Origin of the sequence: Citrobacter sp. HN-141 (assembly GCF_033341895.1) — a bacterium.
Classification (GTDB): Bacteria; Pseudomonadota; Gammaproteobacteria; order Enterobacterales; family Enterobacteriaceae; genus Citrobacter.
In genome coordinates this window covers 240350-298020 of sequence record NZ_JAWPBF010000004.1, presented here as the reverse complement: position 1 = coordinate 298020, position 57671 = coordinate 240350, and the positions used below count along the sequence as shown (strand labels likewise).

General features: G+C 50.6%; 45 protein-coding genes, 1 other RNA gene and 2 pseudogenes (2 of these 48 running past the window's edge). 28 read left to right on the top strand and 20 right to left on the bottom strand.

Annotated elements, in window-relative coordinates; translation table 11 throughout:
• Both dgcN and RYZ59_RS07445 read left to right on the top strand, forming a co-directional pair.
• A protein-coding gene (gene dgcN / locus RYZ59_RS07450) for a diguanylate cyclase DgcN (RefSeq protein WP_318045867.1) crosses the window boundary here: on the top strand, positions 1 to 240 show its 3' end. The gene continues 987 nt to the left of window position 1, outside the view; 240 of the gene's 1227 nt are visible here — the last part of the coding sequence; its start codon lies beyond the left edge, outside the window; it ends in the stop codon at positions 238 to 240.
• 12 nt (positions 241 to 252) lie between these two features.
• Positions 253 to 735, top strand: coding sequence for an OmpA family protein (locus RYZ59_RS07445; protein WP_005130427.1), 483 nt, complete (start codon positions 253 to 255; stop codon positions 733 to 735).
• Positions 736 to 990: 255 nt separating this feature from the next.
• On the opposite strand, the gene rplS is transcribed toward RYZ59_RS07445, so the two are convergent.
• From rplS to ffh, 5 genes are all read right to left on the bottom strand, one after another.
• A complete protein-coding gene (rplS, locus tag RYZ59_RS07440) occupies positions 991 to 1338 on the bottom strand; it encodes a 50S ribosomal protein L19 (protein WP_002914145.1) in 348 nt (115 codons plus the stop codon).
• Between the two features lie 39 nt (positions 1339 to 1377).
• The gene (gene trmD / locus RYZ59_RS07435) at positions 1378 to 2145 is read right to left on the bottom strand and encodes a tRNA (guanosine(37)-N1)-methyltransferase TrmD (RefSeq protein ID WP_003031232.1); all 768 of its coding nucleotides are present in this window, start codon (positions 2143 to 2145) and stop codon (positions 1378 to 1380) included.
• Positions 2146 to 2189: 44 nt separating this feature from the next.
• Positions 2190 to 2738 (bottom strand): ribosome maturation factor RimM, encoded by a 549-nt coding sequence (rimM, locus tag RYZ59_RS07430; protein ID WP_318045883.1) that lies wholly within the window; start codon positions 2736 to 2738, stop codon positions 2190 to 2192.
• Between the two features lie 18 nt (positions 2739 to 2756).
• On the bottom strand, positions 2757 to 3005 hold the full coding sequence (gene rpsP / locus RYZ59_RS07425; RefSeq protein WP_003031228.1) for a 30S ribosomal protein S16: 249 nt from the start codon (positions 3003 to 3005) through the stop codon (positions 2757 to 2759).
• Between the two features lie 252 nt (positions 3006 to 3257).
• Positions 3258 to 4619: a signal recognition particle protein gene (gene ffh / locus RYZ59_RS07420; protein ID WP_048212938.1), complete on the bottom strand. Its 1362-nt coding sequence runs from the start codon at positions 4617 to 4619 to the stop codon at positions 3258 to 3260.
• A 165-nt stretch (positions 4620 to 4784) separates the two neighbouring features.
• Between ffh and RYZ59_RS07415 the strand changes: the two genes are divergently transcribed.
• Together RYZ59_RS07415 and RYZ59_RS07410 are read left to right on the top strand one after the other, a co-directional pair.
• Positions 4785 to 5576, top strand: coding sequence for an inner membrane protein YpjD (locus RYZ59_RS07415; RefSeq protein ID WP_137383491.1), 792 nt, complete (start codon positions 4785 to 4787; stop codon positions 5574 to 5576).
• Between the two features lie 18 nt (positions 5577 to 5594).
• Positions 5595 to 6884 carry an HlyC/CorC family transporter gene (locus tag RYZ59_RS07410; protein ID WP_005130434.1) on the top strand — a complete coding sequence of 430 codons (1290 nt, stop codon included), beginning with the start codon at positions 5595 to 5597 and terminating at the stop codon, positions 6882 to 6884.
• 47 nt (positions 6885 to 6931) lie between these two features.
• Here RYZ59_RS07410 and grpE read toward each other — a convergent pair whose 3' ends face one another.
• On the bottom strand, positions 6932 to 7525 hold the full coding sequence (gene grpE, locus RYZ59_RS07405) for a nucleotide exchange factor GrpE (protein WP_318045861.1): 594 nt from the start codon (positions 7523 to 7525) through the stop codon (positions 6932 to 6934).
• A gap of 121 nt (positions 7526 to 7646) precedes the next feature.
• On the opposite strand from grpE, the gene nadK reads away from it, so the two are divergent.
• The 3 genes from nadK (at position 7647) to bamE (ending at position 10766) form a co-directional block, all read left to right on the top strand.
• Positions 7647 to 8525 carry an NAD(+) kinase gene (gene nadK, locus RYZ59_RS07400; RefSeq protein ID WP_137383492.1) on the top strand — a complete coding sequence of 293 codons (879 nt, stop codon included), beginning with the start codon at positions 7647 to 7649 and terminating at the stop codon, positions 8523 to 8525.
• An 85-nt stretch (positions 8526 to 8610) separates the two neighbouring features.
• Positions 8611 to 10272, top strand: a complete 1662-nt coding sequence (gene recN, locus RYZ59_RS07395) for a DNA repair protein RecN (RefSeq protein WP_318045859.1) — start codon at positions 8611 to 8613, stop codon at positions 10270 to 10272.
• A 149-nt stretch (positions 10273 to 10421) separates the two neighbouring features.
• Positions 10422 to 10766 (top strand): outer membrane protein assembly factor BamE, encoded by a 345-nt coding sequence (gene bamE, locus RYZ59_RS07390; RefSeq protein WP_137383494.1) that lies wholly within the window; start codon positions 10422 to 10424, stop codon positions 10764 to 10766.
• A 50-nt stretch (positions 10767 to 10816) separates the two neighbouring features.
• Here bamE and RYZ59_RS07385 read toward each other — a convergent pair whose 3' ends face one another.
• Together RYZ59_RS07385 and ratA are read right to left on the bottom strand one after the other, a co-directional pair.
• Positions 10817 to 11107: an RnfH family protein gene (locus tag RYZ59_RS07385; RefSeq protein WP_318045857.1), complete on the bottom strand. Its 291-nt coding sequence runs from the start codon at positions 11105 to 11107 to the stop codon at positions 10817 to 10819.
• Positions 11097 to 11540, bottom strand: coding sequence for a type II toxin-antitoxin system toxin RatA (gene ratA, locus RYZ59_RS07380; RefSeq protein ID WP_040234063.1), 444 nt, complete (start codon positions 11538 to 11540; stop codon positions 11097 to 11099). Before ratA ends, RYZ59_RS07385 begins: the two co-directional genes overlap by 11 nt.
• A 154-nt stretch (positions 11541 to 11694) precedes the next feature.
• Here ratA and smpB point away from each other — a divergent pair, with 154 nt between their 5' ends.
• The 9 genes and pseudogenes from smpB (at position 11695) to RYZ59_RS07345 (ending at position 30313) form a co-directional block, all read left to right on the top strand.
• Positions 11695 to 12177, top strand: a complete 483-nt coding sequence (smpB, locus tag RYZ59_RS07375; protein WP_003031211.1) for an SsrA-binding protein SmpB — start codon at positions 11695 to 11697, stop codon at positions 12175 to 12177.
• Between the two features lie 579 nt (positions 12178 to 12756).
• Positions 12757 to 14979 carry an Ig-like domain-containing protein gene (locus RYZ59_RS24720; protein ID WP_411961643.1) on the top strand — a complete coding sequence of 741 codons (2223 nt, stop codon included), beginning with the start codon at positions 12757 to 12759 and terminating at the stop codon, positions 14977 to 14979.
• Positions 14909 to 15481 (top strand): annotated as a pseudogene (locus tag RYZ59_RS24715) (Ig-like domain-containing protein); the annotation flags it as partial. The gene RYZ59_RS24720 and the pseudogene RYZ59_RS24715, both read left to right, overlap by 71 nt.
• Before the next feature lie 45 nt (positions 15482 to 15526).
• On the top strand, positions 15527 to 23632 hold the full coding sequence (locus tag RYZ59_RS07370; RefSeq protein WP_411961644.1) for a BapA/Bap/LapF family large adhesin: 8106 nt from the start codon (positions 15527 to 15529) through the stop codon (positions 23630 to 23632).
• 101 nt (positions 23633 to 23733) lie between these two features.
• Entirely contained in the window at positions 23734 to 25143 is a 1410-nt protein-coding gene (locus tag RYZ59_RS07365; RefSeq protein ID WP_318045853.1) for a TolC family outer membrane protein, read from the top strand.
• Positions 25140 to 27326: a type I secretion system permease/ATPase gene (locus RYZ59_RS07360; RefSeq protein WP_318045852.1), complete on the top strand. Its 2187-nt coding sequence runs from the start codon at positions 25140 to 25142 to the stop codon at positions 27324 to 27326. The genes RYZ59_RS07365 and RYZ59_RS07360 overlap by 4 nt, the downstream gene beginning before the upstream one ends.
• A gap of 7 nt (positions 27327 to 27333) precedes the next feature.
• The gene (locus RYZ59_RS07355) at positions 27334 to 28497 is read left to right on the top strand and encodes an HlyD family efflux transporter periplasmic adaptor subunit (RefSeq protein ID WP_318045881.1); all 1164 of its coding nucleotides are present in this window, start codon (positions 27334 to 27336) and stop codon (positions 28495 to 28497) included.
• A 72-nt stretch (positions 28498 to 28569) separates the two neighbouring features.
• Positions 28570 to 28933: a transfer-messenger RNA gene (ssrA, locus tag RYZ59_RS07350) on the top strand.
• Positions 28934 to 29116: 183 nt separating this feature from the next.
• Positions 29117 to 30313, top strand: a complete 1197-nt coding sequence (locus RYZ59_RS07345) for an integrase domain-containing protein (RefSeq protein WP_187260357.1) — start codon at positions 29117 to 29119, stop codon at positions 30311 to 30313.
• An 18-nt stretch (positions 30314 to 30331) separates the two neighbouring features.
• Here RYZ59_RS07345 and RYZ59_RS07340 read toward each other — a convergent pair whose 3' ends face one another.
• The 5 genes from RYZ59_RS07340 to RYZ59_RS07320 all read right to left on the bottom strand — a co-directional run bounded on the left by RYZ59_RS07340 (position 30332) and on the right by RYZ59_RS07320 (position 34497).
• On the bottom strand, positions 30332 to 31240 hold the full coding sequence (locus tag RYZ59_RS07340; RefSeq protein ID WP_232945008.1) for a DUF4435 domain-containing protein: 909 nt from the start codon (positions 31238 to 31240) through the stop codon (positions 30332 to 30334).
• The gene (locus RYZ59_RS07335) at positions 31233 to 32531 is read right to left on the bottom strand and encodes an AAA family ATPase (protein ID WP_187260355.1); all 1299 of its coding nucleotides are present in this window, start codon (positions 32529 to 32531) and stop codon (positions 31233 to 31235) included. Before RYZ59_RS07335 ends, RYZ59_RS07340 begins: the two co-directional genes overlap by 8 nt.
• 397 nt (positions 32532 to 32928) lie before the next feature.
• Complete coding sequence (locus RYZ59_RS07330; protein ID WP_206164948.1) at positions 32929 to 33495, bottom strand: phage polarity suppression protein; 567 nt, start codon at positions 33493 to 33495, stop codon at positions 32929 to 32931.
• 15 nt (positions 33496 to 33510) lie between these two features.
• Positions 33511 to 33750 carry a bacteriophage gene regulatory protein gene (locus RYZ59_RS07325; protein ID WP_000468230.1) on the bottom strand — a complete coding sequence of 80 codons (240 nt, stop codon included), beginning with the start codon at positions 33748 to 33750 and terminating at the stop codon, positions 33511 to 33513.
• 3 nt (positions 33751 to 33753) lie between these two features.
• The gene (locus RYZ59_RS07320; protein ID WP_318045845.1) at positions 33754 to 34497 is read right to left on the bottom strand and encodes a capsid protein; all 744 of its coding nucleotides are present in this window, start codon (positions 34495 to 34497) and stop codon (positions 33754 to 33756) included.
• A gap of 541 nt (positions 34498 to 35038) precedes the next feature.
• Between RYZ59_RS07320 and RYZ59_RS07315 the strand changes: the two genes are divergently transcribed.
• From RYZ59_RS07315 to RYZ59_RS07295, 5 genes are read left to right on the top strand one after another with little or no spacing between them, the layout of a single operon-like run.
• A complete protein-coding gene (locus tag RYZ59_RS07315) occupies positions 35039 to 35305 on the top strand; it encodes a helix-turn-helix transcriptional regulator (protein WP_000556587.1) in 267 nt (88 codons plus the stop codon).
• Positions 35302 to 35853, top strand: coding sequence for a host cell division inhibitor Icd-like protein (locus RYZ59_RS07310; RefSeq protein ID WP_089565665.1), 552 nt, complete (start codon positions 35302 to 35304; stop codon positions 35851 to 35853). The genes RYZ59_RS07315 and RYZ59_RS07310 overlap by 4 nt, the downstream gene beginning before the upstream one ends.
• The gene (locus tag RYZ59_RS07305) at positions 35850 to 36077 is read left to right on the top strand and encodes a hypothetical protein (protein WP_001216599.1); all 228 of its coding nucleotides are present in this window, start codon (positions 35850 to 35852) and stop codon (positions 36075 to 36077) included. Before RYZ59_RS07310 ends, RYZ59_RS07305 begins: the two co-directional genes overlap by 4 nt.
• Entirely contained in the window at positions 36074 to 36394 is a 321-nt protein-coding gene (locus tag RYZ59_RS07300) for a DUF5375 domain-containing protein (protein ID WP_032937151.1), read from the top strand. The genes RYZ59_RS07305 and RYZ59_RS07300 overlap by 4 nt, the downstream gene beginning before the upstream one ends.
• Before the next feature lie 14 nt (positions 36395 to 36408).
• Positions 36409 to 38742, top strand: a complete 2334-nt coding sequence (locus RYZ59_RS07295; protein WP_286548552.1) for a primase-helicase zinc-binding domain-containing protein — start codon at positions 36409 to 36411, stop codon at positions 38740 to 38742.
• 624 nt (positions 38743 to 39366) lie between these two features.
• Here RYZ59_RS07295 and RYZ59_RS07290 read toward each other — a convergent pair.
• Positions 39367 to 39525, bottom strand: a pseudogene (locus RYZ59_RS07290) (phage polarity suppression protein); the annotation flags it as partial.
• Positions 39526 to 39937: 412 nt separating this feature from the next.
• Here RYZ59_RS07290 and RYZ59_RS07285 point away from each other — a divergent pair.
• Positions 39938 to 41359, top strand: coding sequence for a DUF262 domain-containing protein (locus tag RYZ59_RS07285; protein ID WP_318045838.1), 1422 nt, complete (start codon positions 39938 to 39940; stop codon positions 41357 to 41359).
• The gene (locus RYZ59_RS07280) at positions 41352 to 43391 is read left to right on the top strand and encodes a DUF262 domain-containing HNH endonuclease family protein (protein WP_318045837.1); all 2040 of its coding nucleotides are present in this window, start codon (positions 41352 to 41354) and stop codon (positions 43389 to 43391) included. The genes RYZ59_RS07285 and RYZ59_RS07280 overlap by 8 nt, the downstream gene beginning before the upstream one ends.
• Before the next feature lie 73 nt (positions 43392 to 43464).
• Here RYZ59_RS07280 and RYZ59_RS07275 read toward each other — a convergent pair whose 3' ends face one another.
• Both RYZ59_RS07275 and RYZ59_RS07270 read right to left on the bottom strand, forming a co-directional pair.
• A complete protein-coding gene (locus RYZ59_RS07275; RefSeq protein ID WP_318045835.1) occupies positions 43465 to 44190 on the bottom strand; it encodes a GNAT family protein in 726 nt (241 codons plus the stop codon).
• Between the two features lie 236 nt (positions 44191 to 44426).
• Positions 44427 to 45896 carry a PLP-dependent aminotransferase family protein gene (locus tag RYZ59_RS07270; protein ID WP_318045879.1) on the bottom strand — a complete coding sequence of 490 codons (1470 nt, stop codon included), beginning with the start codon at positions 45894 to 45896 and terminating at the stop codon, positions 44427 to 44429.
• A gap of 126 nt (positions 45897 to 46022) precedes the next feature.
• Here RYZ59_RS07270 and RYZ59_RS07265 point away from each other — a divergent pair, with 126 nt between their 5' ends.
• The gene (locus RYZ59_RS07265; RefSeq protein ID WP_318045833.1) at positions 46023 to 46481 is read left to right on the top strand and encodes a GNAT family N-acetyltransferase; all 459 of its coding nucleotides are present in this window, start codon (positions 46023 to 46025) and stop codon (positions 46479 to 46481) included.
• Between the two features lie 563 nt (positions 46482 to 47044).
• Positions 47045 to 48184, top strand: a complete 1140-nt coding sequence (locus RYZ59_RS07260; RefSeq protein ID WP_318045832.1) for a hypothetical protein — start codon at positions 47045 to 47047, stop codon at positions 48182 to 48184.
• A gap of 59 nt (positions 48185 to 48243) precedes the next feature.
• Here the strand turns inward: RYZ59_RS07260 and RYZ59_RS07255 are convergent, their stop codons facing one another.
• From RYZ59_RS07255 to dpaL, 4 genes are all read right to left on the bottom strand, one after another.
• Positions 48244 to 49530, bottom strand: coding sequence for an MFS transporter (locus RYZ59_RS07255; RefSeq protein WP_318045830.1), 1287 nt, complete (start codon positions 49528 to 49530; stop codon positions 48244 to 48246).
• A 78-nt stretch (positions 49531 to 49608) separates the two neighbouring features.
• On the bottom strand, positions 49609 to 51201 hold the full coding sequence (locus tag RYZ59_RS07250) for a D-aminoacylase (RefSeq protein ID WP_318045829.1): 1593 nt from the start codon (positions 51199 to 51201) through the stop codon (positions 49609 to 49611).
• Positions 51202 to 51269: 68 nt separating this feature from the next.
• The gene (locus RYZ59_RS07245) at positions 51270 to 52454 is read right to left on the bottom strand and encodes a YgeY family selenium metabolism-linked hydrolase (protein ID WP_318045827.1); all 1185 of its coding nucleotides are present in this window, start codon (positions 52452 to 52454) and stop codon (positions 51270 to 51272) included.
• Between the two features lie 32 nt (positions 52455 to 52486).
• Positions 52487 to 53701 carry a diaminopropionate ammonia-lyase gene (gene dpaL, locus RYZ59_RS07240; RefSeq protein WP_318045877.1) on the bottom strand — a complete coding sequence of 405 codons (1215 nt, stop codon included), beginning with the start codon at positions 53699 to 53701 and terminating at the stop codon, positions 52487 to 52489.
• A gap of 380 nt (positions 53702 to 54081) precedes the next feature.
• On the opposite strand from dpaL, the gene RYZ59_RS07235 reads away from it, so the two are divergent.
• The 3 genes from RYZ59_RS07235 to nhaC form a co-directional block, all read left to right on the top strand.
• Complete coding sequence (locus RYZ59_RS07235) at positions 54082 to 55830, top strand: sigma-54 interaction domain-containing protein (RefSeq protein ID WP_318045826.1); 1749 nt, start codon at positions 54082 to 54084, stop codon at positions 55828 to 55830.
• Positions 55831 to 56152: 322 nt separating this feature from the next.
• Complete coding sequence (gene melR, locus RYZ59_RS07230; RefSeq protein ID WP_137383572.1) at positions 56153 to 57091, top strand: transcriptional regulator MelR; 939 nt, start codon at positions 56153 to 56155, stop codon at positions 57089 to 57091.
• Positions 57092 to 57285: 194 nt separating this feature from the next.
• Positions 57286 to 57671, top strand: the 5' end (the start) of a protein-coding gene (gene nhaC / locus RYZ59_RS07225) for a Na+/H+ antiporter NhaC (protein WP_318045823.1). Its footprint extends 1075 nt past the window's final position; 386 of the gene's 1461 nt are visible here — the first part of the coding sequence; its start codon is at positions 57286 to 57288; its stop codon lies beyond the right edge, outside the window.

Genomic DNA, 57671 nt, shown 5'->3' with positions numbered 1-57671 from the left:
TTTGCCATGGTGCTTTACAGCGTCCATTCTGAATACGAAGTTCAACGTATCTGCGCGGCGTTGTCGCAAGAGTTTACTCGACCTTTTGACCTGCATAACGGTCATCTGGCAAGCATGACACTCAGTATTGGTTTTGCGCTGACGTGGGAACATGCCTCTGCCGAGAAATTACAAGAACTTGCCGATCACAATATGTATCAGGCTAAAAATTTGCGTTCTCAACGCATTATTAAAAAATAAGGAATTACACACATGCTAAAACGTTTATTATCCCCGTTCATTCTCATCATGCTGATTCTGGCAGGCTGTCAGGCACCTCAGGGGAAATTTACCCCAGAGCAAATTGCAGCGATGAAATCGTACGGATTCACTGAAGCTTCAGGAGACTGGTCTCTGGGTTTGTCTGACACCATCCTGTTTGACAAAAACGACTATAAACTCCGCCCTGAAAGTGAAAAGCAAATCCAGGAAATGGCGTCCAAACTGGCTGCGACCGGGTTAAACCATGCTCGTCTGGATGGTCACACCGATAACTATGGTGAGGACAGTTACAACGAAGCTCTGTCGCTCAAACGCGCCAATGTGGTTGCAGACGCCTGGGCTCAGGGTGCCAATATTCCACGTACTAACCTGACAACCCAAGGGCTCGGGAAGAAATACCCGCTTGCCAGCAACCAAACTTCAAAAGGCCGTGCCGAAAACCGCCGCGTTGCGGTAGTCATCAGTACACCTTAATCATGGCCAGACTGGCTGCGCTAACAGAGAATACGACGTACTGAACTCGCGCAGTCAGTCGATTGCAATGTCGAACGCCCCCGCCTCACACGACTCAACACCTCGCCACTAACGCAACAATCTCTTTCCCGTTAAGCCTTCAACGCCCCGAAATCAATTACCCGGCTAACCGCTGGCAAGGCGTTCTGTCAGTATAAAAAAAGGGGCCAGCCAAATGGCCAGCCCCTTCTATCAGGATGTCGCCTGAGCGATATCTTAGTTAAGACGCTCTTTGATACGAGCAGACTTACCAGTACGCTCACGCAGGTAGTACAGTTTAGCTTTACGAACAGCACCACGACGTTTAACAGCAATGCTGTCAACTACCGGAGAGTGAGTCTGGAAGACACGCTCAACGCCTTCGCCGTTGGAAATTTTACGAACAGTGAATGCAGAGTGCAGACCGCGGTTACGAATAGCGATAACCACGCCCTCGAATGCCTGCAGACGTTTTTTGGAACCTTCAACAACCCATACTTTCACTTCCACGGTATCACCCGGACGGAAGGAAGGTACGTCCTGCTTCATCTGTTCTTGTTCAAGTTGCTTAATAATGTTGCTCATAATTTAATCTCTTATCCTGGGTAAACTGATATTGGGGGCTTACGCCTGCCCATCATGTTTATGTTGCTGTTGTGCGTGTTCCTTTTTGAACTCCGCCAGCAACCTTGCTTGCTCTTCAGTCAGAGCCAGGTTTTCCAGAAGTTCAGGTCTTCTAAGCCAGGTCCGGCCCAGCGACTGCTTCAAACGCCAGCGACGTATCTCAGCGTGGTTTCCCGACAGTAATACCGCCGGTACCTCCATCTGTTCTAACACTTCAGGTCGGGTATAGTGTGGACAGTCCAGCAACCCGTCAGCAAACGAATCTTCGATTGCTGATGCTTCATGACCCAGTACGCCCGGAATAAACCGGGAAACGGAGTCGATCAGCGTCATTGCCGGTAACTCACCACCGCTGAGAACGTAATCGCCGATTGACCATTCTTCATCAATTTCGGTTTGAATCACGCGCTCATCTATTCCTTCATAGCGACCGCACACCAGAATCAACTTTTGATTCGTTGCCAGTTCGCTAACGCCCGCTTGATCAAGCTTGCGTCCCTGAGGTGACAGATAAATCACCTTTGCGCCTTCACCAGCCGCAGCTTTTGCTGCATGAATGGCATCCCGTAAAGGTTGCACCATCATTAACATCCCCGGTCCGCCGCCGTAAGGACGATCGTCCACGGTACGGTGCCGGTCATGCGTAAAGTCACGAGGACTCCAGCTCTGGATGTTCAGCAGGCCATTTTTTACTGCCCGGCCAGTTACCCCGTAATCGGTAATTGCACGGAACATTTCTGGAAACAGGCTAACGATACCTATAAACACAAGCCAATCCCCATAACGCCGACTTTTACCGTTTATCCGGTGGTTTAAAAACCAGGATCCCAATCTACTTCGATAGTACGAGTAGCGAGATCGACTTTCTTGATAACCTGCCCATCGAGGAACGGTACTAAACGTTCCTTGATACCAAACGCATCTTTCAGGTTTGCCTTAATGACGATCACGTCATTCGATCCGGTTTCCATCATATCGACGACTTTTCCGAGATCGTAGCCTTCAGTGGTCACTACCTGGCAGCCCATAAGGTCTTTCCAGTAGTAGGTACCCTCTTCCAGCGCAGGCAACTGCGAGGAGTCCACGACAATTTCACAATTAGTCAGTAGATTCGCCGAATCACGATCGTCAACGCCTTTCAGCTTGATGATCAGATCCTGATTGTGGTGCTTCCAGCTTTCCAGCTGTACTTGCTGCCACTGACCCGCCTTCTGGATAAACCAGGGCTGATAGTCAAAAATGCTTTCGGCGTCTTCAGTGGAAGAAAACACTCTGAGCCAACCACGGATACCGTAAGAAGACCCCATTTTCCCCAAAACAATGGGTTCCACGGGTGCCTGTGCGGCGAGTTGCTTGCTCATCATGACCACCGTGACAGATTAAGCTGCTTTGTTTGCTGCTTTGATCAGCGTAGCTACGCGATCAGAAATAGTCGCGCCCTGGCCAACCCAGTGAGCGATGCGATCCAGATCCAGGCGAGTGCCTTCTTCTTTTTCGCTAGCGATTGGGTTAAAGAAGCCAACGCGCTCGATGAAGCGACCGTTGCGTGCATTACGGCTGTCGGTAACAACAACCTGGTAGAACGGACGCTTTTTAGCGCCGTGACGAGCTAAACGAATAGTAACCATAACATCCTCTTGTGTGAATAAAACACCGGGCCCCATCGAGGGAAGGGACCCGGTGTCATATTAAAAGCCCGAAAATTTTACTGATTTCTGAGAAAAAAGCAATCAACAGTTAATAACTCTGCCGTAGAAGGCCGTCGGCGGCGCAGCGAGTTCGGTGCCGGCGTGCGCGCAGCCACCGCAGCGTACACGCAGTACGTGAGGATGGCGAGCACACCCCGGTGCCGAAATAGCCAGTGAGCCAGGCCGGGAAAATTAGCGCCCAGGGAAGCCAGGCGGCATCATGCCCTTCATATTCCGCATCATCTTCGCCATCCCGCCCTTCTTCATTTTCTTCATCATGCGCTGCATGTCGTCGAACTGTTTCAGAAGACGGTTAACGTCCTGTACCTGCATCCCGCAGCCCAGTGCGATACGGCGTTTGCGAGAACCTTTGATGATTTCCGGCTTAGCGCGTTCTTTCATCGTCATCGAGTTGATGATGGCTTCCATACGCACCAGCACTTTATCGTCCATCTGCGATTTCACGTTGTCAGGGATCTGACCCATGCCCGGCAGCTTGCCCATCAGGCTGGCCATGCCGCCCATGTTTTTCATCTGCTTAAGCTGTTCAAGGAAGTCGTTCAGATCAAAGCCATCGCCTTTTTTCAGCTTGCTGGCTAATTTCTCTGCCTGTGCGCGGTCAACTTTGCTTTCGATATCTTCGATCAGCGACAGCACGTCACCCATGCCGAGAATACGTGAGGCAATCCTGTCCGGGTGGAACGGCTCCAGCGCTTCCGTCTTCTCACCAACACCGAGGAATTTAATCGGCTTACCGGTGATATGACGAATAGACAATGCCGCACCGCCACGGGCGTCACCGTCGACTTTAGTCAGTACCACACCGGTCAGCGGCAGTGCTTCGTTAAACGCTTTCGCAGTATTCGCAGCATCCTGACCGGTCATGGCATCGACAACAAACAGCGTTTCTACCGGATTGATAGACGCGTGGACCTGTTTGATTTCGTCCATCATCGCTTCATCAACGTGCAGACGACCGGCGGTATCCACCAGTAGCACGTCGTAGAATTTGAGCTTAGCTTCTTTCAGCGCGGCATTAACGATATCAATCGGCTTCTGACCGACGTCAGAAGGGAAGAAGTCCACACCGACCTGTTCGGCCAACGTTTCCAACTGTTTGATCGCCGCCGGGCGATAGACGTCGGCAGAGACCACCAGCACTTTCTTCTTGTGCTTCTCGCGCAGGAATTTACCCAGCTTACCGACGCTGGTGGTTTTACCCGCACCCTGCAGGCCCGCCATCAGTACCACGGCCGGTGGCTGTGCCGCTAGGTTTAGCGTCTGGTTCTCTTCGCCCATCGCCGAAACCAGTTCGCTACGAACGATTTTGACGAACTCCTGACCCGGAGTCAGGCTCTTGTTAACTTCGTGACCAACCGCTTTTTCTTTTACGCGATTGATAAACTCACGCACTACCGGCAGCGCAACGTCAGCCTCCAGCAGCGCCATGCGCACTTCGCGCAGCGTCTCTTTAACGTTGTCTTCAGTAAGGCGTCCACGGCCACTGATATTGCGCAGCGTGCGCGACAAACGATCGGTTAAATTATCAAACATTGTCTCTCGCCTGGGGTGGAAACGGTCGGTCGCAACAGCGACGCATCAACAGAAATTTGTCGCAGTATAACATGAAGCCGCCTTTGTTGTTATGCAACGGTTGGAGCAGCGGTCACGTAACGCTATACTGCTTTTCTTTATTCTTGGCCAACTGTCGACACCCATATGCCCGTTTTTGCTCTGTTAGCCCTTGTCGCCTATTCCGTCAGCCTTGCGCTGATCGTTCCCGCCCTGCTGCAAAAAAACAGCGGCTGGCGGCGTATGGCTATTCTTTCTGCGGTTATCGCGCTGGTCTGTCACGCGTTTGCCCTGGAAGCACGTATTCTGCCAGGTGGTGAAAGCGGACAAAACCTGAGCCTGCTGAACGTCGGTTCTCTGGTTAGCCTGATGATCTGTACCGTCATGACCATTGTGGCCTCACGCAACCGCGGCTGGCTATTGCTGCCGATCGTGTATGCCTTTGCATTAATCAATCTGGCATGCGCTACGTTTATGCCCAACGAATACATCACCCACCTTGAAGCCACACCGGGCATGATGATTCACATCGGGCTCTCGCTCTTATCCTATGCCACCTTAATCATTGCCGCGCTGTATGCGCTGCAACTGGCATGGATCGATTATCAGCTCAAAAATAAAAGACTGGCGTTCAACAATGAAATGCCGCCATTGATGAGCATTGAGCGCAAAATGTTTCATATCACCCAGATAGGCGTGGTTCTGCTGACGCTGACGCTATGTACTGGCCTGTTTTATATGCACAACCTGTTCAGCACAGAAAATATTGATAAAGCCGTTCTGTCTATCGTGGCATGGTTTGTCTATATCGTTCTGCTGTGGGGACATTACCATGAAGGCTGGCGCGGACGTCGTGTCGTCTGGTTTAACGTCGCAGGTGCAGGCATTCTGACGCTGGCCTATTTCGGCAGCCGCATCTTGCAGCAGTTTGTGAGTTAAGTCTTTTAAGGAACCTACGTGGAACACATCTCCACCACCACGCTTATTGTTACGCTTCTCATCATGGTGGTTATTTCCGCCTATTTTTCCGGTTCCGAAACCGGAATGATGACCCTGAACCGCTACCGTCTGCGACACCGCGCAAAACAGGGAAATCGTCAGGCAAAACGCGTTGAGAAATTACTTCGTAAGCCCGACCGTCTGATAAGCCTGGTCCTCATTGGCAACAACCTGGTGAATATACTGGCCTCAGCGCTCGGAACCATTGTCGGGATGCGTCTGTATGGCGATGCGGGCGTAGCAATCGCCACCGGGGTGCTGACCTTTGTGGTGCTGGTATTTGCTGAAGTATTGCCCAAAACCATTGCCGCGCTGTATCCAGAAAAGGTGGCCTATCCCAGCAGCGTGTTGTTAGCGCCACTGCAAATACTGATGATGCCGCTTGTCTGGTTACTGAATACCATCACGCGTCTGCTGATGCGTATGATGGGCATCAAAACGGATATCGTGGTGAGCGGTTCGCTGAGTAAAGATGAACTACGAACGCTGGTGAATGAGTCGCGCTCGCAAATCTCTCGCCGTAACCAGGATATGCTCCTGTCCGTGCTGGACCTGGAAAAAGTCAGCGTCGATGACATTATGATCCCGCGTAACGAAATCATCGGTATCGATATTAACGATGACTGGAAATCAATCGTCCGCCAACTTTCGCACTCCCCGCACGGGCGTATCGTGCTGTACCGCGACTCACTGGATGATGCTATTAGCATGCTACGCGTCCGTGAAGCCTGGCGACTCATGGCCGAGAAAAAAGAGTTCACCAAAGAGACTATGCTACGCGCCGCCGACGAGATCTACTTTGTCCCGGAAGGCACCCCGCTCAGCACTCAGTTGATCAAATTTCAGCGTAATAAGAAGAAGGTCGGCCTGGTGGTCAATGAATATGGCGATATTCAGGGGTTGGTCACCGTTGAAGATATTCTGGAGGAGATTGTCGGTGACTTCACCACGTCAATGTCCCCGACGCTTGCCGAAGAAGTCACGCCGCAGAATGACGGCTCAGTGATTATTGATGGCAGTGCCAACGTTCGTGAAATCAATAAGGCTTTTAACTGGCATTTGCCGGAAGATGATGCGCGAACGGTAAACGGTATTATCCTCGAAGCACTGGAAGAGATCCCCGTTGCCGGCACACGAGTGCGCATTGGTCAGTACGATATCGATATTCTCGACGTACAGGACAATATGATTAAGCAGGTGCAGGTATTGCCGGTCAAACCGCTTCGCGAGAGCGTATCTGACCAGTGAGGATTCCAGACCGGGTAACGCCTCAGCACTACCCGGTCTGAAGCTGATTAGCTTTTAGCTTTCGCGACGGAAACCATCGCCGCGCGAATGGTACGTCCGTTCAGGGTATAGCCTTTCTGCATTACCATCAGTACGTTACCGGCAGCAACTTCATCAGACTCAACCATGGCAATCGCCTGATGCACGTTCGGGTCCATCGGCACATCGATATCCGCAACCACTTGCACGCCAAACTTCACCACGACATCCAGCATCGACTTACGGGTCAGTTCAATACCTTCAACCATCGCCGCCATCGCGTCATTATCTTTGTTCGCCACTTCCAGCGCGCGGTCCAGGCTATCCAGCACCGGCAGCAGTTCGTTGACGAATTTTTCCAGCGCGAACTTATGCGCTTTTTCTACGTCCAGTTCAGTACGACGACGCAGGTTTTCCATTTCCGCTTTGATACGCAACACGCTGTCACGCTCGCGCGTTTCAGCTTCTGCAAGCTGAGCCTCCAGATTCGCAATCTTTTCATCGCGCGGATCCACCTGCTCAGCAGAAGCGTCTGATTCAACCGCCTCAACTTCTTCGTGCTGATCCATGATAATTTCTTCCGGGGCTTGCCCCTCAGGCGTTTTCTGTTCTTTACTACTCATGAATTTCTCCGCGTTTTTTCGCATTCATCTCGCTAACTTGGCTTATTATGGGGATCAGATTCAGGGATTCAAGGGAAGTACTCACATTGTCACCAATCTTCGTTACAAGGACCTCGAGAAAATGAACAAACATTTCAAGTGTATTGGCATTGTGGGGCATCCACGTCACCCTACTGCACTGACGACACATGAAATGCTCTACCGCTGGTTATGCACGAAAGGTTACGAGGTTATCGTGGAGCAACAAATCGCCCATGAGCTCCAACTGAAAAATGTGCAGACCGGTACGCTGGCAGAGATTGGTCAACAGGCGGACCTCGCGGTGGTTGTCGGTGGTGACGGCAATATGCTTGGGGCCGCACGCACGCTTGCGCGTTACGACATCAAGGTCATCGGGATTAACCGCGGCAACCTCGGTTTTCTGACCGATCTTGACCCGGACAATGCCCAACAGCAATTGGCAGATGTACTGGAAGGTCATTATATCAGCGAAAAGCGTTTTCTACTTGAAGCACAGGTCTGCCAGCAGGACTGCCAGAAGCGCATCAGCACTGCAATCAATGAAGTGGTGTTGCACCCGGGCAAAGTTGCGCACATGATTGAATTTGAAGTCTATATCGATGAAATTTTTGCCTTCTCTCAGCGTTCAGACGGACTGATTATCTCCACACCAACCGGGTCTACCGCCTACTCGCTGTCTGCCGGAGGCCCCATTCTCACCCCTTCCCTGGATGCCATTACGCTGGTACCGATGTTCCCACATACGCTCTCCGCGCGCCCGCTGGTGATTAACAGCAACAGCACGATTCGCCTGCGTTTCTCGCACCGCCGTAATGACCTGGAGATCAGCTGCGACAGTCAGATTGCCTTACCTATACAGGAAGGCGAAGACGTATTGATCCGTCGCTGTGATTATCACCTGAATCTGATTCACCCCAAAGATTACAGCTATTTCAACACATTAAGCACTAAGTTAGGCTGGTCAAAAAAATTATTCTAATTTAACGCCAACCTCTTTACTGTATAAAAAACCAGTTTATACTGTATGTAATCACAGCTATGGTTTTTCATACAGGAAAACAACTATGTTGGCACAACTGACCATCAGCAATTTTGCTATCGTTCGTGAACTGGAGATCGATTTCCAAAGCGGAATGACCGTCATCACTGGCGAGACCGGTGCGGGTAAATCCATTGCCATTGATGCTCTCGGGTTGTGTCTGGGCGGGCGGGCGGATGCCGACATGGTGCGTACAGATGCCACTCGCGCCGATCTGTGTGCGCGTTTCTCTTTAAAAGATACCCCTGCGGCGCTACGCTGGCTGGAAGAGAACCAGCTTGAAGATGGCCGTGAGTGTTTGTTACGCCGCGTAATCAGCAGCGACGGACGCTCCCGCGGCTTTATCAATGGCACTGCCGTTCCCCTGTCACAGCTTCGCGAACTGGGTCAGTTGCTTATTCAAATCCATGGCCAGCACGCGCATCAGCTCCTGACAAAATCGGAACACCAAAAGTCCCTGCTTGATGGTTACGCTAATGAAGCGTCCCTGATTCAGGAAATGTCCGCACGCTACCAGCTATGGCATCAGAGCTGCCGTGATCTGGCCCATCATCAGCAACAAAGCCAGGAACGCGCTGCCCGGGCGGAACTGTTGCAATATCAGTTAAAAGAGCTGAACGAATTCAACCCCCAGGCGGGCGAGTTTGAGCAAATTGATGAAGAGTACAAGCGTCTGGCTAACAGCGGGCAGTTGCTCACCACCAGCCAGCAAGCGCTGGCTATCATGGCCGATGGCGAAGACATTAACCTGCAAAGCCAGTTATACACAGCCAAACAGCTGGTCAGCGAACTGGCGGGCATGGACGGCAAGCTCTCCGGCATTCTGGACATGCTGGAAGAAGCGACTATTCAGCTCAGCGAAGCCAGCGACGAACTGCGACACTATTGCGATCGCCTGGATTTAGACCCTAACCGTTTGTTCGAGCTTGAACAGCGAATTTCTAAGCAAATCTCGCTGGCGCGTAAGCATCACGTCGCCCCTGAAGCATTGCCACAGTTTTACCAGTCCCTGCTTGATGAGCAACAGCAGCTTGACGATCAGGCTGACTCGCTCGAAACTTTAGCCCTGGCGGTAAACACGCACCACCAGCAGGCGCTGGAAACGGCAAAAATATTGCACCGCCAGCGCCAGCATTACGCTCAGGAATTGGGGCAACTCATCACTGAAAGTATGCATGCACTCTCAATGCCGCACGGTCTCTTTTGCATCGATGTGAAGTTTGATGAACACCATCTGAGCATGGACGGAGCCGATCGCATTGAGTTCAAAGTCACCACGAACCCGGGCCAACCGTTGCAGCCGATTGCGAAAGTCGCTTCTGGTGGGGAACTGTCGCGTATCGCACTGGCCATTCAGGTGATTACCGCGCGTAAAATGGAAACTCCTGCGCTGATTTTCGATGAAGTTGACGTTGGTATCAGTGGTCCGACGGCAGCGGTTGTGGGTAAGCTACTGCGCCAGTTGGGTGAATCAACCCAGGTGATGTGCGTCACCCACTTGCCGCAGGTTGCGGGTTGCGGTCATCAGCATTTCTATGTCAGCAAGGAAACGGACGGCGCAATGACTGAAACACATATGCAGGCGCTTGATAAACGCGCACGGCTACGGGAGCTCGCTCGCTTACTTGGCGGTAGCGAAGTAACGCGTAATACCCTCGCGAATGCAAAAGAACTGCTGGCAGCATAAACTTTTTTACCTTGCTAAGGTCTGAGTTCAACATAAAATCGCCGACTGACCTGACACCAAAAGGTTTTAAAGTGGTGAAAGGTCTATTATCATCGGCATATTACATATGAGCCGCGTACTGCTCGGGCCCGAAAAGGAATCAAATCACTATGCGCTGTAAAACGCTGACTGCTGCTGCAGCAGTACTACTGATGTTGACCGCAGGCTGTTCCACTCTGGAGCGAGTGGTTTACCGCCCTGACATCAACCAGGGAAATTATCTGACACCTACTGATGTCGCTAAAGTACGTACGGGTATGACGCAACAACAGGTTGCTTATGCTCTGGGTACACCAATGATGTCCGATCCTTTTGGCACCAACACCTGGTTTTATGTGTTCCGTCAGCAGCCAGGGCATGAAGGCGTGACGCAGCAAACGCTGACGCTGACCTTTAACAGCAGTGGTGTATTGACCAACATTGATAACAAACCTGCCCTGACCGACAAACAGTAGGTTTGAGAGATCAAAAAAAGGTGCTCAATGAGCACCTTTTTTAATGTTTGTTATTTTTTAGCAGGTTTCTCTGCTCGCTGCCTGCGCAGCTCTTTCGGGTCAGCAATCAACGGTCGATAGATTTCCACCCGATCGCCATCATGTACGACATCAGCAAGCTTCACCGGACGGCTGTAGATGCCCACCTTATTTTTGCTGAGATCGATATCAGTACGTAGTTCCAGCAATCCCGAAGCGCGAATCGCTTCTTCGACGGTTGCGCCCTGCTGCAACGTCACGCGCTGTAGATACTGTTTCTCCGGTAGCGCGTACGCGACTTCAACGACAATCTTAGCCGACACTGACACTGTAAACCTCTTTTGCGCGAACCGTGAAGGCCTGCACCATATTCGACGCCAGCTCTTTGAAGATACGGCCAAATGCCAGTTCGATCAGTTTATTCGTGAACTCAAAATCAAGATGAAACTCAATGCGACACGCTTCCTGGCTCAGCGGCGTAAACTTCCAGCCGCCAATGAGTTTTTTGAACGGTCCATCGACCAGATGCATAAGGATGCTCTGGTTACTGGTCAGTTGATTACGCGTGGTGAACGTTTTGCTAATCCCTGCTTTAGAAACATCCACAGCCGCTGTCATCTGCCCCGGAGTCGACTCCAGGACACGGCTTCCGGTGCAACCCGGTAAAAACTGAGGATAGGATTTAACATCATTCACTAACTGATACATCTGTTCCGCACTGTAAGGTACTAAAGCGGTCCGGCTAATCTGAGGCATAACAATTTCCATCAATATCAATCGTGCAAATAATACCATTTATCCCCCGCTAAAAAAAACGCTATAGCCCAACTCGTGCTAAGATAGCGCCTTGCGCCCCGCTGGATGAAATGGGGTGTTTTTCAATTCCAGATTACCTATACTGAGCGGCATTATGACGAAGAAAAAAGCACACAAACCTGGCTCAGCCACAATCGCGCTCAACAAGCGCGCACGACACGAATACTTTATTGAAGAAGAGTTCGAGGCTGGACTCGCACTGCAAGGCTGGGAAGTCAAATCCCTGCGCGCAGGAAAGGCCAATATTGGCGATAGCTATGTCATTCTTAAAGACGGCGAAGCATTCCTGTTTGGCGCCAACTTCACGCCGATGGCCGTTGCCTCAACGCACGTCGTGTGTGACCCTACCCGCACCCGTAAGCTTCTGTTAAACCAACGCGAACTTGACTCCTTATATGGACGCATGAATCGAGACGGTTACACCGTCGTGGCACTTTCGCTGTACTGGAAGAATGCCTGGTGCAAAGTCAAAATTGGCGTCGCAAAAGGGAAGAAACAGCACGACAAGCGTTCCGATGTAAAAGAACGTGAGTGGCAGTTGGACAAAGCTCGTATTATGAAAAATGCAGGTCGATAAATCCCTTCTCAGCAGCCAGTCTCTCATCATGAGGCTGGCCCTTATTGTTTAGTTATTGAAACCCATCCATTACATTCACCAAAATTATAGTTTTTACACCGCTGAATCGTTCAAACCTAAAATAGTCTTTCCATTATTTTGTCGGGTCCATAGCTTAATAAAAATAAAAGTTCAAGAGCGCATTTTTATATTTTGCACCTCACTAATAACACTATTGTTACTGATGTTTATTAGCTTTATAAAAAATTACGCAGAAGAAAAACAACTTTATATACAGCAAGTTAAATCCCACAAACGCCAAAAACACGTACTGAAAAGTATCCTTTTCAATTACCTCATTGTATTTTTAATATAGATAATTTGCGTAATACATCCTTTCTGACTATATCATCTAATACGAAAGAACTATTCAGACCCAGGGGCCCTGACGTATTCGATAAACAAATTGATACCTGCGTGACCTAATCAATGAAACTACACGTGCAAGCTCATCTATATGATGAACGGGCACCTGTCAGCTCATTGTCCCAACACGCTATTGTGGATTAATACTCTCGGCCTGCCATCAGGAGTGAATATATGCGTCTACTCGCCGTTGTATCAAAATTGACTGGTGTTTCCACAAATATTGAAGCTTCTGAAATCACGCTCAATTCACCTTCCATCGTGAAGCTGTCTGTTTCTCGTGAAGAAATCAGCCAGCTTACCCGCGTAAATCAGGATCTGATTGTCACACTACGTTCCGGTGAAACCATCACAATTAAAAACTTTTACGTTGGCAAAGGTGATGAACAAAGCCAGCTCGTACTTGAAGATAGCAACGGTGCGCTATGGTGGGTTCAGGATACGGATGGCGCATTCCACTATCAGCATCTGGACGATCTCACCCCATTGATGGCGAGCGAAGGCAGTCATGAAGGCGGCGCAGTCTGGCCCTGGGTTCTTGGCGGCGTTGCCGTGGCGGGGGGAATCGGCCTCGCCGCCGGTGGCGGTGGTGGTGGTAGCAGTAGTGGCGAAAATGGTAATAATGCTGGTAATGGCAATGGCAATGAAGGAAATGGTGCTGGTGACGGAAATGGCAACGAAGGAAATGGTGATGGCGGCTCGCCACCCACGACAACGCCCACGATGCCAGGCGTACCGATTATTACCAGCGTCACTGACAATCAGGCTCCCATTACTGGTCTTGTCAATCAACAGACGGCTACTAATGATAATACGCCAGAACTTCAGGGCACTGGCCCCGCGAACGCAACCTTACATATCTTCGATAACGGTACCGAAATAGGTCAGGTCACTATCGATGCCAACGGGAACTGGACGTTTACGCCATCTTCCCCGCTTGCAGAAGGTACTCACCAGTTTACGGTCAGCGCATCAAACACTGCAGGCAGCAGCGCAATGTCGGACAGTTGGGTCATTACCGTCGATATCACCCCACCTACCGCCGCAGTAATTTCTTCAGTGAATCAGGAAGGCACCACGGTGACGGGGAGTGCAGAGCCCGGAAGCACTGTCACCATCATTGGCAGTAACAATCAGGTTCTGGGCTCAGCAATCGTCGGTTCAGGCGGCACCTTCACTATTGGCATATCGCCCTCGCAAACACACAGTGAAACGCTGACAGCAAAGATTCAGGATGAAGCCGGCAATATCGGGCCAGATACCTCATTCAGTGCCTCAAATTCCGGTTATCCCGGCGTACCCGTGATTGTCAGCGTTATGGATGATGTCGCGCCCTCCGTTGGGCCATTGACCAACAATCAGTCCACTAATGATGCGACCCCAACGCTTTCCGGGACAGCTGACGCTAACAGTACGGTTAAAATTTACAATAACGGGGCATATGTCGACAGCGTCAACGCCGACAGCAACGGTAGTTGGAACTGGACCTCCAGCACAAACTTGCGGGACGGCTTATATGCCTTCACCGTTACGGCAACTAACCACCTGGGTACGGGGGGAATGTCGACGGCATTCAATATCAATATCGATACTCAGCCGCCGTTGTCGCCAGACGATCTGACCGTATCTGCCGATGGCGCTGTCGTCACTGGTACGGCTGAACCCGGCAGTACCGTGACGATAACCGACAATAACAATCATGTAATCGGCAGTGGTGTTACCGGGCCAGATGGCTCGTTTACTATCACCATAAACCCACCACAAACCAATGGCGAAACCATCACCGCTATCGCTACCGATCCCGCAGGAAACCCGAGTTTGCCTGAAACGGCGATCGCTCCCGATATCACCGCCCCGCTACCGCCCACAAACCTGACAATCAATAACGCGGGCGATCAGGTTTCCGGCACGGCAGAGCCCAACAGTACCGTACATATTCTCAATCCTGGTGGCACTATCATTGGCACAACCACCGCTGATGCTGACGGAGATTTCACCGCCACACTGGTTCCGCCACAAACTAACGGCGAACACCTTGTCGCCAACGCAACGGATGCAGCAGGCAATACCAGTGGTAACACCGCAGTCACCGCGCCAGACAGCACCGCACCGGATGCGCCTACAGGGGTGATTGTCGCCGGGGATGGTGGTTCAGTCAGTGGACATGCTGAAATCGGCAGCACTATCACCGTAAAAGACAGCAACGGGAATACGATTGGCGTGGGTCAGGCAGACAGCGGCGGTCACTTTGCCGTGTCGCTCACCCCGTCACAAATCAATGGTGAAACGGTAAAAGTGACCGCAACGGACAGCGCAGGCTCCGGATATTACCGCGCCAGACCAACCGATTATTATTGCCGTCTTAGACGATGTTCCCGACGTCATCGGAAAAATTGATAACAACACGCTGACAAACGACGATAAACCGGAAATTAAGGGCACTGCCGAAGCGGGCTCGCAGGTAAAAATTTATGATAATGGCACCCTGCTAACCACCGTTACCGCCGATATCAATGGTAACTGGGACTACACGCCGACCACCGCGCTGAGTCAGGGCGCACACGTGTTTACGGTTACGGCAACCGATGCCGCCAACAACACCAGTAGCGCCGCCAGCTGGAAAATCATTGTCGATAGCGTCGCGCCGGCCGTCCCGGTCATTACTCTGATTAACGATGATGTCGGAACTATCACCGGTAACATCGCGAATAACAACGGGGTAACCAACGACAACACGCCGACCCTCTCCGGGACCGGCGAGCCAGGCTCGCTGGTGAACTTGTATGATAACGGTTTGCTGATGACGGTGATGCTCATCGACAAGTCAGGTACCTGGAGCTATACCGTCCCGGACAACAAGCAACTTGCCGATCGCGACCATCGTTTTACCGTATCCGCAACGGATGCCGCGGGTAACGTCGTCACCTCCCCCGTCGCAGTCACCATTACCGTTGACACCCAGCCTCCAGGGGTACCAGCCATTTCAGCCGCCGCCGATGACATCGGAAATGCCCCCGTTGACTTGCCTTCTGGTAGCCGCTCAAACGATAACCTGCCGTTACTGAAGGGGACGGGTGAAGTTGGCTCCACCATCACTATCTACGATGGTGCCACACCGATTGGAACGACCACCGTTGTGGCCGGAGGAACCTGGAGTTTCCCGGTCACCCAGCCACTTAGTGAAGGCTCGCACACATTGTCAGCTATCGCGACAGATGCGGCGGGTAACGCCAGTACCGCCGGAAGTTTCATGCTGACTGTCGATACAACGCCACCCGCGGCCCCGAGCATCACCTCAGCGGAAGGGCTTATTGGCCTGGAAACTAAAGTACTGAGCAATGGCGGCAGCACCAAAAGCGACAACCCTAAACTGTCCGGAACAGGTGAACCGGGTGCGACAATTACGATTTATGATAATGGCGGCCTCGCCGGCACCACTACCGTACAGCCAAACGGCACCTGGACATTTACCCCGACCTCACTTGACGATGGGCCGCATAAATTCACCGCCACGGCGACCGACGATGCGGGCAACACAGGGATCCCATCGGCGGGCTTCACGCTGACGGTGGATAATCTGCCGCCAACGCAACCGCTCCCGCCCACCATAACGGACGACGTCAATCCGATAACCGGGGTCGTGACCAACGGCATGACTAACGACACCACGCCAACGTTCAGCGGCACGGGGAGTGTCGGCGACCTTATTTCCATCTACCTTGGTAATAATCCCGCGCCGTTGGGCACCGCGACGGTGGGCGCAGATGGTAAGTGGAGCTTTACGCCTGACGACCCCATCAATCCAGACAGCTATCAGATTACCATTACTGCAACGGACCCTGCCGGCAACGTCAGCCCGCCATCAAATGCCATCCTTCTGGAGATCGATACAACGCCCTCTGCTCCCCCTGTTATTCTTGCGGTCAATGATAATGTCGGTGGTTTCCAGGGCGATCTTGCGCCTGGCGCAATAACAGATGATACGACGCCAACAATTCGCGGAACCGGCACTGACGGCGACACGATCACGCTGTACAACGGCAGTACGATTATCGGTACCACAACGGTGGTTGGCACCACCTGGAGTATTACTCCTGGGACGGCGCTGGCAAACGGAAGTTATACGCTAACGGCCATTGCAACCGATGCGGCAGGGAACGCCAGTACCCCATCAAACAGCGTCTCGTTTACGGTTAGCAGCACCGTGCTGACCCTACCGCAGGTTACGGATATTGCAGATGACGCGGGTGCCATTATCGGTTCATTGACCAACAATAGCGTCACAGATGACACCACACCAACAATCAGCGGGACCGGTGCGCCGGGCAGTACGGTAGTCATTTTCGATGGTGGTAATCCCATTGCCGAAACCCTCGTTGCAGCGAATGGTAGCTGGAGTATTGAGATTACGCTGACGGGCAATGGCCCGCACACGCTGACGTTCGGCGCCAGGGATAACGCGGGTAATTCCCTGGCGGCAGGGAACCCTGTAATGTTGATACTCGATACGCAGCCTCCCGCCGAGCCAATCGTCACCAATGTTGACCCGAACGGCACGCTGGTGAGCGGGACAGCCGAGCCGGGCAGCACCGTCATCATCAGAAGTGGTACCACGGTACTGGGGCAGGGCATTGCGAATAGCGTTACAGGTGCCTACACCGTCACGATCTCACCCGCACAAACTACGGGGCAGAATCTGAACGCAATCGCCCAGGATCAGGCGGGCAATAGCAGCAACCCTACGCCATTTAACGCGGCCACGTCCAGCATTCCGCATCCGCCAACTCTCGAAATCATTGATGATGTCTCGCCCGTTACAGGGCTGATTGGCAACGGTAAAACCACCAATGACACCTTGCCGTTGTTACAAGGAACCGCCACGGCAGGCGCAACAGTCAAAATTTATCAGGATGGGAATGAAATCGGTACGGTCACCGCCGATGCCGTTTCCGGCGCATGGCACTATCCATTATCCACTCCGCTGACAAACGGCACGACTTACAATTTCACCGTATCGCAAACTGTTGCGAGTATAGACAGTGGCATGTCGCCCAATTACGCCATCACTATCGATACTGCCGCCCCACAAGCCCCTGCGATCACCAGCGTAATTGACGACGTGTTACCGGGTACAGGATCGTTAGATACCGGACAAATTACCAACGATTCACGCCCGACCCTCAATGGAACTGGCGAAGCGGGCGCGACGATCACCCTTTACGATAAAGGTATCGCGATTGGCACAACCACCGTGAGTGGCAGCGGATACTGGAGCTATACCCCGACAGATGGGTTGGGAGAAGGCGAACATATCTTTACCGCCCGCGCAACAGATGCTGCTGGCAACCAGGGCGATCCCTCCAACAGCTTCCGGATTATTGTCGATACGTTAATCCCAAGCGCGCCCTCTATTGTGACGGTCACGGACGACGTCGGTACCCCGCAGTCCCTTACATCCGGACAGCTAACCAACGACAACACCCCAACGCTTACTGGCGTTACCGAGGCCGATTCAGTAGTTACCATTCGCGATAATGGCGCGGTAATTGGCACAACCACCAGCGATGAAAACGGTAACTGGAGCTTTACACCGGCTCCAGCTCTCAGTGAAGGCAATCATTCGTTAACCGCAACCGTCACGGATGGTGCTGGCAATATCAGCCCGGCAAGCCCACCTTTCGTTCTGGTCGTTGATACGCTGCCGCCCGCGGCACCGGGCATTACCTCGGTGATTGACGATCAACCCGGCAACACATCGCTGACTAACGGACAATTGACTAACGATGCACAACCCACGCTGAACGGCAAAGGAGAGATCGGCGCATCTATCACCATCCGCGATAAAGGCGTTGATATTGGTACAACCCAGGTTGATGAGTCCGGCAACTGGAGCTTCACGCCAGATACCCCGCTGACTCAGGGGCAACATATCTTTACCGCCGTTGCCACCGATCAGGCGGGCAATATGGGAGGGGTATCTTCGTCCTTTACCCTCGAACTGGATTCCATCGCCCCGCAGCCCCCTATTATTAGCACGGTGCTGGACAATACGGCCCCCACAACAGGCGCGATAACCAATGGGCAGACGACAAACGAAACACGTCCGGCGCTGAGCGGCACGGGCGAAGTGGGGGCGACCATTACCGTTCTGAGCGATGGTCAACCCATTGGCACCACTACCGTGGGTGCGGGAGGTATCTGGAACTTTACCCCAACGGATGCACTGAGCAACGGACCGCATACATTGACCGTCACCGCGACCGACAGTGCAGGTAACACCAGCCTTGCGTCGAACGGCTTCGGGCTCATCGTTGATACCGCATCGCCGGGTATACCCGTCATTTCTCAGGTCGCAGATGATGTCGGCCCGCTGACAGGTAATCTGAACAACGGCCAGGCCACAAATGATGCGCAACCCACGCTCAGTGGTACGGCAGAAGCCAATTCCACGATCAAAATTTATGACAATGGCACCTATCTCGGTACCGCCCCGGTTGACGCCAATGGAGCCTGGATCTTCACGCCAACAGCTGTACTTGGCAATGGTAACCATGCGCTCACGGTGACCGCCACGGACGCAGCCGGAAACGTCAGTCAATCATCCGCCACATTTAACATCATTGTGGATACCGTTGCTCCGCTTGCCCCCACCATTATCCAGGCCGTCGATGATGTACAGCCCGGCACCGGGACGCTGTCCAGCGGGGCCTGGACCAATGACACCCGTCCGCTGCTCAGTGGCTCAACGGAAGCGAATGCCCGGGTCGCGATTTACGATAACGGCACGCTGCTGGGGACGGTAACCGCCACAATCGATGGGACGTGGGAATATCTGCCCCCCATACTGAGCAACGGCCAACATACATTCACTGCTATCGCCACAGACGCCGCCGGCAATATCGGTGCCACCTCAAGCGGATTTATTATTAATGTCGATACGACCCCACCGCCAATCCCACAACTGATCTCGGTCATAGATGACATCGCAGGCGGTGTTTTCAATGCAGCGCTGAACAACGGGCAGCTAACCAACGATGCCCGCCCAACGCTCAACGGCACCGCCGAAGCCGGTAGCACTGTCAGTATCTATGACGGGAACACTCTGCTTGGTACTGCGCTGGTGCAAAGCAATAATAGCTGGACATTTACCCCGACCACGCCGCTCGCGACCGGGTCCCATACCTTCACCGTGACCGCTACCGATGCGGCAGGCAATACCAGCGGCGCAACACCAGGTTTTACCGTGGTGGTGGACACCGCGGCTCCGGCACAGCCTTCAATAAGTAGCATTATTGATGATGTTGGCCCCAACACCGGTGCGATTGGCAGCAATCAGCCCACCAATGACGCGCGCCCAACCCTGAACGGCTCCGCAGAGGCCAACGCGCGAGTCGATATTTATGATAATGGCAGTTTTGTCACCAGCGTAACGGCTGACAGCACCGGCAACTGGAATTACACGCCGTCCACTGATCTGGCTCAAGGGGTTCATTCGTTTACCATCACGGCGACAGATGCAGCGGGGAATACCAGTGGATTTTCGTCTGCAGCAGCCATTGTGGTCGATACCATCGCCCCTGCTGTTCCAACCGGGCTGGCGGTCAACGCCAATGGTACGGCGTTAACCGGTGTGGCCGAAGCGAACAGTACGGTCATTATCACCTCCGGTAGCGGAACGGTACTCGGCACCACAACAGCAAATGCTTCCGGTAACTTCACCTTTACCCTGAATCCACCGCAAATTAGTGGGCAAACGCTGCAGGTCAGCGCACAGGATGCCGCTGGCAATATCGGCACCGCCGGCAACGTGCTGGCCCCGTTTACCGGTGTTCCTCCCGCGCCGGTGATCTCCAGCGTATTCGATGATGTCGGCACTATCACGGGCCTGGTCACCGCCGGGAAAACCACCAATGATACCCGCCCAACACTGAGCGGAACTGCGCAGGCAAACGCCGTTATCAACCTGTATAACAACGGCACGTTGATGGGTAGCACAACCGCAGACGGGAATGGGATCTGGAGTTTTACGCCAGGCAGCGCCCTGAGTGAAGGCAACCACGCGTTTACCGCCAACGCCACAAATGCCAACGGCTCGAGCGTTTTGTCTGGCTCGTTCAGCGTCATTGTGGATACCACGCCACCGCCCCCCCCTACGATTCTGATTAGCGCCGATGGCGGAACAGTGAGCGGCATTGCCGAAGCCGGCAGTACGGTTACGATATCCCTGCCCGGTGGCGCCAGCGTGACAGCGGTCGCCAACAGTAGTGGGGTCTACAGTGCCACCTTGCCTGTACGCCAGATTGAAGGTCAGTCGTTATCTGCAACGGCAACCGACGCGGCGGGCAACACGTCATCGCCTGCCAGCGTCATCGCGCCGGTACTCCCCCTGCTGGCTGAAGATAATGTCACCCGTTTGCCGCTACAGACTGACGTGATAGTCAGCACTGAGCATCAAAGCGATTACGGTTTCCTGCTGGTGAACGCACTGGGTAGCGTCGCCAACGTGCTGGGTAACGACACGGCAAGTGTTAATTTCAGCATCCAGTCTGGCGGTAGTGGCTCCATCACCATTAACGCTGCGGCGACCGGCATTGTGCTGTCACTATTAAGCTCAATGGAGATTGTTATCCAGCGCTATGACACCGTGCTCAACACCTGGATAACCGTGGTCGATACTTCGAAACCCAATTTCGCCAGTTTGCTGACCATCGGAGCCTCTGGAGTGACGCTCAATTATGATGGGCTGACAGGCGGGGATTATCGCGTGGTCAGCTTCAACACTAACCTGCTGGCGACCGGCGCATACACCAGTCTGGACGTTGCGGTGGTGAAAACCAACGGCGGAACCATCACCGGGGGGACCACAGAATCCGGTAACATCATCACCGATACCGATCCCACTAACGGGCAGGATAACGCCCCTTCCGGCACGCTGGTCACCTCCATCACCGACGGTAACGGCAACGTCGTGAACATCCCGGCGGGCGGTATTGATGTTCAGGGAAAATACGGCATCCTGCATATCAATCAGAATGGTAGCTACACCTATACCCTGACCAATACGTCAATCTCAGTGTATGGGCGCTCCGAAAGCTTCACCTACACACTGACACATGGCAGCGATCACTCCTCGGCAAAACTGGTGGTGACGTTGGGCCTGGCCCCAACCACCAGCACGGTAACGGCAGCAGATGATGTGGCGTCACTGACCTACGGAACCCAGGTGATCGCGGTCGACCACGGCACGTCAAAACAAACTGGCTTCACACTGGCAAATGTCGGCCTGGGTGATGTCCTCGACGTCAGCCTGGTCAACGGGTTGACCAACCCAATCAAATTCAACGTTGATGACGGCGCAACCCGCACGCTGACCGTGCAGGCGAATGTCCTCGGTGTGACGCTTGGCGGCTTTGATCTGTATGTCTACCGCTTCAACGAGGCTATTCAGCAGTATGAACAATATCGGGTGCAGCCAAACTGGGTTACGGCGCTGCTGGGCGGCAGCTCTTCGGCGTATACCATTACCCTACCGGGCGGCGATTATCTGTTCCTGCTTAACGCTTCCGGCGGCCTGACGCTGCTGACCAGCTATACCCTGAATATTCAGGCGGATCATACCTACGCGGTGGACAGTCTCAGCGCGGTAACCAACGGTAATATTCTGGTCAATGACTCGGCTCCGATAAACAGCGTCATCACCGAAGTGAATGGCGTGGCGATTAACGGGACGGGCACCACCAGTATTAACGGACAATACGGCACGCTGACTATCGATGCGAAGGGGAACTATACCTATACCCTGAAAAGTGGACTGGGTGCAGATAGCATCAGCACACCGGACAGTTTCGTCTATACGGTCAAAGCCCCCAATGGCGATACAGGTAGCGCCTCGCTGAACATTACGGCGACCCCGCAGGCGCTGGACGCAGTAAATGACGTCAGCGGCACGATGGCGGTGAGCACCGTTCAGGACTCTGCGGCATACGGAAGCGGTGCGCTGGGCACAGCGACAATTCCAACGCTGGGGAGCAAAGCAACCGGTACAGGTTCGTTTGATATCGCGACAAATGACGTACTGAAAGGCGCCATGCTCAACTTCAGCATCGGCACCCTTATCACCGTCGGTACGCTGGGCGTCACCTGGACCATAACCGGTCCTGACGGATTCTCGCTTTCAGGCTCTGTACCCGCCAGTGCCATCAGCCTGTTAGGCAGTTCAATTTCCGTCTCGCTGGGTAATGCCGAGCTGGCCGCGGGTCATTACAGCATCAGCTTCACAGGAACGATGGGGGGACTGGCCGTTGGCAACGTCAGCATTACGCCGAACGTCACGGGCACGACATGGCACCTCAATACCTGGGACGTTAACACCACGACGGTGAATGGCAATATTTTTGATGGCAGTGATGCCGCTGGCGCGCACGATCAGCTCTCAACCGTCCATACCCAGCTCACTATCACCGGCTTTAACGGCAGTACCGCCACACTCAATCCGACCAGCAGCATCAGTAGCACAACAATTCAGGGTCATTATGGCTCACTGACCATGAATCTGGATGGCTCATACATCTATACGCTGAAGCCGGGTACAACCGTGGCGTCGATGACCAGCAAAGAGACCTTTACCTATACGCTTAACGACCAAAACGGGCATACGGACACCGCGACGCTGACCATCAATATGAACCCACAGATGGCGAGTACCGCGCAGCATGACGTGATCATCGGCTCGGTCTACGGCGATACGCTGATTTATCACCTGCTTAATGCCAGCGATGCAACGGGCGGTAACGGAACAGCAGACACCTGGACCAACTTCTCGCTGGCGCAGGGCGACAAAATCGACATCGGCGACCTGCTGGTAGGCTGGAACGGACAAAATGCCACGCTCGGCAATTATCTCACGGTGACCGCCAGCGGTAACAACACCATCGTTTCCATCGATCGCGACGGTACAGGCAGCACGTACCACACCACTAACCTCGTAACGCTGGAGAACGTACACACCACGCTCGATGAGCTGATCCAACAAAATCACATTGTGACCTGAAACGAACGTCATACCGCTATAACGAGATAACAACAGCCCCGGATGCCATGACGTTCGGGGCAATAACAGTCGTCACTGCCCTATTTTGCAAGGGATAAACTATGAGAAATGTCGCCCCTGTCGCTGTACTGCTGGCATTAACGTTCTGTTCCGTTCGTGCGAATGCCGAAGATGAACCGCAAATTATTACGCCGGAAGGGCTGGCAACCAGTCAGATGCTTCCCTCTCTGGATGGCTCTGTGGCCGATCTACCGCTAAGCGTTGCCGCTCCCGGAAGCCTGACGCTTAACGACGCGGTGAGCCGCGCCGTGAGCTGGCATCCTTCTATTCGTGAATCCATTGGCAAACTGCTCTCGCAAAATGAGCAGATAGACGTGGCGAAAGCGAAATATTATCCGCAAGTTACAGCCGGAATGAACAACGGCTACAGCAATACCTACACCGACCATGGCTTCAGCCCTGCACTGGTCATTTCGGTGTCACAAATGCTGTATGACTTCGGTAAAGTCGCCAGCCAGGTGCGCGCCGAAACCGCCGGTTCGGCGCAACAACAGGCAAACGTGTTACTCAGCATCGATACTGTCGCCCACGCCACCGCCAATGCCATCGTCCAGGTTCAGACATGGCAACAGATGGCGGATGCCGCCGAAGAGCAACTGGTCGCGCTAAACGGTATTGGTCGACTGACCAGAGAACGTAATGATGAAGGGGCGACCTCGCTGTCCGACGTGGTACAAACCGACGCGCGTATTGAGTCTGCTCGTTCACAGCTGGCGCAATATCAGGCCAATCTCGACAGTAGCAAAGCGACATTGATGAGCTATCTCGGCTGGCGCTCACTGAACGGCATCAGCAATGAGTTTCCGGTAAAACTGGACAGCAGTTGCGATGTGGTAAAACCGGAGGATAAGTTGGTTCCTGCCGTGCTGGCGGCCTGGGCACAGGCGAACGTTGCACAGGCCAATCTGGATTACGCCAACGCACAGATGACGCCAACCATTTCCCTGGAGCCATCTGTTCAGCACTATCTCAACGACAAATACCCCAGCCATGAGGTGCTCGACAAAACGCAGTACTCTGCGTGGGTAAAAGTCGAAATGCCGCTGTATCAGGGCGGCGGTCTCACCGCCCGGCGCAACGCCGCCAGCCACGCGGTAGAGTCCGCACAGTACTCTATTCAGCGCACCCGACTTGAAGTACGGCAAAAATTACTGGAATCCCGCAGCCAGGCAATGAGCCTCGCGACTGCATTGCAGATCCTGCGCCGCCAGCAGCGGCTGAGCGAACGCACTCGTGAACTGTATCAACAGCAGTATCTGGATCTCGGCTCACGCCCATTACTCGATGTTCTTAATGCCGAACAGGAAGTATACCAGGCCCGTTTTGCCGAACTCCAGACCCAAAGCCAGCTTCGCCAGCTACAACTGAACTGCCTCTACAACACCGGATCGTTGCGCCAGGCGTTCGCTTTAAATAACCGCAGCATTCAATCGGTGGAGATCCAGCTATGAGCGACGTCGAGCCCGTTGTTGAAGATGCTATTGGCGAACCCGCCCTGAGCCAGTGGGCGCAGGCAGTTACCCACATTGCCAGCCACTATCGCCTCACTTGCTCGCCAGGCGCTATCCAGGCCAACGCCCCATGGTTCGAGGGGAAAAGCAGAACCCTTGCTTTGACGCAATTAGCGCGCCAGGCGGGACTCTCCTTTCATATGCTGGATACCGCAAAGCAGGTACTTAGCCAGTGGCGTTTGCCGGTGGTAGCGGAACTGCACGACGGCCAAATCATGGTGATAGAACATTTCAACGGTGAAGATGCACTGGATGTCTTTATTATTGCCGACGAGGGACAGCGCAACCGGCTGGCGGTGGCTGAGCTTCTGCCAGAAATCCATACTATCACCGCACTGCGCCCGTTATCGGCGTTAAAAGACAGTCGGGTTGATCGCTATATTTCGCGCTTTAAACCCGACTGGATACGCGAGCTGGTTTTACAAGATATCCGCCCTTACCTGCCCGTCATGATTGCTGCATTTCTGATTAATGTCCTGTCACTCTCCGGGATAATCTTTTCAATGCAGGTTTACGACCGGGTGATCCCCGCCCAGTCGTATCCGACTCTCTATGTTCTCTCGACCGGCGTCCTGGTCGCGGTATTGTTTGGCTTTTTGCTTCGCGAAGCACGTACCCACATTATGGATCTACTCGGTAAACGTGCAGATATGCGTATTTCCGATCGCGTGTTCAGCCATGCCCTGCGGTTGCGCAATAGCGCGGTTCCCCGTTCAACAGGGAGTTTTATTTCCCAACTCCGCGAGCTGGAGCAGATCCGGGAGATGATCACCTCCTCAACCATGTCGACCATCGTCGACCTGCCGTTTTTCCTGCTGTTTATTGTCGTACTGGCGTGCATTGCACCACCGCTGGCGTGGATAGCCCCCGTCGCAGCCATTCTGATGATTCTGCCGGGGCTGTTATTACAGAAAAAGCTGGCGGTGCTTGCTAACCAGGCCGCACATGAATCCACTCTGCGCAACGCGGTGCTGGTCGAGAGCGTTCAGGGGCTGGAAGACATCAAGCTAATGCAGGCGGAGAACCGCTTTTTACAGCAATGGAACAGCTATATCCGCATTACTGGCGAGTCCGGACTACGCACACGCAAACTTACCCAGGGGCTGATCGGCTGGGGGATGTCAGTGCAGAGCCTGGTTTACGCCGCCATCATTATGTTCGGTGCGCCCATGGTGATTGAAGGCTCGATGACCACCGGGGCCGTGGTGGCCGCCTCGATGCTCGGATCACGGATGATCGCCCCGATGGCTAACCTGTGTGGTGTACTGGCTCGCTGGCAGCAGGTCAAAGCAGCCAAAATGGGGCTGGACAGCATTATGCAACTTCCCACCGAGACGCAGCACGATGAAGACCGGGTACACCAGGACATCTTCCGCGGCCACTATCTGTTTGAAAATGCACACTTCCGCTACCACAGTGACGACCAGCGCGTACCGTTACGCATCTCGCGCCTGGAAGTGATGCCCGGAGAGCGGATTGCGATTCTCGGGCGTAACGGCGCGGGTAAATCAACCCTGCTACAGGCTATGGCGGGCGGCGTAGAGATTATTCAGGGTGATGTCCGGCTCGATAACCTGAGTCTGGCGCAAATCGATATGGCTGATTTACGCCGCAATATCGGCTTTCTCAGCCAGAACGCGCGGCTTTTTTTCGGTACGTTACGCGAGAATCTGACACTCGGCGCACCGCATACCAGCGACACGCAGATATTCGAAGCGCTGGAGGTCAGTGGCGCATCTGCATTCGTCAAACAACTCGCCAAAGGGCTGGCACACCCCATTATGGAAGGCGGTAATGGGCTTTCCGGCGGGCAGCGACAGTCGATTCTGCTCGCCAGAATGTTACTGCGATCGCCCAATATCGTACTGCTCGACGAACCCAGTGCCTCGCTGGATGAACACACCGAACGGGAATTTATACAACGGTTAAACCAGTGGCTGGGCAACCGCACACTGATTGTCGCCACACATCGCGTTCCGGTTCTGGAGCTGGTCGAGCGCGTGGTGGTGCTCAAAGAAGGTCAGCTGGTCATGGATGCCCCAAAAGCGCAGGCGCTAAATGCAAATCGGGCACCTGCACAGACTCACGGTCGGGAGTGGAAAAATGAAAACCAATCCGCATGACGCCGCCATGGACGACCTCGATATCCGCCGGGAACACCGTTTTTCCGGCGCCAGCCGCATTATTCTGCTCAGCACACTGCTTTTTGCCATCCTGGGGGGATGGGCGTATTTCGGTAAACTGGATGAAGTCTCTACCGGCAGCGGGAAAGTCATCCCCAGCTCGCGTGAACAGATATTGCAGTCGCTTGACGGCGGGATCTTTGCCGAACTCAGCGTGCACGAAGGTGATAAAGTTCAGGCCAACCAGATTGTCGCCCGCCTCGACCCAACGCGTTCTGAATCCAACGTGGGTGAAAGCGCCGCCCGATACCGTGCATCTTTAGCATCCAGCGCCAGACTGAATGCCGAAGTCAACGATTTGCAGCTAACGTTCCCCAGATCGCTACAGGCCTGGCCGGAGCTTATCGCCTCTGAAACCCGGTTATATAAAAGTCGCCGCGCACAGCTTGCCGATTCGATGGTGGAACTACAGGATGCGCTGGTCTCCGTGAACAAAGAACTGGCGATCACCCAACGGCTGGAGAAAAGCGGTGCCGCCAGCCACGTAGAAGTGTTGCGCCTGCAACGACAAAAAAGCGATCTGGGATTAAAAATTACCGACCTGCGCTCACAATATTTCGTGCAGGCGCGGGAAGCGCTGTCAAAAGCTAACGCCGAAGTGGATATGCTGGCGGCTATTTTAAAAGGACGTGAGGATTCCGTCACCCGCCTGACCGTACGTGCGCCGATGCGCGGTATTGTGAAAAACATCCAGGTCACCACCATTGGCGGCGTTATCCCGCCCAACGGCGAGATGATGGAGATTGTACCGCTGGACGATCATCTGCTGATAGAAACCCGCCTGTCGCCGCGTGATATCGCGTTTATCCACCCCGGACAGCGCGCACTGGTGAAGATAACCGCCTATGACTACGCTATTTACGGTGGCCTGGAAGGCGTAGTCGAAACCATCTCACCGGACACCATTCAGGACAAAGTGAAACCGGAAATCTTCTATTACCGCGTGTTTATCCGCACCCATCAGGACTTCTTACAGAACAAACTGGGACGCCATTTCTCCATCGTACCGGGCATGATTGCCACAGTGGATATAAAAACAGGTGAAAAAACCATCGTCGACTATTTAATCAAACCATTTAATCGTGCAAAAGAAGCACTGCGCGAGCGGTAAATCCTTGCGGTTAAGGGGTTGTGGGGGCTGGTCACGCGTGTCACAAGTCTGTTATACTTGCTGCAACACATTGGGGCTGATTCTGGATTCGACGGGATTCGCGAAACCCAAGGTGCATGCCGAGGGGCGGTTGGCCTCGTAAAAAGCCGCAAAAAAATAGTCGCAAACGACGAAAACTACGCTTTAGCAGCTTAATAACCTGCTCTGAGCCCTCTCTCCCTAGCTTCCGCTCTTAAGACGGGGATCAAAGAGAGGTCAAACCCAAAAGAGATCGCGTGGATGCCCTGCCTGGGGTTGAAGCGTTAAAACTAATCAGGCTAGTCTGGTAGTGGCGTGTCTGTCCGCAGGTGCCAGGCGAATGTAAAGACTGACTAAGCATGTAGTACCGAGGATGTAGGAATTTCGGACGCGGGTTCAACTCCCGCCAGCTCCACCAAATCATGATCCGGATACGTCCGGTGAAGTACAGAAAGCCCGCACGGCACAAGCCCTGCGGGCTTTTTTGTGTCTGTCGTTGTCCGAGAACATCCGGCTAAATCCAGAGAAAATTGGTACACGTTTAGGTACACGCTATACTGTGGTCCATTAAACGTGTACCAATTATGGAAGGGATCCAGATATGGCGCGTATCACACGCCCCCTCACTAACAATGAAATCCTTAAAGCCAAACCCCGTGAAAAAGACTTCACCCTTCATGATGGTGATGGCTTGTTCTTGCTCGTCAAAACCACTGGTAAAAAACTCTGGCGCTTCCGTTATCAACGACCGGGAAGCAGCAGCCGCACAAATTTGAGTCTCGGCTCATACCCTGCCCTTACACTCGCAGCAGCACGTCAGATACGCGACCAGCACTTAATCACGCTTGCGCAAGGCATGGATCCACAACAGCAACAGGAGCAGGCGTCAGAACAACGCCAGATTGAGTTAGACAGCATTTTCTCAACAGTAGCTGCTAACTGGTTCCAGATTAAAAGCAGAGGTGTCACAGAGGATTATGCAAAGGATATTTGGCGTTCTTTGGATAAAGACGTGTTCCCCGCAATCGGTGCGATACCAGTTCAGGAGATTAAGGCCAGAACGATTGTTGAAGCATTGGAGCCAATAAAAGCACGTGGCGCATTAGAGACGGTTCGTCGCCTAGTCCAGCGTATTAACGAGATAATGATTTACGCGGTTAATACAGGTCTGATTGATGCAAATCCGGCATCAGGTGTTGGAATGGCATTTGAGAAACCCAAAAAGCAAAACATGCCCACGCTACGACCAGAAGAATTACCCAAGCTGATGCGTTCTCTGGTCATGTCAAATCTATCTGTTTCGACTCGCTGTCTTATTGAGTGGCAGCTCCTGACCTTAGTGCGCCCTTCTGAGGCTTCTGGTGCTCGGTGGGGCGAGATCGATCTCGATGCCAAACTCTGGACGATTCCCGCCGAACGAATGAAGGCTAAGCGTGAACACATTGTCCCTTTATCACCTCAGGCTTTAGATATTTTGGATGTGATGAAACCTATCAGTGCTCACCGTGAACATGTTTTCCCAAGCAGGAATAATCCAAAGCAACCGATGAATAGCCAAACAGCAAATGCGGCTTTAAAAAGAATTGGATATGGCTGCAAATTAGTTGCTCATGGGTTACGATCAATAGCAAGTACAGCAATGAACGAGGCTGGATTTAATTCTGATATAATTGAAGCTGCATTATCCCATAGTGATAAAAATGAAGTTCGCCGAGCATATAACCGCTCTACATATATCAACCAAAGAAAAGAACTAATGGATTGGTGGGGGAGTCAAATAAACAAATGCAAGGTGTAAAACACCCTGCATTTATTATTAAACCATCATATTAATGGCTTCTCTCATATAAGAAAACTGTGTGTAACCTTCATTGTTTTTTATAATATTACATATTTGACTTTCATTATAGCTCACTGAGAAGCCATATAAACACAAATCATATCTCCCATTATGACAAAACTGACATTGCTGTATAACCCCACTAGAACAATGGTTATTAAGTTGTTTAATCTCTTTAATTAGTAATCTTGAAAATTCTCCAACAAGCCATTTCCCCTTACAAATGGCCAGCAGCCCATCAAAATCTTTATTAATATTCCTTTCCTTAGCAAACTCATCCAATTCATATTGTTTATTGAGAACCTCATTAAATTTATCAGTTCCTCTCATTTGCGGGACACTCATACTAAAAGACACAGCCCCATTATAATTTCTCTCACAAGCATTCTTCATACTCTCTAATGAAATATAATACAAGTCCATTAAAGAATTTAATATTCTATTGTATATACCCGACACTAGATCATCACTAATTAATTTCCCTCTAGTTCGTGTACAATTTTCCATGACACACTTAACTGCTTCTTTCGTAGCAAAATGGCTTTCCATCGAATACCATTTAAGAATAAGCAATGCCGGAAGATGGATTAGTTCCCCTCGATAAAAACGAGCATCTCTATCAATTATGCCAAGTATGTATTTCTCAATTTCACCATCATATTGAATATCATACAATGCCTTGATAAAGTCAATGACGCCGCGACTACCTTCATTCATATCCTTCAAATTTTGAACTGCAATAACTTCAATTTCTTTCTCAAGACTATCAGTAAAACCCTCATATACTGATACATCATCTATACCTTCTACAACCAGTATTGGTGTTTCAGACATAATTGCTTCATTAAGGATTTCATCATACTCCATTGCAAGCCAATCATTCATATCCGCTTGCCTCAACTTTCATTGGCTCTAACTTGACAAGACTATTAGGTGTTTTTTTAGCAATGACCGGGCTATGCGATGCGACAATAATTTGGGTGCCAGGAACCAATTCTCTTAACAGATTAAGTAACGTTCTCTGCCATTTAATATTCAATGATATTTCTGGCTCATCAATAATCAAGAAATTCCGTCCCCTTCCAGCTACAATCACCAAAGCCAAGAAAGTTAATATATGTCGTTCGCCACTAGATAGAGTACCTATAGGTAATTTTGAACCTTCTGTCTCTACATAAACCTCTTGCTTATTTATAACCAGTTTTTTATCACCAACTAAGAAAGAGTTGAACACCTCAACTAATACGTTAATAGAGCTCAATAATTGTTTCTCGATACGAAGCTCCCGCACCATATTCATTACTAATTTTCTCAACAACTCATTTGTCAAAATATAATTTACATCTCTCTCTTCGTGTATTGAAGAGAGGATGTTAACAATATGGGTTTTGAAGTTATTTTCATAACCATCATCCAAAGCTTCAATTATTCTATCTTTGTTTTTATATACATCATTTTCAAAGTTAGATGGAAATACAATTTCCTCTGTAGACTCTGATGCATCCACAGCAATAGCTAAGGTATCAAATAAAGCATTTTGAATTTTTTCAGTCGCCATGCTTCTTGCAAGAAAATATCTTTCAGCAAGCATATTCTCAATATTGCTCATTTTAATGTTTTGCAAAAACACATGAGGAATATCTAAGTTCATATCATCACGTCGGTTTCGTCTTTTTGAGTTTTGATTACGTTTAAGAAAGAATGATAGTCTTTCACTAAACTCATTTACATCAACTCTAGAAAAAACGCTTCTGTATTCTGCAATATTTATAAACCTCAGTATATCTGAAGCCTCTACTTTTAACGACTCAGTTGTTACTCCTCTTTCGACTCCCAAAGATAAGGAACTACTATCACTTAAATCACAGGAAACAAAATCACTCCAGTCGTAAAAGACTTTATGAATACCGTCATCAGTAATTTCAGACTGCTGCCTGATGGGAATATAATGATTTATGCCATTAGAATCTTCATAGTACAGTTCAATATAATGAACACTCTCATTCAACAATACATCATCATCACGAGATAAAATGGCATGAAGTAATTTTAGAAAGGTAGTTTTACCACACCCATTTTCACCATAAATAACTGAAACATCATCACCAGAAAACTCGACATATACTGCTCTATCAGTCGATTGAAATCCAGCTATATATACTGACAATAATTTCATACTCTCTCCATTTTTTAGCATACAATCCACAAGTAAATCATTACAAACTAACCTTACATAATAATTTATTTCAAGAGTAATTAGTTCATACAGTAACCACTGTTCTAAAACTCACAGTGTAATGCCACCAAGCATTCCTTAATTACCTTACACGTAGATTGATTTTATCTACGATACAAAAAAAAACCAGTAACCTTTACGCGCAATGCTCTCCCCGCCACGCCTGCCCGCTTAAGAGGTCGCTTTTAATGCAGATGCATGAACCGTCTCAGGCCGCGCCGGTACTGGTGTTGCGTGGGATAAAAAATACGGGGATTTGCATGCAAAACCATGCACCTTATGGATGCATGGCTTTTTTCGGCAATAATAGCGGAATTTTCGGGATTTTTTTTGCGTGCTACCGTGCGGCCAGTTCTGCACGTCGGCGGGTGTAAATCAGGTTCTGTGCCGGGGTGAATTTCTCGCGATTATCATCCCGCGAAGCCGCATCAGGCCTGAATCCGATAGCCGTTAAAATGTCGTTGTCCTGCGCGGAATAATTAATTTTTTCACCTGCGGCCAGCCACACCGACAGGGCTTCACGCAGATAATCAACCGAGTGCTGCATAGCGCTCTGTTTTACTGCGGGAATTTGTTCGTGATATCCCATCAGCTCAGGTGCCAGCGTGGCGGCCAGCTCCGCGCCGTGCTGCTGCATAAAGTCATGGAGCCGGTTGCGGATGCTGATGTGCTGCACTTCCTCATGTGAGCGGATATAGCGACCGGCGGCCTGATTAATCTCCCATTTTTTCACGTCGATATTGTCGCGCAAATCCTGCATTCTGCGCGGGATTTGTTCGTCACCGGCAAGGAGCTGTTCACGGTATTCCCGTTCAAGGTCTGCCAGTTCGGCTTTACGTTTCAGCCAGGTATTTTTGTTCGTCTGACAGGCCTCAAAGGCCTGCTGTATGGTCACAGTGGTCACGAGTCTCTCTCCTGATTAATGCCGGAACGGCGAGCTGTAGCAGCCCTGTACTTTACGCGGCGGCGGTGGCGTCACCGGCGCGGGGTCGGGTTTCTCCGGTGCGGCACGTATCACACCGTCAACCGACTCGATGGTGCGGAAAGTGGCCGAACATTCGATATTGGTACACTGGTGATAACGCTGTTTGACGTTTTCCGACAGATACCGGCTGGTACGGACGTGCGCGGTCTTTTTGCAGAACGGACAGTGAAACATAATTCAGCCCTCTGCCTGTTCGTGGTCTTTTGCGGCCAGTTCAGCGGCAAGTTTCATCCGTCTGGCCGGGCTTCTTAACAGCGCCATATCAACCCCGGTTATGACCGGGCGATTCATGCCCGTTACGGACAGGACCGGCTCCTGCTCCATATCGAAATGATACAGGGCTGACTGCAGATTCAGGGCATCACCCAGTTCGCGGGTAACGGCCGCACGCGGCGAGGTTTCTCCGCTCATTTCCAGCGACCGTATACGCAACAGAAAGGCACGTAACAGTGCGGGGCTGATACCGGCTAACGCCTTCTTCCACTCGCTGTTGGCGTAAGTAGTGAACACTTTTTCATGGGCGCTGATATAAGCCGTTCCGGAGGAACATGCGCCGAGCATGGCGAGGCTTTTGTCTTTCTCCAGCTCGGTAATCAGACCGGTGAACTCATCAGCCAGTTCGCGGCTGGCGATACGTTTACTGTGTTCAGCTTTCAGTTCAGGAGTGAGGTTGCCGCGCAGAGTTCGAAAGCGGCTGCGCCAGTCCTGTTCGGCCTGTGCGCTTTCACTGAGGGCGGTCTGTCGTTCCTGCTCACAACGCTGAATGGAAGCCTCAATGTCGCTGAGTTTTCCCATGCTGGCCGTGTATGCGTCTTTTGCCTCGTTAAGTGCGGCCAGCGCACCGGCAATACGTTGTTCCGCGCCTTCATCCTGTTTACTGATAACGGTCTGCATGGCTTTGATAATGAGTTCGGGTTTCATATTCAGGTTCTCCGTGTGTTCAACCTGAAATGATTCTGACGCCTCCTGCACAACAACACGATTCATTGCCGTTGTCAGAGTGCTGGCACAAACAGACCTTAAAAATCAGGCTGGCCAGAGAAAGGTCGCAGGAAAACCTCACTCATCGTTTGTTTTTTTACTTATAACTATTCACCACTGTTCACCTTAAATAAAAAGATAAGTAATACAGTAAGTTAAAGGGTGAACAGTTGAGGGTCTGACTGTTCACCGTCTGTTCACCACTGTTCACCTTTCAGTTTGTTCAGCCAGTCAGCTACTTAGACTTTTTAGCGATTAAAAAATAGAAATATATAAACAAAAGTAATCATGAATGGGCCACCGGTTTGCCAACATTTACCAAAAAACGGCCAACGTTTGCCACTGTATAAAAAACGCTCTGTTGTGTGGTGGAGCAGTACAAAATGACTTGTTGCCCTGAGGGAAAATATTCACAAAATAGAGAGCTACCCGAAGCCGGACGGACACGACCGGCACTGTATGGACTTTGTGAGGTAGCCCGATGCACACTGCTTTTTCTTCCCCGTCTTCTGCCCCTGCCGCGCCGCTGATGCCGGTTTCTGATACCGTTCATGAACGCTTTATCCGTCTGCCCGAAGTGATGCATCTGTGCGGCCTGTCCCGCTCGACCATTTACGACCTCATCAGCCGGGAAGCCTTCCCGAAACAAATCTCCCTCGGCGGAAAAAACGTGGCGTGGGCGCAGTCTGAAATTACTGCATGGATGGCGGATCGCATTGCCGAACGCAACCGGGGCTATGACGCATGATGATGGCCGCTCAGCAAAAAGCCCCTTTTTCTGGCTTGCTTCCGTTCGCCGTTTCCAGGTATAGTTTTCCCGCTGTCGCAAAATCGGCAGCCGGGATTTGCAGCCCGTGTAACTTATTGGCGACACAACACGCGCCGAGCGTGTTTTTTTATGTCGTTGCTCAGACACACCTATTTTTCGGGCTGTGGTGCTTACACCGTGGCTCCTGTCAGATAATGGTGGTCCGGGTGGGGCAGCCTTCGGGCTGGCCGGTTTCCAATAAGGCCGGTACTGCAAACCCCATCCGGGCTACCACCCATGAGATTTGCAGCTCTGGTGGTGGCGATAACCGCTACTTATTGGAGGTTGCCACTATGGCCACGACCCTCACCCCGTCACATCCGCAGTTTGTCTTTGTATTTGCTGCTGTTCGTCGCGCAGACCGTAAACCCCGTATCTGTATGCTTCGCACCGTTGCCGGTGACGAGCACGCCGCACGCCTTTCCCTCGTTCGCGATTACGTTCTCTCGTTTGCTGGCCGCCTGCCGGTTGCGGAGGAGCGCGCATGAGACACACTACCATTACCGCCCGTGACCTCGAATGTCTGGAGCATATGCGCAATGTCGGCCAGCTCGTCGGCGATCTGATGCAGGTACAGGACTGCGCCACCGTTCGTCGTGACCCGGCGCAGCAGTTACAGCTCACCTCCGTGATTTACCTCATGACCGCCCAGCTCGACGGCGTGGTCGAACGCTGCAATCAGCAGTGGCTGACCGGGGAGGGTAACGTATGAAACAGCCATTACCGCCCGTATTACGCGCCGCTCTGTATCGTCGCGCCGTGGCCTGTGCATGGCTGACCCTGTGCGAACGCCAGCACCGCTACCCGCACCTCACCCTCGATGCGCTGGAAAGCGCCATTGCCGCCGAGCTGGAGGGCTTCTACCTGCGCCAGCACGGCGAGGAAAAAGGCCGCCAGATTGCCTGTGCCCTGCTGGAAGATTTAATGGAAGCCGGACCACTCAAAGCCGCCCCGTCGCTGTCCTTTCTCGGGCTGGCCGTGATGGATGAGCTTTGCGCCCGTCATATCACGTCGCCGGTACTGCACTGAGGGAGAAAATAACCATGAAAATGAACGTAACAGAAACGGTAAAACAGGCGTGCGGCCACTGGCCGAACATTCTCCCGGCGCTGGGGGTGAAGGTCATTAAAAACCGCCATCAGTCCTGTCCGGTGTGCGGCGGCTCTGACCGTTTCCGCTTTGACGATAGAGAGGGGCGCGGCACATGGTTCTGTAACCAGTGCGGCGCGGGTGACGGACTGAAACTGGTCGAGAAGGTGTTCGGTGTATCAGCCTCTGAGGCCGCCGGGAAGGTGAACGCCGTGACCGGCAACCTGTCACCGGTTGCCCCGGAGATGATTGCAGCCGCAGAAGCCGGAACGGAGGCCGACCGCAAAGCGGCGGCCGAGCTGGCCGCGAAACTGATGGAGAAAACCCGACCAGCCACCGGCAACGCCTACCTCACCCGAAAGGGCTTCCCCGCTCTGGAATGTCTGACGCTCACCGCCATGCATAAAACCGGCGGCGTGACGTTCCGCGCCGGGGATGTGGCTGTCCCGCTGTATGACGATACCGGCGCACTGGTTAACCTTCAGTTTATCAATGCTGACGGTCTCAAACGCACCCTGAAAGGCGGGCAGGTCAAAGGGGCATGTCATGTCATCGAAGGGAAAAAACAGGCCGGAAAACGCCTGTGGATTGCGGAGGGGTATGCGACCGCGCTCACCGTGCATCATCTGACCGGGGAAACCGTCATGGTGGCGCTGTCCTCCGTAAACCTCCTTTCTCTGGCGAGCCTTGCCCGTCACAAATACCCGGCCTGTCAGATTATCCTCGCCGCCGACCGTGACCTTAACGGCGACGGCCAGAGTAAAGCCGCTGCGGCCGCAGATGCCTGTGAGGGCATTGTTGCCCTGCCGCCGGTGTTCGGTGACTGGAATGATGCGTTTATACAGTACGGCGAGGAAGCCACGCGCAAAGCCATTTATGACGCTATCCGGCCACCGGCGCAAAGTCCGTTTGATACCATGAGCGAAGCTGAATTTACCGCCATGAGCGCCAGCGACAAGGCCTTGCGGGTGCATGAGCATTACGGCGAAGCGCTGGCGGTGGATGCAAACGGCCAGCTCCTGTCCCGCTATGAAAACGGCATCTGGAAAAATATCCCTGCCGCCACTTTTTCACGGAATGTGGCTGATTTATTCCAGCGCTTACGCGCCCCGTTCTCATCCGGGAAAATTGCCTCGGTGGTGGAGACCCTGAAATTGATTATTCCGCAGCAGGATACACCGGCGCGCCGTCTGATTGGCTTTCGCAACGGGGTACTCGATACTCAAAGCGGCGTATTCAGCCCGCACCACAAATCGCACTGGCTGCGCACCTTGTGCGATGTGGATTTCACCCCGCCGGTGGAGGGGGAAACGCTGGAGACGCACGCGCCGAACTTCTGGCGCTGGCTCGACCGTGCAGCCGGTAAAAGTCCCCAAAAACGCGACGTGATTCTGGCTGCGCTGTTTATGGTACTGGCGAACCGTTACGACTGGCAGCTCTTTCTCGAAGTGACCGGTCCCGGCGGGAGCGGTAAAAGTATTCTGGCTGAAATCGCGACCCTGCTCGCCGGGGAAGATAACGCCACGTCAGCCGATATCGACACACTGGAAGACCCGCGCAAGCGTGCCTCCCTGATTGGCTTCTCGCTTATCCGTCTGCCAGACCAGGAAAAATGGAGCGGTGACGGCGCAGGACTCAAGGCCATCACCGGCGGCGATGCAGTTTCAGTTGACCCGAAATACCAGAATCCGTACTCAACGCATATTCCGGCGGTGATTCTGGCCGTGAACAATAACCCCATGCGCTTCACCGACCGCAGCGGCGGTGTGTCACGCCGCCGGGTGATTATTCACTTCCCGGAACAGATTGCCCCGGAGGAACGCGACCCGCAGCTCAGGGATAAAATTGCGCGCGAGCTGGCCGTCATTGTGCGCCAGCTTATGCAGAAATTCAGCGACCCGATGACCGCACGCGCACTGCTCCAGTCGCAGCAGAACTCCGACGAGGCGCTCAGCATTAAGCGCGATGCAGACCCGACGTTTGATTTTTGCGGCTATCTGGAAATGCTCCCGCAGACCAACGGGATGTTTATGGGGAATGCCAGCATCATCCCGCGTAATTACCGTAAATATCTCTATCACGCGTATCTGGCCTATATGGAGGCTAACGGGTACAGGAACGTGCTCAGCCTGAAGATGTTCGGGCTGGGGCTGCCCATGATGCTGAAAGAGTACGGCCTGAATTATGAGAAGCGGCACACAAAGCAGGGGATACAAACCAATCTGTCGCTGAAAGAGGAAAGCTACGGCGACTGGCTGCCGAAGTGCGACGACCCCGCAGCAACATAACCTCACTCAGACCGGCAACAGCCGGTCTTTTCCTTTCTGACCATTATCACAGGGTGAACAATCCACTGTTCACCCTTCACCGTATATTCACCCTGTATCACCATGAATTTATTGATAAAAAACCAGAGGTGAACAGTGTGAACAGTAAAACCTGAAAAAACTTTTTATCACCCTGCGCATCCCCTGACCGGGCGCATCCAGAACGAGCAAAAATCACAAAGGTGAAGAGTCGACTGTTCACTCTTCACCAACTCATCACCACCTAACCACATGATATAAAATGATAAATAACCGAGGTGAACAGTGTGAACAGTTAAATGCAAAAAAACTTTTTTTCGATGCGTTCCATTCAAAAAAACAGGTTTGCATAACCACAGTAAACACTACAGCAAATCGCCATTGGTATACGCTTAGGTATACCAATGAAAGTTGAATTAATAAATATTCAATAAAATCAAAGTATTGAGAGATATTTTCAGACTCCGCCAGCCCACCAAAATTCTCCATCGGTGATTACCAGAGTCATCCGATGAAGTCCTAAGAGCCCGCACGGCACAAGCCCTGCGGGCTTTTTTGTGCCTGTTACAGTCCGAGAACATCCAGCCAAACCCAGAGAAAATTGGGCACCGCCTCATGTGAGCGGATATAGCGATAGCGAACGGCGGCCAGATTAATCTCCCATTTTGTCACGTCGATATTGTTGCGCAAACCCTGCATTCTGCGCGGGCTCGGTTCATCACCGGCAATGAACTGTTCGCGATATTCCCATTCAAAGTCGGCCAGCCCACCAAACACCGGTGAAATGCCCTTGGCGCTAGCTGAGGCCGTTTTGTCTCTGTTCGGTTTAACCTTAGCTTCACGAAAATTGGGTTAGAACAACACCAATTTGCATCTGGACAACATATCATCTGCTTGCTGCCATTCAATTGGGCGAATAAAATAGAATGAATACATCCGATTTTAATATATATATCCACAAAAAATGAAAACCACATGGCACAATAGAGAATAATCACAATATCTAAAAAATAATGGTAAAGTTCTTAGTGAATTTAATAAAAAATAAAAACCACGAACCATAAAAATTTAGCTTTAGTCAAGCAATAACAATGAGTTAGAGAATCATTGATTGCATTAATAGAATGTTTCAGGGACAATAAAAAGCTGTTCTCCATTTTAAATTCATGCAGGAGGCATGATGGAGCAGCTTGATAAACAGGTCATACCCATTCGTCAATTACTTTCAGTTAAGCAATTAGCGATTCCGAGTTACCAGCGCCCTTATCGCTGGAATAGCAAAAATATAGCTGACCTTTTTGCCGATCTGGGTTCGCACCGCGATAAAACGGCCTATCGACTAGGCTCCGTTGTTTTCCATAAGCACTCGGAAGACGAAAAAACGTGGCTGGATATTGTTGATGGTCAACAACGAACCCTGACCTTAATGCTGGCAGTCAAAGCATTGACAGAAACTCGCCTGCACAACCTCAAACGCAAAGACCTGGTCGAGCAACTTACCAAACTCAAACCTGATGTCGATGCTTTTATGGCACGTCAGCGTTTTGCCAGTCTGGATTCACAAGCCAATCTTCGACGTAATTACCTGGAGTTACTCAGGCTTGTTGAACGCACCGAGTTCAGCGAAGAACTTATCGACTTTATGCTGAACCGCTGCGAAGTTGTCACTTTCGTGTTGAATGAAGTTTCAGAAGCATTTCAGTTCTTCGATTCACAAAATGCACGCGGTAAAGATCTGGCTCCCCACGATCTACTTAAAGCCTTCCACTTACGAGAGTTTTCCGCTGATGAAGCTGGGCTAAAAGCTGAAGCCGTCGCTCACTGGGAGAGGATGCCTAGCGAAAGGCTGGCAACGCTCTTTGCCAATTACCTGTTCCGGGTTCGTCAGTGGGCAGAGGGTAAATCAGCCCGCTTCTTTGGCAAAGGTGAAGTTGACCTGTTTAAAGGGATCAATATTTCTCAGATCGCGCATTTCCCGTATGTGGGTTCATTGCGGATCGCCCACCACTATGTCGATGATTACAACAGTCAATACCAACGCAAAATTGACGGTCAGAGCCTAAGTTTCCCCTTCAGTCTGGATCAGATGATCATCAATGGCCGCCGTTTCTTTGAAATGGCCGAACATTATCAAAAGCAGGTCGCTGTTATTATCAACAGAGAAAAAGATGCTGATGAGAATAAGCCAATTACGCTATTGAATGAGGTGCTGGAACCCTGCGCAAGCAATATTCTATACACCCTGAACAGCTATGTCAGGCGCACCCGCACTGGCGATCGCTATGTCCGGGCGATGTTCGATTGCGCTCTGATTTTTTATATTGATAAATTCGGGACTCAGGAACTGTCTCTGGCGATAGAAAAATGCTTTATCTGGGCATATACCTGCCGTATCGGTCAGCAGGTGGTTCAATTAGCTACCGTCGATAACTATGTGCTACATAACAACCTACTACGTACTATCCGTGATGCACGCCACCCCAAAGATCTACATGCTTTCCCCCTGCGCACGCTCGGCATCCAGGATAATAAAAATAATCGCAATGGAACTGAAGATGAGCTAATCATGCTATTCAGGAAGATGAGATATTATGAGTAATGCCCACGTACGGCCTTTTTTTATAAACGATTTACTTAGTGACCGCGCAAACTATTTGATTCCAATGTACCAGCGTAATTACGCCTGGGGTCAGGGCGAAATCACTCAGCTTTTACAGGATGTGCTGGATTATCAGAAAAAATCCGCTTCCACCAGGCACCCGCAGACTTATTACATCGGTACATTAGTGGTGTTTTCCCGGGGTGATGACTGCTATGAAGTTATTGACGGGCAACAACGCTTTACAACGCTCTCCCTGCTCGCTAACTGGCTTAAATGCCACGCAGATAAATCTGTTGATATGCAGTGGTATCAAAAACTCAATCTCACTTTCGAAAGTCGCCCTGTCTCTACCCTCACTTTCGAAAAGTTATGGCAAGGCGTAGATGTGCAACATATGCGCGGTGACGATTACAACGAAGGTTTGATCAGAGGTTACGAAATGATCGGCAAAGCGTTGGCTGAGCTGCAGCTTAAAGGCCGCGCGTTGAAGGTGTTTTGCAAGTATCTGTTCAATCACGTGCAGATTTCTCGTATCGAAGTGCCAGCAGATACCGATCTTAATCATTTTTTTGAGGCGATGAATAATCGCGGCGAACAACTCGAAAAACACGAAATCATCAAAGCGCGTCTGATGAATGTCCTGAATGGGATTAGGAATACCAAAGAGCGGCACAAAAGTCTTGATACTCTGGCCAGGGTATGGGACGCGTGTTCGAATATGGAACGTTACATCCAATACGGTTTTACGCCAAAAGAACGTCAACAACTGTTTGGCAAAAAGCATATACATCAATTTAACCCGACCAGTTTCTCCAATTTAGTTGAATTGCTGGATCAAGCTGGCTCATTTCCAGATACCGACGCCACAGAAGCACAACATCAACGCCAGGGGCAAACTCTGGAAGAAATATTGTGTGACACTCGTCTGGATAGTACTCTCCAGCAAGAAGAAGACAGTGCAGGCTCAGAGCGTTTTAACAGCGTGATAAATTTTTCAAATTTCCTTCTTCATGTACTCCGTCTTGTCAGCAGAGACCCGAGTACAACTGAGGGAGTGCCACTTGATGACAAACAACTTGTAGAGCAATTTGAATCACGCCTGTTGAAGCAGGAAAAGCCAATCGCCGCGGCAAAAGCTTTCATTTATAGTTTACTGAAATGCAAATATCTTTTTGATCGCTATATTATTAAGCGAGAATTCACTCAGGGCACTGACGGATGGAGCCTGAAACGCTTATATCAATACTCGCCCCAAAGTGTAGGTTATGTTAATACCTTCGATAATAACGAGGGAGAGTTTGAGGATATAAACCGCCAGGTCCTGATGTTACTATCAGCTTTCCATGTTTCAACGCCAACGCTGGTTTATAAACACTGGCTCAATGGTGCGCTGACATATTTGTTTGATGAGCACAGTCCGGAAGATGAAATTGATGCTGGAGACTACCTGGCTTATCTTGAGAACATGGCTCGGCGCTTTGTCTTTATGCGATTTTTAGCCCCGGATGAATCTGCATCATATTACAATATGATTTTTGGTGATGATGATGTTCTTCCAGAGATCATCTGCGACAAACGTTGGTCGCAGGCTATCAACGCTAAATTACGATTCGGAACTATCGAAAATAACTTTGTTTTTAACTATCTTGACTATTTACTGTGGAAAAAACAAAACACAAGCAACGATATTGCCCGCCGTTTTGAGTTTACCTTCCGCAGCTCGGTGGAACATTTTTATCCTCAGCACCCTATAGATGGTCATCCCAAAATGGATGAAGAGCAGTTACATGCTTTTGGGAATCTCTGCCTGATTAGCCACAGTAAAAACTCGCGGCTAAGTAATTTCCAACCCCAGCAAAAGAGAGAGCATTTTGAAGCCAGCCTGGCTCGTAAAGAGATCGACAGTCTGAAACTTCTGGCGATGCTCGAGCTGATGAAGCGCAATAAGCAGTGGAGCGAGAAAGAGATTATCAGTCATGGTAAGGAGATGGTAGCGCTGCTGGCCGAGGAAGTGGAAGAGATGTATTAATGCAGAAAGCCGCTCCCGGCAAGGTGTCGCGAGCGGATCTAGCGTTGTCGGCGTGTTATGGCGGTGCGGGCATCTATGCCGTCATTCTTTCATTGTTTATCAGCGTTGCCAGGCGCTTAATCTGTTGTCCTGCGCTATCAAAATTACGCTCATCAAGCCAAAGAGTGAACGCTTCGCGTAGCGCCGGATATTCACTATCAATGATCGAATACCAGGCGGTATCCCGATTACGCTGGTGTACGACAACGGCCTGACGGAATATGCCTTCGAAGGTAAAACCAAAGCGCGTGGCTGCCGCTCGAGAAGGCGCATTAAGCGCATCACATTTCCATTCAACGCGACGATACCCCAGCCCCCCAAAAACATAGTCTAACAGCAGCGACATGACCTCCGTTGAAACCCGCGAACGTTTCATGCGTGATGAATAGGTCACCCAACCCACTTCTATTACGCCATTCGATGGATCAATGCGCATAAGTGCCAGCGTGCCGACAGCCTGCATGCTGGCCAAATCGATTACGGCAAAATGCATGGGGTCGGTCTGCGCCGCAATCGTCGTTAAATAGCTTAAGAAAGAATCAAAGGTCGTGAATGGCCCTGACGCGAGATAGGTCCAGTCGCGAGAGTCAGGCGTATCGCAATAGGCGTCATAAAGCGCCTTTGCGTGGCGTTCGACGTTAATACGCTCAAGTTTGCAATAACGACCGGTGATGTGCTGAGCCGTGGGAAATCGCGCACCTTGCCAGTCCGGTAACCCTAAACCAACGGGCTGCTGGAATTCATTAAACGTGGATGACATGCTATTTACCTCTCATAATAGAGTGTCAAATGACTGCAGAATAAGAGACATCTGACGGGGTAAAAAGAACCACAATGGATGTTTTTAACAGATCCACATGACAATGCTATACCCAACTCCAGCACCGTATTGTTTATCCGCAATTAAAAAATACCGCTCATGTAACTGTTATGGAAATAAGAAATACGGCCATTAATGGCATGATTACGCGCATCGCTATCGGCATCAAAGCAACGCTACATGGCATGGGCAAGACGACGAATACCCTCAACAATAACCTCTGGTGGGTGATTCGCAAAACCAATCATAATCCCCTGTCGGGAAATATCCCCATGATAATAATGACTCAATGATTGAATCCCCATCCCCAGCATTCTGGCTTTCTGTTCGACCTCATCGCCGGTCAACCCGTCATGCAACCAGCAGACGATATGCACGCCAGAATCAGAAGGCTGGACGGTCATTTTATCGGCAAGATAGCATTGAATAGCATTAACCAACGCCGTTCGCCTTTCGTAGCATGCCTTGCGAACCCGTCGCACATGGCTGGCGTAATATCCTTCTTCAATAAAACTCGCCAGTACCGCCTGCTCAAGATAACTGGAGCCAATATCGGAAAAATATTTTGTCACGATAAACTGTTCTTTTAATCCTGGCGGGACAACTAAAAAACCTAAACGAAATTCTGGGTACATCATTTTTGAAAACGTCCCTGAATAGATTACCCGCTGATGCTGATCCAGTCCCTGCAAGGCTTGCAAAGAACGTGCGGCATAACGAAATTCACTATTGTAATCATCTTCAAATATCCATGCCCGGTTAACCCGAGCCCATTCCAGTAGCTCAAGTCGTCGGGATAAACTGAGTGTCCCGCTAAGCGGGTACTGATCGGAAGGAACAACATAGGCCAGTTTCGCATGAGGGAAATGATCGATGCCGTATTGAACATTCATTCCTTCGCTATCCACTGGCACAGGTCTCACTATTGCCCCTGTTGACATAAATACCCCGCGCGCACCTTTATAACCAGGGTCGTCCAGCCAAACGTCATTTCCTTTTGTAAGCAACGCCCGGGCAGTAATATTTAACGCCTGCTGAATACCGTTGACGATAATGATCTGATCTTCACTGCAGTTAACCCCTCGCGTCGTTTTCACGTAGTGACAAATTGCTTTCCGTAAGGGATAAAAACCGCAGGGGCTGGTATGAGAGCCGAGTTGATGCCGGGATTGTCTCCAGACTCGTCCCAGTAACTTGCCCCATAATGAATGAGGAAAGAGATCGGTACAGCCCACACCGACGGCGAACAGACGGTTCATTTCACGCCCTTCAACATCGCCAGACCATAAACCACGAACGGATACGATATCCGTATTTAGCTGCCCATCAGCGGGCAGTTCATCGCCTTGCTGCGCTTCAGGATAGAGACCGCTGATGCTGCGGTCAGGAAGACTTGGCGTGACAAAGGTTCCGGCGCCTTTGCGCGTCTGAATATACCCTTCGTCTAACAGACGGTCATAACCCGCAATTACCGAGTTCCGTGAAATTGACATCATCTCGGACAGCCCCCGGGTTGAAGGTATCTTTGTCCCTGGCGGCAGACGGCCTTCTACGATTGCGTTGCGTAGTGCATGGTACACCTGTTCCTTAATAACGCCTTGCTCTAAAAAAAGTTCCTGAAATAAAGGTGCACTATTTTTTTTCATTGCACTCGCTCTTACGTTAAAAGTGGACCCTGGAAATATATGCAAAGTGTCTCTTTGCGGTGGCTTAAGCAATATTTAGGATAACCGCCATAGAAAACCACTCTGACTAAAATTATCAGGAGACCTATGAGTAACCCAAACACAACTGCGCCGATTACCATCGAACCCGTCACCCAGCAAGACTACGCGGGCTGGCTACCGCTTTGGATAAATTACCAGATTTTTTATCGTACTGAAATTTCAGACAAGGTCACACAATTAACCTGGGGTCGTTTTCTCAATCCTGTGGAGCCTATTTTTTGTGCTGTCGCAAAATCGGACGGTAAAATTGTCGGTCTGGTGCATTATCTCTTTCATCGCTCAACCTGGGCGGAGTCTGATTATTGCTATCTGGAGGACTTATTTGTTAGTGAAGAAACCCGGGGCAAACACATCGGCAAACAGCTTATCGAGTATGTTCAAAAACACGCCCGCAAACGCCATGCTTCAAGATTATACTGGCACACACATGAAACAAACCTCCGCGGTCAGCGCCTTTATGACTGGGTTGCCAGCAAGAGTGGGATGATCGAGTATCGTATGTAAAATAGATAATACCCATTAAATCGGGTAGTTTTCTGTAAACATCCCTCGCATTGTACCTTAAATTTTCAACACATCGTCTGCGGCTGTGTTTCGCAAAGCCGCAGAATCTGAAATCGTCAGATTTCTGAGGCCAAATACCCGCTACGCTGATAAGTGACATACTCATATATATTCTAATTTTTCCATCAATAAAAACATTACTTTTCAACACGCTGCACATATCTTATTGCTCATGCGTTTTATTTCCACATAAAATTACCCTACACTTATTTCTACATCTTTATATTGCCGGAGCGACCTCTAAACACGCCGCCGGGTTGTAGCGGTGCGGCATGAGTTAATATACTTTCTCATACTTTTGGGTGATAACAATTTGGCTAACTGGCGATCAGGAGATGTTGGAGGAGCTGGATAATAAAATAATAGTGTAACCATACGGGGTGTTCTCCCCAACGTTAAAAGCATCACTTTCACACACAAAGGAGAAAACAGGGTGCCGGAATAGCAACTTACGCTGCCCTTCTGGCCTTAAGCGAAGCATTTGATTGATGGTGTAGAGTAAAATGAATCAAATACGAGAGTCATTACACAATGTTGTTTTCCCTGATATTCTGCCTGACTCATGGCCTTATCAGTCCTGGTGTTCACCAGCAGATATTGATACCGATATCACCTGGTATTCTTTTACTGAACTCGACTTAATCCTCGATGTTTGGCCAGGAAAAGACTCGCTGGTCCCTGTCAGGAAGACCGTTTGGGGGTTCGTTTACGAGAATGAACCATTGGTCCAGATAAATATTAAAGATGAAATTGCTTATGTTGCAGTCAATCGAAGATTTTATTCATGGGTCATTATTGTGGCTGGCATCTACAATTTAAACATCAGCCTCGACTTAACGACCATATTTAAACACACCGCATTAGCTGATACGGCCCTTTGTATTATCGCCAATAAAGTTGACATAAAATCTGCAGATATATCACTTAACACAGCAAAATCTTTTATGAACTTCATTTTTTTCCATGAACTGGTTCATCTCACCTGCCGCCAGCATGAGTTGAGTAAGCATAACGGCAATCTGTTTCCCTACATCAGAACGATGGAATTTATTGCCGATTTTTTAGCCTTCGAAAGCACACTCATACCATTAGCCTATGCAGATACCCGGCAAAAACGAAACGCGGATCTGCTGGCAAAAACATCCCGCTGCCTTGGCTTTGTCATTGCATCCTACTTTATTATCAAGACCAGGCAAATGAGTTATCTCAATCAATACCCAACCATGAATGAACGGACCATTTTATTGTTGAGTTATATATTAACACCCTATTTAAAGCGGAGTGAGCGCGCTGGTGTACTGCTCAAGCATGAAGCCAAAGGAATAATGGACGCCTATAGCAGACGAGAAAAGCTAGGTTTTACCATTAACAATGATGACTTCATCATTACCCCTGAAAATACCGAGTGCCAATGCAATTGCTCTAAATGCAGTTCATTCACCAAAGAGGTATATAAAAGAGCCAGGCCATTAAATGCCGAGGTTTTAAATCACCTTGACGTTTATACAAATTGCTTCCCTAATAACAATGTTATACGCACCTATCCCGATCTGGGTGAAATAAACAATAAGATATCTTATTTTTGTAGTTTAAAAAATCCGCTATTGTTTTCCTTAGAGAGAACGATTAAAGGTTTAATTTAACAGCATAACGATAAATCCTGTGACTCTGGAACAGCAGAGCCACAGGCGTTTAATACTAATCAGGCATTACTGGGGATTGCACCTACGGCATGCGAACCTTTTACGGTCAACGTCACCACGGCGGAACATAACAGTGCGGCGATCATAAAGATAAATGCACTGTTGTAACTTCCGCCGCTGCTTTGGATCAGCCAGCCAATAATCGGCGCAGAAACTACCCCCGCCATCTGACCGCCAAAGTTAACGATACCGGAAGCCCGCCCCATGATATTGCTGGGGATGGTATCCATTAAAATGCCCCAAAATGTCGCCATGGCAAAGAACATAAACAGCGCAGAGATACACTGATAAACCACCGCCATATCCGCGCTGCTCACGCTGAAGGTCAGATACAGGAAGCCCGCCGCAATAACCGACGTCACGACATACAACGTTTTGCGCATCGGTTTGAATTTATCTGAGCAATATCCGCCGATTAAGGTCCCACCCGCACCAAACAGGAACGGAATTGCCGCCATTACCCCCGTCTTCGCCAGCGAGAATTCACGCACGGTGATCAGATAGCTTGGCAACCAGGTTGAAAACCCCCAGAAGGTGATATCAAACAAGAACCAGATACTGGCCATCTGCCAGAGCACCGGCATCCTGAGCACGTCTTTAAACGCGATAGCGCTCGTGTTTTGCAGGCCACCCTGATCGTCAGCGGCTAAATCGGCCAGATCCTGTTGCGTAATTGCAGGGTGATCTTTCGGGTTGCCACGCGTAAATAAGTAGATACCCGCAGCAATAAACAGGCCCGGGATCCCCAGCACAATAAAGACCATGTGCCAGCCAAACGCCCCGATAATACTTGCAGCAACCACCACCGCCAGTGCGGGGCCTAAGGTATTTACCGTTGACTGAATTGCTGTAGCCCGACCGCGCTCTTTCGAAGGAAAATAGGTGGAAATCATTTTCCAGGAAGCTGACGGGAAGCACCCTTCGCCAATACCGAAGAAGAAGCGAACAGCCAGCATCAACGGCAGCGTTAATACCGCACCGGTTAAGCTGGTGAAGACAGACCACCAGGCAATACCGATGGCCATAATTTTACGTGAGCCAAACTTATCCGCCAGTAAACCACCGGGGATTTGGAACGCGGCATAACCTATGAAAAAGGCGCTAATAATTAAACCTTGTTGGGTTGTATCAAGATTTAAATCTTTGCCGATATAAGGCAACGAAACGCTCATGACCATTCTGTCGAGGAACGAGAGTAGCCACGCCAGCCAGATTAATGTCAGGACGGTATATCTTGCTTTCCAGGTCTTAGGTTTACCTGAAGGTAAAGATGTTTGTAGGTTCATTGTGATGTCCTTGGGGTGTAGTGATCTACCGCGGCCATAAATGGTCGCGATAGATCCATGCGTGTTTAGCGTTATTTATTAATATTGTTTTCTGATAACAGTACCGCTACAGGCATAACTTTCCGTGCCATTAATTAAGGCAATGCGTCCATTAACCATCACGATTTCAATCCCTTCCGGATACTGGTTAGGTTCAACAAATGTCCCCTTATCCGTAATAGTATTGGGATCGAACATCACAATATCCGCCGCATACCCTACCTTCAGTAATCCGCGATCCTGCAACCCCAACACCTCTGCGGGTTTGCCTGTCATCTTGCGGATTGCCGCCTCCCAGCTCAGGCATCCTTCTTCACGCACGTATTTACCCAGCACACGCGGGAAGGCGCCAAACACACGTGGATGTGGTTTACCCGCGCCCATCAGCCCGTCAGTGCACACGTTCTGTTCCGGCCGGCAGAGAAACTTAATGACGTGCTCTTCAGTGCCGTAAAAATCGACCATGCCAACGGCGTTTTCTTCTTCAAACAGCAGATCGAAGGTGGCGTTGTACGGATCTTTACCGCGCAATTCCCCCAGTTGAACAAGGTTCAGACCAACAGCATCCTGATTTTTCTCTGTCTTGACGCTGGTGACAAAAATCTGGTCCAGGCCTGCAAAATCGATGAAGTTATCCCAACCAGGAATGCCCTGCTGGATATCCTCGATCATTTTGGCGCGCAATTCAGGCGAGGCCAGACGCTCAAGTAGTTTGTCCGTCCCGCCGGAGTGGACCCACGGTGGCAGGATCACGCCGAGCATGGTGCTTCCCGCCACGTAAGGATACTGGTCGTAAGAGATACGGATCCCCTCTTCCTGGGCCTGCTCCAGCATGCCCAGCATCTGGTCAATCAGCCCCCAGTTTTTCTTCCCACAGACTTTCATATGTGAAATATGCAACCAGACGCCGGTAGCTTTAGCGATATCGATCAGTTCCTGCGTTGAACTGATGATATCGTCAGCCTCACTGCGCTGGTGTACCACAAAGATCCCGTCATATTTCGCCGTGACCTTGCACAACTCAATCATTTCGGCGGTATCACCAAAGGCACACGGCATATAGATAAGCCCAGTAGAAAGACCAAACGCACCGGCTTTTAGCTCACGCTCAAGGACTTCACACATCTTCGCCACATCTTCACGCGTGGAAGGGCGTCCATCCAGGCCCATCGCTTCCATGCGTACGTTACCGTGTGGCACCAGATACGCCAGGTTTGTCGCCGGATGTCGGGATGCCAACAGGTTGAGATAGCCGTCCGTGTTTTTATATTTCCAGTCAATTTTGTCGGTGTCGCCGTCCAGTCCGGCAATATTTTTACGCCATGCCGGAATATATTCCTCCGGCAATGGTGCCAGCGCTACGCCATCCTGCCCCAGCAACTCGGTAGTAATCCCCTGGCGGATTTTCGCTGACAGCGCAGGATTAATAATGGCTGACAGGTCAGAGTGTGTGTGAGTATCAATAAAGCCCGGACAAATAATTTTCCCTGTTGCATCAATAACCTGTTCATTGACGCCCACATCAATTTGACCAATTTCGACAATATGCCCTTCATCAACCATTACATCGGCAATTCGGCCTGGATTACCCGTTCCATCAATCACATTTCCGTTTTTAAAAATGGTTTTCATCGTTATTCTCCATGGTGGTGCCGCGAAGCAGCACCACCTGTAAGGTAAGAGGTCTTTATCTTTATTTTTTAACGGCGATAGAGTGTCTGGATGATGCTGTAATAGCCGCGGGCCGAGCCGGTCAACTGATCGATCTCGATATACTCGTCGATGGTATGCGCCAGGTTTTCACGCGACGGCCCAAACCCGATAGTTTTGATCCCCGCTTCCCCCGCGTAGTGGCTGCCGTTAGTGCAAAATGAGTACTGAGTAATCGTTGGCGAGAAACCCGCTTCGCGAACGCCCGCCAGAGCGGCCTGCACGAACTCGTCAGACTCGTCATAAACCCAGCCAGGGAAGAAACGCTCACCCTCAATGGTGGCTCCGGTATAGCAAGACTCCTTGCCAACGGCGTAAGAGACGCGGGCGTTGAACTGCGGGTCCTGGGAGGTTAGCTCGGCAAGTGCGTTTTCCAGTGGCGCAATAACGCTTTCTTTGGTTTCGCCCACCAGCAAGCGGCGATCGTAGGTGGCGCGGCAGTAATCCGGTACCACTGATGCGCCTGGGTATGGCGACGATTTAATGTCTGTCAGTTCCAGAATCCCGGGGCCAAGCACCGGGTGGGTTGGCGGAGCGATGGTGCGAATTTTGTCGATCAACTGCGCCATTTTGTATACCGCGTTAATTCCTGCCTGCGGGTTGGCGGAGTGTGCTGGCTTACCAAAGGTTTCAACCACAATTTCAGCACGGCCACGCTGGCCGATTTTCAGATTCAGTTCAGAAGCTTCACCAATAATGACGTAATCAGGCTGATAGCGCTCACTGACCAGACGAGCGGCAATGCCTTCAAAACACTCTTCATGAACGATACAGGCGACGTAAATTTTCCCGGCGAAATTGCGCTGATTATCCTGGCCGAAAAAACCCACGGCGGAGATCATCGCAGCAACAGCACCTTTCATATCGGTGGTGCCACGGCCATAAATTTTGCCATCGTCAATATCACCGCCGTACGGGTTGCGGGTCCACTTCTCTTCGTTCACCGGCACAGTATCGATATGACCATCCAGAACCAGCGTTTTCCCCGGCTGATTTCCCACAATACCGCCGACGATATTGCCGTATTTATCAACATGGATGTCGTCGAACTGGTAATGCTGCATCATTGTTTTTATGGCATTTACCACGTCCCCTTCCTGACCGGAATAGCTTTTTTGCTGGATCAGCGCCTGGCAATTTTTAATAACTTCTTCAATACGGGTTGCAGATAACATGGGTTTCTCCGTTAATGCTCTCAATCAGGAAATTATTTATTGATGCCCGGGTATTGACCGCCCCAGACAATATCCAAATATTGTTGCGGGTCGGTATCACCTTCGGTACTTATCAGCAACACGCGGGAATGCTCATCCAGACCCAGTTGCTCACGGGTTGGTGCCAAATCCGGGGAGGTCATCAACAGCGCCAGAAGACCTGTCGTGACGGCCCCAGATTCACCTGAAATAATGTGTGGGTCTCCCGCCAGCGGATTACCCAACATACGCATCCCCAGCGCCGCGACTTCATCAGGGCAGGAAGCAAATGCGGTGGCATAATCACGCAGTAACTTCCAGCCAATGCTGTTTGCCTCACCGCAGGCCAGACCCGCCATCACGGTCTGTAAATCGCCGCCTACCGCAACAGCATCCCCCTCTTTTGCACGAGCTGAACGATAGAGACAGTCAGCAATTAGCGCTTCGGCGACGATCACTTTCGGACGATTTTCGCCCCACGCGGCCGTCACCATGCCCTGCACCATTCCCGCAAATGAACCCACACCGGCCTGAACGAAAACATGCGTCGGGGCAACCTGATGGAGCTGATCAATCGCCTCCAGCATCAGCGTGCCGTAGCCCTGCATAATCCACAGTGGGATCTTTTCGTATCCTTCCCAGGCCGTGTCCTGGACAACGATCCAGCCATACTTTTGCGCCTGATCCGCGGTCATACGCACGGCATCGTCATAGTTCATATCCACGATTTCTGCGGTAGCCCCTTCATTGCGAATTGATGCCAGCCGCTGCTGTGAAGAGCCTTTCGGCATGTAAACCACCGCATTTTGCTTTAACTGGCGCGCCATCCACGCTACACCGCGCCCGTGGTTACCGTCGGTGGTGGTGGCAAATGTCACGGTCTTCAGGTCATGGCGTACTGCTTCACTGGTCATGACATCAAACGGTAATTCGCTGATATCCTTCCCCACTAATTCCGCGATATGGCATGCCATCGCGTAGGCACCGCCCAGCGCTTTGAACGCTTTCAGGCCAAAACGCTGAGACTCATCTTTGAGGTAAATATTTTTTACGCCCAGTTTTTGAGAAAGTGCCGGCAGCGTATACAGCGGCGTCGGAGCATATCCCGGAATAGACCGATGAAAATTCAACGCTTTTACCAGTTCCTGGCGACTAAAGGGTGCCAGCGGTGCGTTCGGGTGTTCGGTAAACGGCGTCTGGTTGATAAAAAATGATAAGTTTTGCTGCATCATAAAACCTCATTGTCCTGGTAATTCATTCCCTGTAATCGGTGTAATACAGAGTTATTTACGCTATCGGTAATCCATAAGAGCAAAATGCTTACCAGTTTTTTAGAAAATGAGGAAAAACTTATAAATAATTTAATAAATGCTTTTATTTCAATATATTAATCAATTTTTGATGATGGCAAGGTAAAAACAGCCGTCGTTAGTTTATCGCCTGATTTTGATAAATTCTCATAAATGATAAATAGTGTGATCACGAAAGATAAAATTAAAAAAACATCCAAAAACAACGCAGTAGATTGATTTTTCGCAAATCAATTTTGCAATGATTCGCCTATTTATCATTTTCCTTGAGAAATGAGACACCTTGCCGGAGAAGTATCATGATTTCAGTACTGAGCAATATTCAGGATGATATATGCAATTATGCCGATGCTATTTCTGGCATTACCGGGACTGATGTAGAAATCATTGATGAATCTTTAATGCGCATTGCTGGCACCGGTAAATACCGACATATGCTCAATGAGAACGTGGCAAAAAATGGTTATATCTATCGGCATGTTTTGCAGGTCCGTGAGACGGTCTTGATCAAAAACCCCGGTGAACATCCTCTATGTCAGCTGTGTGAAAAACACCATTACTGCTCTGAAATGCTGGATTTGAATGCCCCTATTTTCCTCAATAACCGCGTCATTGGGGTGATCGGCATTATTTGCTCCACGCAAACACAGCGTGACACCTTGCTTAGCCAGATCGATAAATTTGTCACGTTTATAGAGCAAATTGCCGTCATGATCTCCAGTAAGGTCTTTGAATGCCTGGAACGCTTACGCGCGCAGGAGACGCTCGGCGCCTTTCGTCGTCTGATTGATGCCATGGATCGCGGCGTTGTGGCCATTGATGGCAAGGGCCGCATCTGGCATGCCAACCATTCAGCAGATCGCATACTTAACCGTGAGGTTCAGGGATTACCCCTGACCATTGAAACGACCGGAGACAGTTTGTATGGCGATGAGGAAGCATGGCTGACGCTTGAAGGGCAAAAACACCATGTGCTGTGTAAACAGATCTCGCTCTCGTCACTGGATAACGACCGATTAACCATGGTTATCTTTCGCGATGCGCACGACTACCTGAGCACGATTGCCCCCTCGCCATATGAGTCTGACACACAGGTACGTCTGATTGGCCATTCCCCCTCAATGGAACAACTCAGAAGTACTATTGGCAAAATCGCCAACAGCTATGCCAGTGTACTGATCACCGGGGAAAGTGGTTCCGGTAAAGAAGTTGTGGCATTTGCCATTCATCAGAGCAGTCCGCGTAAAGCCGCCCCTTTCGTGACCATCAACTGCGCCGCTATCCCTGAACAACTCCTGGAAAGCGAACTGTTTGGCTACGTACGCGGCGCATTCAGCGGTGCCGATCCCAAAGGACGTGTGGGAAAATTTGAGCTGGCCAATGGGGGTAGCCTGTTCCTCGACGAGATTGGCGATATGCCACTGCATTTGCAGGCCAAGCTGCTCAGGGTACTGCAGGAAAAAGCCATCACCCGTGTGGGGTCCAACAACACCATCAATATCGACGTGCGGATTATTGCCGCAACCAACAAAAACATCAGCGCGATGGTCGAAAATAATCAGTTTCGTGAAGATCTTTTCTACCGCCTGAACGTGGTGCCATTGGTTCTCCCTTCCCTGCGCGAACGACGGGCGGATATCGCCCTCCTGGCACAATATTTTGCCGATGAATTTTCGCTAAGCTACCAGCGACCACCGCAGAAACTTCCCGATGATGTTATTAACCGTCTTTATGCCTGGCACTGGCCGGGCAACATCCGAGAACTGCGCAACGTCATCGAGTACATTTTTGTCATGCGCGGAGAAGCCGCCGGGATCAACGCCAGCCATCTGCCCCCTTACCTGCTTACCGCAGCCGATGGCAGAAAAAGCACAATGATGGCGCAACCTCGCCAGCTTGCCCATCAGGGTAAACACGCTGAAAGAGATGCCATTGAAAACGCCATACAGCGATTTGGTTCAAGCGTTGAGGGTAAGAAACAAGCCGCGACAGAACTGGGGATCAGCATTGCCACGCTGTACCGAAAAATAAAACTGTACGGGTTATGATTTCCCCTGCGTCCGCCACGGGCAGTCAATGCCTGATGGCGCTGCGCTTATCAGGCCTACGTTTCACAGGCTTTAGTAGGCCGGATAAGGCATCAGCGCCGCCATCCAGCAGGTACAGCAAAGTGCCTTATGGTTGAGCGCTTTTAAAATTAAACCTCGCCATTCCCGCTATCTCAGATCGGCAATCAACAGGCACAGGATCTGAGTTTTTGGGAATAATTTCGCGAAAATGGAGAGAAAACGGTGATTTTTTTCGGTTAAGCTATGTTCATGCTTTGGCGCTACCTCATGGTCAAATTCACTTTTCAGGAACCAATCCGTAATGGCTAAAAGTATTCCGCAGCTGCCGCATGATCCCCATATGTGTCGCAGCTATGAAAAAAAGACTCGTAGCCCACTGGCACTCTATTCAGAGTATCAGCGTATGGATGTCGAGTTGCGGGAGCCGCTGGCCATGACTTACAGTCACTGGCATGGGCAGGTTGAAGTGAATGTGCCATTTGATGGTGATGTTGAGTACCTGTTCAATGACGAAGTAGTACAGAGCAAACAAGGCTTTATCACACTGTTCTGGGCGTGTACCCCTCATCAGCTCACGAATGCTGGGCACTGTAAGCAAATGGCTATCTTCAACTTGCCCATGCATTTATTTTTGTCCTGGCCGCTGGATAGAGAGCTGATTAATCACGTGACGCACGGCAGGGTGATTACCTCGTCGGCATCCCAGCAGCTTAGCGCTTTTGAGGTTCAACGTTGGCAAAATGAGCTCAACAGCGATAACGAACAGATTCGTCAGTTAGCCATTGATGAAATCGCCCTGATGCTCAAGCGGTTTAGCCTCTCAGGCTGGCGGACAGTATTGGGAAACCAAACTGTACGGACCCAGAAGAACAGCATTTCGCGGCATTCACAATTTTACGTCAGCCAGATGCTGGAATTTATTGCCGCCAACTGTGACAAATTGCTGACCGTCGAGGCCATTGCCGATCACGTCAAACTTAATCCTAATTATGCGATGGGTATCTTTCATCGCGTAATGCAACTGACGATGAAACAATATATTACGGCGATGCGCATCAACCATGTACGGGCATTACTCAGCGACACCGATAAAACCATTCTGGATATCGCGATGATTGCAGGTTTTCGCTCCAGCAGTCGATTTTATAGCTCATTTCATAAATACGTCGGTATGCCGCCTCAGCAGTATCGCAAGCTCAGCCAGCAACGCCGAAATCATCCACCTTATGCGGAGGGATAATTGACTATCAAATCTATCTCTTATTTTACTGCTGAAATATGAACATCATAACAGCAGGCCAGAACAGATCGCCTGAAACAGTTAATAAAATAGAGTTCGATCATCAACTCACGTAACTACGCCACTCCGTTATTGATTGGCCTGTAGCAGGTATTTCTTTGGCTTGTTCAACCGTTAACGATTGGGATGGAATTATGGAACAAAATAGCTGTACCTCACACGACAGAAAAAAACTCTCTTTCTTTTGGTCAGTATTACCGATGCTTATCATGCTGGGCGGGATTAGCATCGGATATTTTATATTCAATATTCGCGCTGAACCGATGATCCTGATGGGCACGGCAGCCGCTTCATTTATCGCCATTGCTCATGGCTATACATGGGATGATATTCTGCAATCGATTTGCAATAAAATATCAGAAGCACTACCCGTCATTCTGATTGTCGCCAGTATCGGTTTTTTGATTGGTTCCTGGATGGTATCAGGTACCATCCCGATGATGATCTATTATGGTTTGAAGTGGATTAACCCCCAGTATTTTTATATTTCAGCATTTATGCTGGGTGCATTGATTTCAGT

What these genes read in the sequence shown, in the direction of transcription:
- RYZ59_RS07305 (WP_001216599.1), top strand. Translation starts at nt 35,850, where the DNA reads ATGAGACACACTACCATTACCGCCCGTGACCTCGAATGTCTGGAGCAT.
- RYZ59_RS07310 (WP_089565665.1), top strand. Translation starts at nt 35,302, where the DNA reads ATGATGATGGCCGCTCAGCAAAAAGCCCCTTTTTCTGGCTTGCTTCCG.
- melR (WP_137383572.1), top strand. Translation starts at nt 56,153, where the DNA reads ATGGCTAAAAGTATTCCGCAGCTGCCGCATGATCCCCATATGTGTCGC.
- RYZ59_RS07320 (WP_318045845.1), bottom strand. Translation starts at nt 34,497, where the DNA reads ATGAAACCCGAACTCATTATCAAAGCCATGCAGACCGTTATCAGTAAA.
- rimM (WP_318045883.1), bottom strand. Translation starts at nt 2,738, where the DNA reads ATGAGCAAGCAACTCGCCGCACAGGCACCCGTGGAACCCATTGTTTTG.
- RYZ59_RS07365 (WP_318045853.1), top strand. Translation starts at nt 23,734, where the DNA reads ATGAGAAATGTCGCCCCTGTCGCTGTACTGCTGGCATTAACGTTCTGT.
- RYZ59_RS07300 (WP_032937151.1), top strand. Translation starts at nt 36,074, where the DNA reads ATGAAACAGCCATTACCGCCCGTATTACGCGCCGCTCTGTATCGTCGC.
- ratA (WP_040234063.1), bottom strand. Translation starts at nt 11,540, where the DNA reads ATGCCTCAGATTAGCCGGACCGCTTTAGTACCTTACAGTGCGGAACAG.
- grpE (WP_318045861.1), bottom strand. Translation starts at nt 7,525, where the DNA reads ATGAGTAGTAAAGAACAGAAAACGCCTGAGGGGCAAGCCCCGGAAGAA.
- bamE (WP_137383494.1), top strand. Translation starts at nt 10,422, where the DNA reads ATGCGCTGTAAAACGCTGACTGCTGCTGCAGCAGTACTACTGATGTTG.
- RYZ59_RS07245 (WP_318045827.1), bottom strand. Translation starts at nt 52,454, where the DNA reads ATGTTATCTGCAACCCGTATTGAAGAAGTTATTAAAAATTGCCAGGCG.
- RYZ59_RS07355 (WP_318045881.1), top strand. Translation starts at nt 27,334, where the DNA reads ATGGACGACCTCGATATCCGCCGGGAACACCGTTTTTCCGGCGCCAGC.
- ffh (WP_048212938.1), bottom strand. Translation starts at nt 4,619, where the DNA reads ATGTTTGATAATTTAACCGATCGTTTGTCGCGCACGCTGCGCAATATC.
- RYZ59_RS07335 (WP_187260355.1), bottom strand. Translation starts at nt 32,531, where the DNA reads ATGAAATTATTGTCAGTATATATAGCTGGATTTCAATCGACTGATAGA.
- RYZ59_RS07235 (WP_318045826.1), top strand. Translation starts at nt 54,082, where the DNA reads ATGATTTCAGTACTGAGCAATATTCAGGATGATATATGCAATTATGCC.
- RYZ59_RS07445 (WP_005130427.1), top strand. Translation starts at nt 253, where the DNA reads ATGCTAAAACGTTTATTATCCCCGTTCATTCTCATCATGCTGATTCTG.
- rpsP (WP_003031228.1), bottom strand. Translation starts at nt 3,005, where the DNA reads ATGGTTACTATTCGTTTAGCTCGTCACGGCGCTAAAAAGCGTCCGTTC.
- RYZ59_RS24720 (WP_411961643.1), top strand. Translation starts at nt 12,757, where the DNA reads ATGCGTCTACTCGCCGTTGTATCAAAATTGACTGGTGTTTCCACAAAT.
- recN (WP_318045859.1), top strand. Translation starts at nt 8,611, where the DNA reads ATGTTGGCACAACTGACCATCAGCAATTTTGCTATCGTTCGTGAACTG.
- RYZ59_RS07340 (WP_232945008.1), bottom strand. Translation starts at nt 31,240, where the DNA reads ATGAATGATTGGCTTGCAATGGAGTATGATGAAATCCTTAATGAAGCA.
- RYZ59_RS07255 (WP_318045830.1), bottom strand. Translation starts at nt 49,530, where the DNA reads ATGAACCTACAAACATCTTTACCTTCAGGTAAACCTAAGACCTGGAAA.
- RYZ59_RS07265 (WP_318045833.1), top strand. Translation starts at nt 46,023, where the DNA reads ATGAGTAACCCAAACACAACTGCGCCGATTACCATCGAACCCGTCACC.
- RYZ59_RS07315 (WP_000556587.1), top strand. Translation starts at nt 35,039, where the DNA reads ATGCACACTGCTTTTTCTTCCCCGTCTTCTGCCCCTGCCGCGCCGCTG.
- dpaL (WP_318045877.1), bottom strand. Translation starts at nt 53,701, where the DNA reads ATGCAGCAAAACTTATCATTTTTTATCAACCAGACGCCGTTTACCGAA.
- RYZ59_RS07295 (WP_286548552.1), top strand. Translation starts at nt 36,409, where the DNA reads ATGAAAATGAACGTAACAGAAACGGTAAAACAGGCGTGCGGCCACTGG.
- RYZ59_RS07325 (WP_000468230.1), bottom strand. Translation starts at nt 33,750, where the DNA reads ATGTTTCACTGTCCGTTCTGCAAAAAGACCGCGCACGTCCGTACCAGC.
- RYZ59_RS07360 (WP_318045852.1), top strand. Translation starts at nt 25,140, where the DNA reads ATGAGCGACGTCGAGCCCGTTGTTGAAGATGCTATTGGCGAACCCGCC.
- RYZ59_RS07260 (WP_318045832.1), top strand. Translation starts at nt 47,045, where the DNA reads ATGAATCAAATACGAGAGTCATTACACAATGTTGTTTTCCCTGATATT.
- smpB (WP_003031211.1), top strand. Translation starts at nt 11,695, where the DNA reads ATGACGAAGAAAAAAGCACACAAACCTGGCTCAGCCACAATCGCGCTC.
- rplS (WP_002914145.1), bottom strand. Translation starts at nt 1,338, where the DNA reads ATGAGCAACATTATTAAGCAACTTGAACAAGAACAGATGAAGCAGGAC.
- RYZ59_RS07280 (WP_318045837.1), top strand. Translation starts at nt 41,352, where the DNA reads ATGAGTAATGCCCACGTACGGCCTTTTTTTATAAACGATTTACTTAGT.
- RYZ59_RS07250 (WP_318045829.1), bottom strand. Translation starts at nt 51,201, where the DNA reads ATGAAAACCATTTTTAAAAACGGAAATGTGATTGATGGAACGGGTAAT.
- RYZ59_RS07285 (WP_318045838.1), top strand. Translation starts at nt 39,938, where the DNA reads ATGATGGAGCAGCTTGATAAACAGGTCATACCCATTCGTCAATTACTT.
- RYZ59_RS07270 (WP_318045879.1), bottom strand. Translation starts at nt 45,896, where the DNA reads ATGAAAAAAAATAGTGCACCTTTATTTCAGGAACTTTTTTTAGAGCAA.
- nadK (WP_137383492.1), top strand. Translation starts at nt 7,647, where the DNA reads ATGAACAAACATTTCAAGTGTATTGGCATTGTGGGGCATCCACGTCAC.
- RYZ59_RS07415 (WP_137383491.1), top strand. Translation starts at nt 4,785, where the DNA reads ATGCCCGTTTTTGCTCTGTTAGCCCTTGTCGCCTATTCCGTCAGCCTT.
- RYZ59_RS07345 (WP_187260357.1), top strand. Translation starts at nt 29,117, where the DNA reads ATGGCGCGTATCACACGCCCCCTCACTAACAATGAAATCCTTAAAGCC.
- RYZ59_RS07275 (WP_318045835.1), bottom strand. Translation starts at nt 44,190, where the DNA reads ATGTCATCCACGTTTAATGAATTCCAGCAGCCCGTTGGTTTAGGGTTA.